Below are 57,671 nucleotides of genomic sequence, written 5' to 3'. Positions count from 1 at the left end.
ATAGCCCAAGGGTTTATCGGGGATGACGCGCCTTGCGCCATGGCTAGCGAGCTGGGCATTATCCATTGCAAAAAACGGCTGAAATAGCGCTCTTGCCAGTGCTTGAACTTGGAAATTCATCATTTCTGCTCCTCATGAAATCAAGCTCAAGCATACAAAGCCCAAATAGAGCGAGCGACCCGATTCTTGCTCTTCTCCTTAAATAAGCAGCGGCTGGCAGTCAGCCGGCTTCGCACAGTCTTACGTCTATTTTTCCAGCCTTCTAAAAACTGTAATACCCCGCTGGTATTCTGGCTGCTATATGACATTGGGGAGTGATCCATGAGTATTTCAAGTGAGCTGCTTGATCGCATTTATGTCAAAACGCCCCAGGGTCAAAAAGAGATAGCCGAGCGCAGCTCAGGCCTTCCGGCCAGACAACGCCGCTTGCTGATCTTAATTGACGGCACAAAATCCAGCAGCGAGCTGGCCGTGCTATTGGCTGAATTTGAGCTTTCAGCTAGGCTGGAGGAATTAGTTGGCCTTGGTTTTATTCAATTAAAAGACACAGCCCGGCAGGAAGAAATCAATGCCAAGGCAGCAGTAGCGCCTGTTGCTGCACATGCCGCCCCACCTGTTCCGCCATCAATCACCCCCCTCAGCATCGACCCTCTATTGCTTGAGCAGGCCAAAAAGCTGATGGTAGAAAGCGCCCAGCATTGCCTCGGCATTATGGCCAGATCATTAATTGAAGAAATACAGCAATCCAATGAAAGTAACTGCAAAGTAGTCATTGCCCGCTGGAATATGGCCCTTCGCCAATCCAGCAAAGCACGCACCCATGCTGATCAGTATGTGGATGCGGTAAAGACTTTAATTGGGATTGATTGAGCCAAACTCGAAGCGTGAAACCAGAGTATTGAGGAGAAATATTGGGCGGGTAAAACTTTAGCCCAAGCTATCTTGCGGGTCTTGCTTTAACCAATACGCCCGCATAAGTTCGTGCGACCAAGCTGGCTGAAGCACTGCTTTGCGAGGTAAAAACTCAATCATGACAGGCTTGATATCAAGCACCGGCGTGCCATTAATTGCGTCAAGCTCAGCAACAATCAGCCTTGTGTCTTACACACGCACAAGAGGACAGATCGTGCTGCCAATGCGATTGGGGCGATTTTTACCTCGCTGGGCAAAGATGCCCACGGCAGACCATTCCTTATTATTTCTTGGGTGACGAGCACCAAAAACGATTTTAGAGGGTTCCACTTCGTGAAAGAGAAATAACACCTCGAGCCTAGTCCTTGATTTTTGGGATATATTTCCAAGATGCTCGATATTAATTTTTCAGCTCCACCATTGTTATATTGCACAGATCGCATGGGCAGCTTGCAGACAAGAAAGATTCACCTTTTTCCAGAGAGATTTTTCCATGACAGCTTGGGCAATAATTGCTTAATACCGTGCCATTTTCGAATTCAAGCAACGTTTCCAAAGCTAGCTTTTCCGCGATTTTCCTTTGTTGCTTCTCCTCCCTTCGCGCTTTCCAATTGAATAAGTTTCCAAACACGTTTGTTGCCTCCACGGTTGACGTTTGTGCTTCTGGGACCAGTGAGAGCTAGGATTTACCAGTTTGTAGTCTAAGAAAATATAGACACCCTAAAGTGACAGATAAACCACCACCGTTGGGGTATTAAAAACGCTTCGCACTATGAAATACCATGCTGGGCACAGCCTTAATAATTTCATTCGAATATATTACATCAGATTGAGCAGAGATTTACACCAAGCCATTGCGCAGAATGAAGTCTTGCCGCTGCAGGCGCGGCTGATGGAGCTGAATAAATGGCTGGGTGTCGAAGTGATCCGCTTCCATCCCTACAGCCTAGCCAGTACCACGCCAGGGTAGTCAGAAAGACAAGCAAAACCGCCTACTGGGCCATTCTTTTGGCTGCAACTTTGGGTGGCTGTTTGCTTACGATGGTGGCCGGTTTGTAAGGCTGACCGGTGCTTTCTGCCAGCGCGCGCAGTCAAAGCCCCTACTCGCCTGCGCACTTATGAAATTGTTTTTATGCAACTGCAAAAAAGCCCTGCTGCCTTTGACTGCCGGGCTTTGATGGTGGACGAGCATGCCTGAAAAAACTTGCAAATCTATGCCGCTAAGGGCTTGCAGGGAGCGATAGTAATATGAGAGAAGTCCACCAGACCTTGTAAAGCTTCGGCAGTAAAAGGCTCAAACAGCGAGATGCAAGACTCTTCCCCTCCCCAAAAATCGTCTTCAGTATGGGGGCGCACTGCTTCAACGATACCGACTGCTTCTACTTGCTGCTTCATGTCGCTCTGCCTTCTGTGATGTGTAAGCGGCAATCACCAGAGCCAAAAGAACGCGTCGATTTGCAATCTGTGGTTGTTGCTGATGAATGTGTACCCTGCCGCTCATATTTCGCAAAACCATTTCCACTTACGAATTTTCAAGCCTATCCCGCCGCCAGGGCTCAGCCTGATGCAGGTATCGGGTAAAGGTGTCTTTAGGGCGCTCAAGCCCCTGAGCCGCCAAAACCCGGGCAGCCATGCCCCGATGGTTGCTGCCATGGGTTAACAGGTGCAGCAGAATTTCCTCAACAGAAAGCTGCCCCTGATCCCCATCTGTAAATTGAAAGCAAATTTGTCTGCCCAGCTCATTCTGGCTAACCGCTTCTGTAAAACCCACCAGCCAAGCATCATTCTGCTGCATCCGCTCTCTTAGCTCAGAAAGTGAAGGTGTTTCAGGGGTATTGTTATTGGTATACAGCTCTGGACTGCCCGATATGCGGCTAATAAAAAGGCTGTCCACAACGGTGGTGTGGTTCAGGATACGGGCAAAGAAAATGGAATCATCATCCGATAGCAAATGAAGCTGCTGCTCACCGCAGGAAAGAAGCTCCGCATTTGCCCATGCCTTGTACTTGAACGCTTTTAGTAAAGTATTATTTGCTTGCATGCTTACTCTGATGTGATAACAACGATGGCAGCCATCAGCCAGTGCATAACTAATTTATACGCAATGACTTGCTGTGGCCTGAATGATTTCATGCTGTGAAATAGCTGTCAGCATACCAAAAGAATAATGACAAACAAATAGCCGCCAGCCTTTCTGAATGCAATCAAATTACCCTTGGTAAAGCTAAAGAAATCGCAGGACTCTGCGCTTCACTAAGGCATCTGCCGCCGCTTCGCTTTATACTGGCAATCCAAACATAAAAATTGCTGGAGACTTGGATGCTTGCTCGATTTCGCCCTCTGATTATTGCCGTCACCGTCGCCTCAACCCTGCTTGCCCCCCTCTCCCATGCTGCCGTCAGTAAAGCAGTTTCAGCCAGCAATAAAGCAGAAAGCAGCAACAGCCTGCTATGGAAAATCGAGAAAAAAGGAACACCTGCTTCCTGGCTTTACGGCACCGCCCATGTGGGCGATCCGCGCGTGACTCAGCTGAGCCCTAAAACCGAAGCGGCTTTTGAGACTTCCAAAAAAGTGGTGACAGAAATTCGCCTCGATTTTGGCATGATGATGGAAATGGGTAAGCGCATGCTGACGCCAGAGCCATCGCTTGCGCAAATTATCGATAAAGAACATTACCAGAAGCTTTTACCCGCGCTTGAAGCGCGCGGCTATCCGGAAGTCGCTACCGCCAAGCTAAAGCCTTGGGCCGCGGCCATGCTGCTGATGACGCCGGTACGCCAGCCTGGGCAGATGCCGCTTGATCTTTTATTTGCCAAAATGGCGATTGAAGGACAAAAGGATTATTCCGGCCTGGAAACTCTGGATGAGCAGCTGAGCCTTTTTGAAACGATTCCGGAAAACAGACAAATCGAGCTGCTTTACGCCGTGCTGGATCAGCAGGCCGAGCTTGAAAAAAGCTATCAGAAGATTCTGGATTTATACCTGAAACAAGATATCAATGGCCTTGCTGAGTATGCCGCACAAGACGATTTTAAAATGGTGGATCAGGCGTGGCTCAGCCAATGGCGGAATCAATTACTGGAAGCCCGCAACCCGCGCATGGCCGAGCGTCTTGGTGACAAGCTAAAAGAAGGCAATGCCTTTATTGCCGTAGGTGCCCTGCATCTGCCAGGCAAAACTGGCCTGATTCAAAGCCTGCGTGATCAAGGCTACCGGGTAAGCCCGGTGAAGTAAGCTGTACACCAGCCTCCCGCACAATAAGTATCTGCACAAGTCATGGCGCTGAAGGGGTGCCATGAACTTGTGCCAATGCTTACACTCCCGCAGATCAGACACTCAGCACAGTGCACCGCAAACGCCTTACGAGACTAGCCCTATGAAATATCACCTTTTACCCAAAACCGATTTAAATATCTCTGCCCTCTGCCTTGGCACCATGACCTTTGGCGAGCAAAACAGCGAAGCCGATGCGCACGAGCAGCTCGATTACGCAGTGGCTGCTGGGATCAACTTTATTGATACCGCCGAAATGTATCCGGTACCCGGCAAAGCGGAGACTCAGGGCTTAACCGAAAGCTATGTAGGCAGCTGGCTGGCTAAGCAAAACCGCGACAAGATTATTCTGGCCAGCAAGATTTCCGGCCCCAACCGTGGAATGGACTGGATACGCGGCGGGCCGCAGCTTAATCGAGAGCAGATTCATGCGGCCTGCGATGCCAGCTTAAAGCGCCTGCAAACCGACTATATCGACCTGTACCAGTTGCACTGGCCTGCCCGCCATGTGCCCATGTTTGGACAAAGCTATTACGACCCCAAGCAAGAGCCTGCCCATACGCCGGATTTTACCGAGCAGCTTGAAGCGCTCAATGAGCTGGTGCAAGCCGGTAAAGTGCGTCATATCGGGTTATCCAATGAAACACCTTGGGGCGTGATGGAAGCCTGCCATGTAGCACAAACACAGTCTTTGCCACGCATTGCCACCATTCAGAATGTATTTAATTTAATTAACCGTCAGTTTGAAAATGGCTTGGTTGAAACCTGCCATCGTCAGGATGTGGGCCTGCTGGCGTATAGCCCGCTGGCGTTTGGTTTGCTTTCAGGTAAGTACTTTGACAACCCGCAAGCGGCTGGCCGGATGACGCGCTTTAGCAATTTTGGTGCGCGTTACTTAAAGCCCGCCGTACCTGGCGCAATTGAAGCCTATGTAAAACTCGCCCGCGCTCATGGCTTATCGCCAGCACAAATGGCGCTGGCTTGGGTCAGCAGCCGCTGGTATGTAGCCAGCAATATTATTGGTGCCACCACCATGGCCCAGCTTAAAGAAAATATCGGCAGTCTGGATATCGTGATTACACCAGAATTAGATGCAGCGATTGAAGCGATTCATAAACAAAGCCCTAATCCTGCAAATTAAACATATTAATTCTTTAGTTTACTGTCAGCAAAATTGGGCCTATTGCCAGCCATATCCGCAACAGGCCCAATTTACTCAGCAAAGACTTAATCCTTTCTGAATTAAATCTATATCGATTGCAAGCCTTTACTTCTATTTCAGAAACGACTCATCCTTAGATGAAAACGGTTAAAGCATTACGCTGAAAAACAGACCATTCATCCAGATATAACCGCCCCCGCCTTATTTGAATTAACGACAATTGATTTTAATCAAAACCATTCTATAAAGATGACAAGCATCTGCTTTCAATCTGTCTCCCAAGGAGATCATTTTATGTTTGGTTTTACTCAAAAAACAGAAACAAAAAACACAGCAGATGTGCAACTCGATACGATGAAAGCAATTCTTGATCATGTGGATAATATGATCTTGCTCTGCGATACCAGCCATGAAAACAATGTGTTTTATGTTAATCAAACCGCCAAAGTCGTTTTTGAAAAATATCGTCAGGAAATGACGCAAGTTTTACGGGGGGCAGATCCAACCACGGCACATGGCGGCTCTATCCACCGGTTTCACCATAATCCGGAGCGTGTTCGGCGCATTTTGCAAGAATTGGGCAGTGGCGCAAAAAATGCCACTCACGTGGCTGATATTCCCTTGGGCAGCATTACTTTGCGTACCAAAGCTTACCCTATCTGGGATACGGCCGACCCCAGCAAAGTAAAATGCTATCTGGCCTGCTGGGAAGATATCACCAGCAAAGTAAAGCATGAAGAGCTTCAGAAAAACGTAGCCAGTAAGGCCAATGAGCTGCACGAGCAGGTTTCATATATTGCCGCCACCATGGAAGAAGTCAGCACCAGTATTGATGAAGTGGCCCATACTACGGCCGAAGCCAGCAACAGAGGTAATAGCGCTTATGACAGCGCCAATGAAGGGCAAGTTGTAGTGGAGGGCGCGGTGCGCGGTATGCGCGATGTGGCTGAATTAGTCCGCACCACCGCCGGTGTCATTGGCCAGCTCAACACCCAATCCGATAAAATTGGCGTGATTGTAGGCGTGATTAAAGATATCGCCGATCAAACCAATTTACTGGCGCTGAACGCCGCCATTGAGGCAGCACGGGCAGGCGATACCGGTCGGGGCTTTGCAGTGGTGGCCGATGAAGTGCGTAAATTATCCGAGCGCACCGCCAAAGCCACAGCCGAAATTGGCGCTTTGATTCACTCCATCCAAATGGAAATCGAACGTGCAGTCGGCACCATGAATTCAGGCGAAAAAGATGTCACAGCTGGCGAGGAAAAAGCCATAAGTGCAGAAAAAGCTTTAGTACGAATCGTGCAGGATGTAAGCGCGATGCGTAATCTGATCAGCGAAATTTCCGGGGCATCCGAGCAGCAAGCAAGCTCTGTTAGAGATATTGCCCAGCGGCTAGAAATTATTACTTCACAACAATCATAAGCTTCAAAAGACATAAAAAATCCCCCGCAGGCACAAGGCCAGTGGGGGATTTTTTTAGACTAAATAAAAAACTTTTTAGTTATTACAGATCTTTAGCGTTTTTAGCCAGGTAGTCAGCAACGCCAGCAGCATCTGCCTTCATCCCTGCTTTACCTTTGTTCCAGCCAGCCGGGCAAACTTCACCGTGCTCTTCTGTGAATTGCAGTGCGTCTACCACGCGCAGCATTTCGCTGATATCACGGCCCAGTGGCAAGTTGTTTACCACTTGGTGCTGAACCACACCTGATTTATCAATCAGGAAAGAGCCGCGCAATGCAACGCCAGCACCAGCCAGCTCTACATCAAAAGCCTGGCAAATTTCGTGCTTGATATCGGCAACTAGGGTGTAACCCACTTGGCCAATACCCCCTTTTTCTACCGGAGTGTTACGCCATGCAGCGTGAGTAAACTGGCTGTCGATCGACACGCCGATTACTTCTACATTACGTGCTTTGAATTCTTCCAGACGGTGATCAAAAGCGATCAGCTCGGATGGGCAAACGAAAGTGAAATCGAGTGGATAGAAGAACACCACGGCGTATTTACCAGCGGTTGCTGCCTTAAAGTTGTAGCTTTCTGTGATCTCGCCATTACCGAGAACGGCTGCTGCGGTGAAATCTGGTGCGCTTTTACCAACGAGTACGGCCATGCTGATGCTCCTAATGTTTTAAAAAATTAAACCCGCTGTATTCTGGGGCAATTAGTCGGACTCTGTCCAATCAACAAAGTTCATCTTCATCATAGCTTTTCTCAATGAAGCATTTATGAATACGCCAGAACTGGCATGCTTCTTTTTGAGCAAAAAACAAGATGATGAACAGGTATGATCCACTTAAACCTTAAAGCGATCCACTGCTTTTTGTAAATCAGAAGAAAGATCACTTAAGTTTCTGGCTGCATCACGCACCTGCTGCAAAGCTTGGTTATTGTCGTGCACCATGATGTTGATTTTATCCACATTGGATGAGATATCCTCGGTGGCCTTGGATTGCAATGCCGTTGTTTTGGCAATGTGATGAACACTTTCCGACATTTTATTAGTGCCCGCAGTGATTTCAGCAATCTGATCAGCCGCCTCCCTAGATAGCTCAACGCCTTCTTCCACCTGCTGTAAAGCCAGCTCCATGCCTTGCGCCGCCTGCATTGTTTCATCCTGAATCAGCGCAATCATTTTGCCAATATCCAGCGTGGCATTGCTGGTGTTCTCTGCCAGCTTTCTGACTTCATCGGCCACCACGGCAAAGCCCCGCCCCTGCTCACCCGCTCTGGCGGCTTCAATCGCTGCATTTAAAGCCAGTAAATTGGTTTGATCTGCTACGCCACGAATGACACCAACCACGTTTGAAATCTCTGTTGAGCGCCCTCTTAAACCATTCATCAATACAGATTGCGCCTTGACCACCGCCTCAATTTTAGCAATTTCACCGGAAGTGGCCCGCACACCAAATTCGGCCTGACGCGCATTGGTTTCAGCAACATGGCTCATGGTTTCTGTGGCAAGCGCATTTTCGGCAATTAAATTAATCCCCACTGACACTTCTTCAATCGCTCCAGCCGTTTGCTCAGCCGCCTTAGCCTGCATTGTTGAGCCCTGTGCTACCGTATCCGCATGGCCAACCAGCTGAGCAATTTGCACGTTCAGCTCTTGAACTTGCAGCTTAACCATACCAATCATTTCTGCCAAAGACGCTACAAACAGATTAAAAGCCTGCGAAGTACGGCCAATTTCATCACCGCTACTGACTTCTAAGCGATGGCTTAAATCAGCATCTCCGGCAGATAATTGCATCATGGCCTGATTTAATCGCAAAATGGGCTGGGTTAAATAACTCAGCGTGGCAGATAAAATAATGGATAATAAAATCAATCCCAGCCCACCAATTAAAAATGACATCCGTAATAAACGATCAGAGCGCGCATAAAACTCGGATGTAGGCACATTAATAACGAGGCTCCAGACTGTGCCGCTTTTCCCTAATTTAATTGGCATAAAAAAGCGAATAAACCCGCCATTGTCAATATGCAAAGCTTTGCCCGTCTGAACCTCTGCCAATACATTGGCGGGTATTTCACTGCTATTAACAGGCTTGGCTAAAAGCGCGGAATCTGGATGGCTGCCATAGAGCCCCCCCGCACTGATTAAGCTGATAAAACCGCTTTCAAATACTTTGACCTGACTCAGTGTTTTTTGTAAATCACCCATTGCAATATCACTGCCCGCCACTCCTAAAAACTGGCCCTGATATTGCAAAGGCAAAGCAAATGACATCATTAAGACTTTGGTATCACTGTCTACATAGGGCTCAATGACTGTTTGCCTGCCAGAAGCTTTAGGCGCGGTGTAATAGGCTCCGCCGTAATAAGCCTCTTCCCATTTGCGGATAGCCGCCTCATCCATTCCTTCGCTGTAGGCGTACTCCATCAGCTCTATTTTTTCGCCCTTACGCAAAGCCCATGGCGCATAAGCCCCTGAAGGATAAGCCGTTTTGTCTTTGGTAAATTCAGCATCTTTGCCATCAAATTTACCATGCTCATAAATCAGCCACAGATCATACAGATCGGCATTATCTTTTAATGCCTGCAGCAGCAGGCTGTTGGTTTGATTACGCTGCAACAGGCCGTGCTGCTTGCTGCTTTCCAATCCGCTGACCAGTGTCTGCAAGGGGCCCAGTGGTTTTTCCAGCTCGGTTTGCGCAAATAAGGCATAGCGCTTTGCCATATTCTCTGCGCTGCTCAAAGCCTCGGCGCTCATTTCCTGCCGCGTATTCCAGGCCAGCACAGACAGCATCAATCCTAAAATAACAAATAAAGAGCCCAACACTGTCAGCATTATTTTGGCTCGAAAACCAAGCTTTTCCATGGGCGTCACCCTTTTAAAAAGGAGAAGGATTGAGACGTAAGAGTAGCCGTATTTAACCCCGGATGTATGAGTTTTTCCGCATAAAACTTATAAAAACAAAGCGCATAAAATACAGAAAAATAGCATCAGGAATACATACGATTCACAGCAGCTGCTTACTCAGAAAATGAACAAATACAGTGCAATGTAAGCAATATGCAAACAAAGCACCACCCCATAATGTCCCTAATACCTTTATTGCCAGAATGAAGTACTGCATTAGCCAATGAGTGTTAGCATCAGATTCCCCTAACTCATGTACCTGCCCCGCCGAATACTAATCCTTCTTGCAAAACCCTTCTTGTTGAAGTGTTGCGTCGGTTCGAAAAGCATCCTACGCCGCACCTGCAAAAGGCCCCCATGCCCCATCTCGCCCCTCTGGGCTATCAAGTCAAAACCCAAGATATTGCCGTTGCCGGTGGTTTAAATTTAAATATTCGCTCTTTGCTCGATATTCAGCAGTATTTCGATCCCGAAGGTGAAGCCGAAGATGCAGGTATCTCTGCAGCCAGCTGGCCACTCTTTGGTCTGGTTTGGCCTTCAGCACAAAAACTGGCCGATTTAATGCAGGCATATACCCTTGGAGAAAGACGGATTCTGGAAATTGGCTGTGGCCTTGCACTGGCCAGCATGGTGGTGCACCGCAGGCATGGCGATATCACCGCCAGCGATTGCCACCCATTAACCGAAACGTTTCTGAATGCCAATCTGCAGCTCAATACCCTGCCTGCGCTGAAATACAGCACCGGCAACTGGGACAGGGCCAATCCTGAATTAGGGCAGTTTGATCTCATCATTGGCAGCGATATTCTGTACGAGCGCAACCAGCCTGCGGCCCTTGCACTCTTTATAGATTTACATGCTGCGGCTCGTGCCGAAGTGCTGATTATTGATCCCAATCGCGGCAACCGCAGCGCCTTCAACCGCCAGATGGCCGGGCATGGTTTTCAGCTTGATGAAACCCTGATCAATACCCCTTTGCACGATGGCAGTGCCTATAAGGGAAGGCTATTGAGATATAGACGCGGGGATTAAACAGCGGGCTGGCGATGCAATTTTAAAAACACCATCGCCGCCAGCAGCGCATCGTTCAGCGGATCATGGCGGGGCAAATCGGGCAGATTCAGTGTTTGCAGAATATGGCTCAGGCTTAGATCTACATCGGGGCGATGCGCCGTTACCATTTGGTCGTAAAACAAGCCGGACACCTCGATACTGGCATTGGGTAAAGCGACGCCCAGCATGGGTTTAAGCAGGCGGCCCAACACTGTTAGATCGAACTCCAAGTAATAACCCACCAAGGGCCGGGGCCCGACAAAGTGCAGCAAGGCCACCAGAGCCTGCTCTATTGGTAGCCCTTCTTGCACATCCTGATGCCGCAATCCATGCACAGCAATACTCGCCGGATCGATCTGCCCTGCGGGCTTCACCAATAATTTCAGATGCTCTGAAACGATAATCCGCGAGCCTTTTATCCGGATGGCGGCGATGCTTAAAATCTCTGCCTGCCTTGGGTCAAGGCAGCTCATTTCGCAATCAAGGCTCACGTACTCATCAGCCGGGGCCTCATCCCACAAAAAGGCAAACGCCGGATTGGCCAGCGCTAGGCTGCGCGATCTACGCCAGCGCTGCCAATAATCCATCAGGCCACTCATCACATCCCCTGCTTGAAATAATGGCTGAACCACTGAGCATATTTATTCACCACCGACAGCGTGCCTTTTAATCGCTCAGGCCCTGAGGTGACGCCACTCATAACATGCCCAGCTTGAAATGATGGCTGATCAGCTGGCGAAATTGCTTCACCACTGAGAGTGTATCTTTTAATAACTCGCGCTCCAGCGTGGTTAAAGCCGCAGGATCGATCAGATGATCAACCGGTTTATCCATGGCCTGATTCATCAACCCTGCTTTGAGTTGCAAGCCCTGCAAAAACGCCAGAGATTCGGCTAAATCATGGCCAAAGCGCTCGTTTAAATGACCTATATCGCTTAAACGCTGAATGCGCTGGTAGCTATTACTCTCTTCCACCCCATATTGCAGCGCAAGGCTACGTAAACCATGCACCACAGGGAAAATGCCGCCTTTTTTAATATCCAGCGCATCCTTATCCGGCCCAGCCGTGGCAATCAACCTAGAAAACAGATTAATCGGCGGGGAGAATTGTTCCACCGGAAAAGCAAAACGCGATAAAAACGCTGCGTTATCGCCTAAATCCTGTTGCAAATACTGACGCAAGCCCTCAAACAAAGCCACCTGCCCGCAAACAGGCCGTGCATCCAGCCAGATCGCCATATGCATCACATTTTCACTGCTGGCGCTGCTGGTCCATGCATTAATCTGCCGCTTATAGCCCGACACACTTTGCCGCCATAAAGGATTAGAAACCATCACCCTGCCGGGACAAGGCGGATAACCAAAGGCAATCAGCTGCTGATTAAATTCACTGCAAACACGCTCCAGATCTGGATGCTGATAATCGTCTTCAATAATCAGCGCATTATCCTGATCGGTATTTAAAATCTGCTCTCCCCGCCCTTCCGAGCCTAAAACCAGCAGGCACACATGCGGCAGCATCTCTGGCGGGGCCAGCAGGGTAAACAAGCGGCTGAATAAACGCTGGCGAATTTCCCCAACCAGCTCGGCCAGCAGGGTGATTTTCATGCCATTGCCGTGCAGTGTGCGTATTAATTGCTGCGTACTTTTCACCGCCGCTAAAAGCGCATCAGGATGATGAGCACGGCCAATCTGCGCGGTAATGCCGCGTGGGTTATGCGAGTTATTAAAGAAAGCCGACATCAGCTCGATCTGCTCCAGAACGCCGCAAACCTCGTCGCCCTCCAGCACCACCAGCCTCTGCACCGAATGGCGCATCATCAAGAGCATGGCGTGATGCAGATCGTCCTCTGCTTTTACACAAATCAGCGGGCGCTTAAGGTGACGGTAAATGGCTTCATGATTGGCATCCAGCCCATCCACCACCACATTACGTAAATCGCTTTGGGTAAAGATTCCTACCCCTGAGCCCTCTTTCACCAACACCGCCCGGCTGTGCGCGCGTTTCATCAGCCGCGCCGCATCCATCACCGTGGCAGTTTCTGCCAGCCAGCAAGGCGTGTGCAAGACCGCATCACCCACCCTAGGCTGCAGCTCTTGCACGGGCTGGCTGAGCGCGGCCAGTTTACGCGCCACATCGGCATAAAAAAACGCTGCAAACTGGCTGTTGGCATCGCTGATTTTCATCGCCACATCGCGCCGGATATGCCAAAGCAACGTGTCTTCTTGCGCATGCAAAGTGCAGCAGGCCTTGCCACTAAGCAGCGACTTGCTATCGAGCACATCAAAGCAGCCATAAAAGCTAGCCTCGCCCGCCTCCCTGACCAGCCCTTTCATCACCACCAGCAAGGCATCCACCACATCACCCTGCTGCTGAATCACCGATCCGGCCGCGTAATAAGCCACATCCAGCGCTGCAGCAACACGATCCCGCTCTGCAGTATTCAGGCTGTTAAACGGTGCACGATTGAAATCAAAAGATGTCGTCATAAATCCCCCAATATCTAATTTTAGATTTAAGGAAGAGGGAAAAGCAGACAGATCTGCTTGCTTATTGATATGGATCTGATGTTACCCGGTAAAACCCAAATTTTAATGCACTGAGGACTCAGCGTTACGGGGAGAAAAATACTGAAGGATAAAGCGGACAACGACGGCCAATGCCATCCTTAAGACGAAAAAAAACCCTTGATCAACAAGGGCTGTTTTTCTTGGGGCATTTGAAGCGTATTTAAATACACTCCATTCCCATTGTTACTACTCGACTCTGCCAAGTATGAAACACTTGGCGGAGAGCAAGGGATTCGAACCCTCGATACAGGTTTTGCCCGTATGCTCCCTTAGCAGGGGAGTGCCTTCGACCACTCGGCCAACTCTCCATCAAGACTGCGGATCATACTCATTTACTTACAATCTAGTCAACAAAAACTTTCTATTCAGCACTAAAAATATATTTTTCTACTTCACTACCAACATTTTTCCCTTACAAATCAGCAGGTATCTGCGGCGCACCACTTCCAATCACCATGCCATAAGCCATCCACAGCATCAGCAGGCCATACATAATTCTTGGGAACCACTCGGCGACTTTGCTTTGAAAATCGGCAATCGTTGCACTTTCCATGTTTACGTGCCGCAGCAACATTTCAGGCAAAGTGCCGCTGGCCTCCCCCGTTTGCACAAAACCGATCACCCGGGTATCCCCTAAAAAAAGCTGGTGATCTAGTGCTTTAGCTAGGCTATCCCCACGTTGCATTTTGGGCAGAATACGGCTGTATTCACTGCGGATCAGCCGATTATGAATCGCCCGGTTCGCCTTAGGCAGGGCATCAAACATAGGCAGGCCTGCTTCCAGCATCAGCGCCAAGCTTTCAAAAAAATCCCGCGCATTGCGCCGCACATGCATGGCACCAAACAGCGGCATCTTGATCAACAGCGTTTCAATTTGCAGCCTTAAGCGCGATGGCCCCGATACTTCCAACCAATCCGAAACCCCTCTGAACAAACCATAGAGGCTGATAAAAAACAGCAAGGGCCGCAGGCAGCGCCACAAATAAGCAGCAGGGCTCAGCGCGCCCAAAACCAAATCGGGCAAAGGTTGTACTGATAAAGCCAGCACAAACACCACGATGGGCAACATCATTTTGGAGCGCATCTGGCGGCTTAATCTGGCCTTCAGCGTATAGCGCTCAGCCAAGCGAAAGTAAGTATGTGCTGGGCTGCCCGCGCTAATCGCCGCATGCAGCAAATCTGCTTCCAGATCGCTAAACAAAGCAGCCATCCTGCCTGCCGCCGCCACATCCTTGCCCCGCCCCAGCCATTTGCGCGCCTCTTCCACCCTGGGCTGGGCTGCTTTCGCCAGCCGCAAGGACAAAAAAGCCTGCGCCACCGGCAGGCCTGCTTTCTCCATCGTTGCCAGATGGGTAAACAGATCTGCACGGATGGCGTCAGTGAGTGGGGGGAGTTTGGGTTTAGGCATGGGGTTTAGTTTAGAAGGAAAAACCTTATAAAGATGCGACACGCTATCAATTTAAACGCGTTTAAATAAAACTATCATCAAAATATATTTTGACCTGCGCTAGTTTGTGATCGGCATCAAAATAAAACTCAATATTAGTTGTGCCAACATCATCCCCGCACTGGTTTAATGACCAATTCTTTTTACTTGCTGCGGATAGCTTTATCTTTTTGCCCCTGAGTGATATGTCTCTTTCAGCCAGACTCATCACTTCTTTCTCTGATTTTATGCCCAGCAAAGCCATTATTTCTGACTTTTTCTGCCCGATATAAAACTGAGTTCCCAGCTTATATTTTGAATTTGATAAGCTAATCCGCTCTATTTGCTTTTCTCTTTTTTGTTCATCTGCAATCGTAATGATTAAGCCCGGATAGATTAAATCTTTAAGAAAATAAGAACCAGAATTACCATATGAGTGATATTTATAACGTTTGGTTTGCTCAGGTTGCCCTATTTTTTTAAAAACAACATCACTTTTATCCAGTAAATTCACGCTATTAACACTTATCTGGCTGGGCTTTAAACAAACCATTTCAGCCTGATCGGCACTACTTGCACACAAGCTGGCTGAAATTAAAAATAATGAAATGAACAAATAATGTTTATTTATATGGGTAAGAGAATACATTCAACATTCCTTGAGGCTTTTTTAGTCGAAAAACATAGTTAACATGTGACTCAATCATATGAGGTTTTCAAAGAAATTGCCCTAGTCACAAACCAGCACCTGCTGCATTCCCCCCCACTTTCCGCTACCCTCTGCCCTAAGCCCATTGAATAAGACTTTCCCGTGCTGCATCTATTCCAATCCAACCGTATCGATGTTCTGCTGGCGGCGCTGGCGCATCAGTTAGAGACCTCGCCCTTAGCTTCCCCCTTTGAGCAGGAAAAGATTGTGGTGCAGTCTAAGGGGATGGGGCGGTGGTTGAATTTTCGTTTGGCAGAAAAGCAAGGGATGACGGCGCAGATGGGCTATCCGCTGCTGGCGTCTTTTTTCTGGGATTTAATGCAGCGCACGTTGGGCGGCAATCTGCCGAAAAAATCGCCGTTTTCGCGGGAGATTATGGGTTGGCGGGTGCTGGCCTGGCTGGATTCCCAGCCCAATGCGCCGGTATTACTCAATTATCTGCGTGAAGGCGGGGATTTTCGGCGTTTTGAATTAGCCACACGCATTGCCGATGTGTTCGATCAGTATCTGGTTTACCGCGCCGATTGGCTGCTGGCTTGGGAAAAAAACCAGAGCCTAGGGCTGGGGGATGATGAAGCTTGGCAGGCGGCGCTGTGGCGCTATTTATCTAAAGATGAGCTGGATATCCGCATTGATGGCGGGCATCGTGGCGCTTTGCTGGCGGCCACTCACCAGCGGCTGCTCGACCCGCGACCGCTGGATTTGCCCAGCCGTGTTTCGCTATTTGGCATCTCCAGCCTGCCACCGGTGTATATGGAGATTTTGCGCGCGCTATCGAAACGCTGCGAGGTGTTTATCCATGCGCTCAATCCTTGTGGCGAGCCTTGGGGCGAGATTCGGGATGCGGCGGAAATCGCGCGGCTCTCTGATGGTTTTGATCCTGAAGACCTGTATCTAGAAGTGGGCAACCCGCTCTTGGCCGTGTGGGGCAAGCAGGGGCGGGAGTTTTTTAATCAGCTGATTGCCGAACCGGAAATCGTTGAATACTTCACACCTTTCCCTGGCAATCACGACACGATGTTGCAAACGCTGAAAAGCGATGTACTGGAGCTGGTGGCCCGCAGCCCGGAAACCGCGCTGCGCGTATCCGCAGAGGATAAATCCCTGCAAGTGCATATCTGCCATTCGGCCATGCGCGAAATTGAAGTGCTGCACGATCAGCTCTTGGCGCTATTCGAGGCCGATGCCACACTTACCCCGGCCGATATTGTGGTGCTGATGCCCGATATCGAACATTACATTCCCTATATTGAGGCCGTATTCGGTCGCAATTTAGAAAAGGGCAGTGCATTGAGCGCGCCGCATGTGCCCTTTGCCATTGCCGACCGCAGCCTGAAAGACGCAGCGCCCTTGGCGCAAGCCCTGCTGGAGCTGCTCACCCTACCGCAATGCCGCTTTGCCAGCGATTGGATGATGGCGCTGCTGGATATCCCCGCCATAGCCCGCCGCTTTGAAATCCCTGCTGCCGAGCTACCCACCATCCACCGCTGGATCAGCGAATTGGGCATTCATTGGGGAAGAGACGGCGAGCATAAGGCCGAGCTAGGTTTACCCAATACCTTTGAGCACACCTGGCGCTTTGGGCTGGATAGATTGCTGCTCAGCATTGCCCTGCCCGCTGGGGTGGCGGGCGCTGCCGCACCGCTGTTTGCCGGCACATTGCCCAGCTCTGGTGTGGCAGGCAATCAGGCGCAGCTGGCTGCTGGGCTGGCGGCTTTTGCCGAAACGCTGTTTGAGCAAGCCGCAGCCTTATCCGGAGAGCACACCCCCGAAGTCTGGCATAACAAATTGATCGCCATGATAGAGGCGCTGTTTGCGCCAGATGATGATGAAGCGCTCATTTTGGCCGATTTACGCGAGCAGATTATTGAATTTTCCGAGCAAAGCCGTGCCGCCAACTACGATGCACCGGTGGATTTATCCGTGCCGCGCAGCTGGCTCAATGGTGCACTGTCCGGCAAGATTCCAAGTGGTGGATTTTTAACCGGCGCGGTGACGTTTTGCGCCATGGTGCCGATGCGCTGCCTGCCCTTCAGAGTGATTGCCCTGCTGGGCTTTAATGACGGCGCTTTCCCGCGCGAATCGCGCCCACCGGGCTTTGATTTGATGGCGCACAATCCGCAATATGGCGACCGATCCCGCCGTGCCGATGATCGCTATTTATTCCTTGAAACGCTGCTTTCGGCCAGCGATGTGCTGTATCTGAGCTATGTAGGCCGTGGCATTCAAGATAATGGCGTGATTCCGCCATCGGTGGTGGTATCTGATTTACTCGACGCCGTGGGCCGTAGCTTTGTGCTGGAAGACGCCCCGCCACAACCGGCGCTAGGCAACGAGGCACTAAAATGGCGACGTATCGAGCGCGAGCGCCTGCTTAAGCATCTGATTACCGAACACCCGCTGCAGCCTTTTAGCCCGCGCTATTTTCAAAACAAAACCCCGCGCTATTTTAAAGACGCGGCCATTAACCTTCCCGCCTATTCCCCGCTCTGGTTTGCCGCCGCCACCGCCATTGGTCAGCCACAAGGCCAGCCACTCTCAGTATTGGCAGAAAGCTTGCCGCTACCCGATGCAGAATTTAAAAACGTCGCATTTAACGATTTGCTGGCCTTTTGGCGCAACCCTACCCGCTATTTACTCAGAAACCGCATCGGCATCCGCCTTGCCGACGAGGCAGTGGAGTTTGAAAGCAATGAGCCATTCAGCCTGTCTTTTTCCGCCAAAAGCGAACTAAACCAAGTGATCTGGCAATCCCTAGAGCAAGGCTGGAGCAGTGATTCCATCGCCACCGGCCGCGCCGCTGGCCTGCTGCCGCACGGTGGTTTTGGTGATATGAGCGCAGCCAAGCAATCGGCCACGTTGCGCAAGCTCTATAACGCCGCCGAGCCACTGCTCAGCGATGCAACGCTGGCACCACATACTTTTCTGTTTAAATTTGCAGATGATTTGCAGCTCAGCGGTGCGCTGCACCAGCTGCGCCCCAACGGGCAGGTGGCGGTCTGGACAGACCACAGCTCGCCCATCGAGCTGATTGCCTGCTGGCTGAAACACCTCGCCCTCTGCCATGGCGCGCCTGAAGGCGTGCAACAAGAAACCCGTATCGTCAGCCAGAAAGGCCACTGGCGCTTTGGCACGGTAGAAAACGCAGGGGCAGAGCTGGAAAAATGGCTGAAATATTACTGGCAAGGCCTATCTGAACGCCTGCCCTTTGCCACCCGCAGCAGCGCCAAATACGCCGAAGCATTGAGCAGCGAAGAGGGCTCGGAAGACGCCGCCGAAAAAGCTGCAAGGGAAAGCTGGCACGGCAACAGCCTGCGCGGCTTTGCAGGCGAAGAATCAGAAAGCTGGTACGAAATGGCTTGGCGCGGGCAAAGCCTGCTGGCCGATGAGGGATTTGCGGAAATGGCCGAAACACTGCTGCTGACAATGTATCAGCACAGAAAAGAAGCTTAAATCTGCCGCTGATTTACCGATGTGACCGAGTCTCAAAGAAATACAGCATTAAAATAAAAAAACCTCCTTTTAAACTAGCAGCCTGTCGGGCTTGAGCGTCCGTAGCGAGAAAACGTCCGGTTTGAGACAGATTTTGAGGTTTTTTGAGGCGAATAGCGGGCTATTTAACGAAAAAAAGCTCGAAATATGGCCAAATCCGGCGTTTTTGCAGTAGGACAGTATTAAGTCCGACAGGCTGCTAGGGAGGCTTTTTCAATTCAGCGGGATAAAGCTCCGCTTATTCGATTACTTATGGTGTTGCGGAGCAACCGAATGCAAGAGCTTATCGGTGTACGCCAAAGCAGCTGCAGAAACAAGGAAAGACAAATGAATAATCACCTGCCATTGCATGGTGACTGGGTTCATTTTGTCGGCATTGATAAAGGTCTGTAGCAGGTGAATCGACGAAATACTGATAATCGCCATCGATAATTTAACTTTCAGCACCGTGGCGTTTACATGGTCCAGCCATTCCGGCTGATCAGGGTGAGTGCTGATGCGCAAGCGGGATACAAATGTTTCATAGCCGCCCACGGTCACCATCAAGAGTAAATTGGCAATCATCACCACATCAATCAGGCCCAGTACCGAGAGCATAATTTGGGTTTCTGTCAGCGTGGTCAGATTCATCATCATCGTATAGAGCGCGGCCAGAAATTTATACGCGTAAACCCCCTGTACGATGATCAAACCAAGGTAGATAGGCAGCTGCAACCAGCGGCTGCCAAAAATGATTTTGCCTAAAAGATTAGAGTGAGCGCTGTTATGGTTGGAGGCTTGCATACACTTCTTAAATGAGATTGAAATTGAATTGTCTATGCTGTTGTGTCTGCCTGAAAAGTATCTTGCTCAAACACCCAGCCCGTCTTCTGATTGCCTGCATCAAAAAAAGTTCTTCGCCAGCAAAAAAAGCCTTTTAAGATTTTCGTGCACGAGTATTACAAAAAGATAATCAAAAATACTGCACTGAAAAAAACAAACCCTTGCTCAACAGAGAGACAAGGGTTTGTTTTTTAAATCACGTGCGGCAATCGCTCAGGTACAGCGCCTGTTAAAAGCGCTCTTCCATACGCAAATAGCGCCACTGGCCAACCGGCAGATCAGACAGCGATACGCGGCCAATACGCAGGCGGCGGATATTGATTACTTTTAAGCCAACCAACTCGCACATGCGGCGAATCTGACGCGGGCGGTTTTCACGTAAAACAAAGCGCAGTGCATCTTCACTTTGCCAGCTGACTTTCGTTGGCTTTAAACGCTCATCATCTAGGCTTAAGCCGTTGTTTAATTGCTTCATCCCTTCATCAGACAAAAAGCCTTCAACCTGCACCACGTATTCGCGCTCAACATCTGCATCCGACATCAGCTTTTTAGCGATACGGCCATCTTGCGTTAGCACCAATAAGCCTGAGGAATCTACATCCAGACGCCCTGCGGGGGCTAGGTTGTGCATATGTTTTTTCAGAAAAACAATGCCGGATTTATCGCCAATAAAACGAGTTTCAGCTTTGATTAAGGTCCATGCCGGGCGCTCGCCTGGCTCGGCAGGGCCGGATACATAGCCCACAGGCTTATGCATCAGAATGGTGGCTCGCTCAGCCTGAAATACCGTAGCCTGGCGCTCTAAAGTGATTTTTTGCTCAGGCAAAACACGGCTGCCAAGGGTATTAACGACTACACCATCGACTTTTACCCAGCCTTGTTCAATAAATTCGTCGGCCTCGCGGCGTGAGCACATGCCCAGCTCGGTCATGCGTTTGGATAAGCGGATGGATTCAGTCATGGTCGTAATACTTTTCATAAGAGCAATCTGCCATTGTACCCGCTACAGACAAAAAAAAACGCCACCGTGTCGGTGGCGTAAATACATACAGAGGAGAGAGATGAAACAACATCGAATTTGATTCAATGTACACAATACGTTTCAGCAGCCATCATTCTAATTTCAGAGAATAATTGCGTCGTTGCATAAATTACATTATATGCAGCGAATATTACCCAACGAAGACAAGCTATAACTGCCACTCCGCACATTTAATCTGAAAATTGAATATCTTCTGCAGCCAGTGCGACTTATGCTTAAGCTAAATCCACCTGAAGGTGCTTCCATGAACTACGACAGCTTACTGACTCCGAAAATTCACGATATCAATACTTTCCAGGATTTTCGGGAAAGCCTTGCAGATCATGCACCAAGGATCGAGCAAATTATTGCCGAGCTGAAACGTGATCCTGGCAAGATGATTTTAATTTCTGATCTGTTTCGTGCATTTCATAATATTAAAGGCGATGCTGGGCTATGCCGTGTAGAGTTTGTCGTCCCTTTGGTGCACGGTATAGAAACACTGCTTTCCAGAATGCGTGCGGGCGAGCTGCAGCTCACCGAAGTTTTATCTGAGGTTTTGCTGCTGACTTTAGACAGGCTTGAGCAAGCGGTTGAATCGCTCAGCAATAATTCATCGGCCAGCAGCCTGCATCTGCCCACTTTAGCCCGTGGCCTTGACGGGCTTTCCACCTTGCAGGCCGAAGAGCTGGATCCTGCTTGTTCTAGGCTGATTGAAGCCGTTACTGGTTTTAAACATGCCGCAGTGACATTACCAGACCGTACCCGTGCCGAAGTAGAACGCTCAAATGAAGAGCGTAGCCAAGATTTGCGTTTTTTTCGCAATATGGCGCTGCAATTGGAAATGCGCTCGCCGCTGTTTCGTGGGCGTACCGCACGCAATCTGCAATTGGCCTTGGCCACAAATAAAGCCGCAGGCGGCGTGGTCTCCAGCGTCCAACTTGAAGCGGCCGTTTATATGCACGACATTGGCATGATGTTTTTGCCCGAATCGCTGTGGCTAAAAGTAGAAAGAATGTCCGACATCGAGCGGGCACAATTAGTCGATCACCCCGCTTGGGCTGCAGGCCTCTTAGCCAGAATGGATGGCTGGCAAGATGCTTCCAATATGTGTTTACAGCACCACGAGAGCATTGAAGGCAACGGTTACCCTAATAAGCTCAGCGGCAATGATATTGTTCCGGGCGCAAAAATACTGGCGCTGGTTGATGCTTTTGAGGCCGTCATGCTCAAACACAGCCATCGCGGCCAGAATAAATCTGTGCTGCGGGCCATTGCCGAGGTCAACGCCTCTGATCAGCAATTTGATCCGGATTGGATCGAGCCATTTAACCGGGTGATTCGCACCATGATGGAAAACGGCGGTTTATAAGATGCGCCTTGGGGCGCATGCTGCTGCAAAGCGCCCCTTCTCAAAAAAAACCTCAAACCTGCAGGCACTGAGAAAACCCAAAAGTAGTCAGGGCATATCTGTGTGCTCTGTGTCTGCAGAACTTTTTAGGCTGTTACTTATTTAATTTTCATTCTCGGGGCGCTGCCAGTCTGGGGGCGAATTCCTGAAGAATAAACTCAACAAAGGCGGCGGCTTTAGCCGGCAGCCACTCGCGGGCCGGATAAACCGCATAGACTGGTAAGCCAGCTGCCAGCTGGTATTCGGGCAGCAGCGGCAGCAATTGGCCGCTGGCAAGTGCTAAAGAGAGTAAAGCGCGGTCAATCAATAATATACCCAAGCCATTGATGGCCGCATCTACTAGGGCACAGGCATCATTCATCGCCAAAGCCCCTTTCACCCGCACTTGCTCCTCTCCTTTAGGCCCGGTAAACGTCCATAGATTCATCGCACGCAGACCATTCTGGTAAAAAAGACAAGCGTGCCCAGCAAGATCTGCGGGTGTTTGTGGTGCGCCGTGCTCTGCTAGGTAGCCAGGGCTGGCTACCAGCTGCCACTGCAATTCACCCAGCTTACGCGCCACCAGGGATGAATCTGGCAAATGCCCCACCCGTATGGCGATATCGACTTGCTCGGTGGTTAAATCCACAAAGCGGTCTTCTAACTGCAAGAGTAAATCTACTTCCGGATAGCGCTGGTTAAATGCTGGCAGTAAAGGGACTAAGTGCACCCTGGCTAAAGACGAAGAACAGCTTACTTTCAGCCGCCCGCGCACATTCTGCCGGTAATCCTCGGTAATAGCGTCCACATTTTCCAGGGCCGTAGCAATGGTTTGCGCCTCCTGCCATACCCGCTCGCCCAATTCGGTGAGCGCCAGCTTGCGGGTTGTTCTTTGCAGCAGCTTTGCACCAAGCTGAGTTTCAAACCGTGCCAGCTGCTTACTCACCGACGAACGATTCAGCCCCAGCTCCTGTGCCGCCCCCGTCAGACTGCCATGGCGTACCACGCAGGAAAACAAAACGAGGCCTGGCAAGGTATCCAGAGAAAGTGGCATGAGTGATTCCTTTGAACTATTGTTGCTATTTTGACAACAATGTAATGCTTTTGTCCGTACTAATCAATTCAGCACTTCATCGCTAAACTGACCTTATTCACTTACCCACTGGAAGAATAATAATGAAAGCAAGCATGCAAGCCATTCGTCAGCACCGTTACGGTCAACGCGATGTATTACAGCTGGAAAACGTGCCCACACCTCAGATCGCTGCTGACGATGTACTGATTAAAGTATATGCAGCGGGAGTTAATCCGGTGGATTGGAAAATCCGTGAAGGCTATTTGCAATCCATGCTGGCTTATGAAATGCCGCTCACTTTAGGCTGGGATGTGGCAGGTGAAATTGTTGCCCTGGGCGAGCAAGTTACAGGCTGGCAGATCGGTGATGCCGTTTATTCACGGCCTGATATTGCCCGTAATGGCGCCTATGCCGAGTTTGTTGCCGTCAGGGCCAGTGAAATTGCAAAAAAACCAAAAAGCCTAGACTGGCAACAAGCCGCAGCCGTGCCTTTAGCGGCACTCACTGCATGGCAAGCACTCTTTGCAATGGGCCAATTGCAAGCAGGTGAGAAAGTACTCATCCATGCGGGCGCCGGGGGAGTGGGACTGTTCGCCATTCAATTGGCCAAGTGGCGCGGTGCCGAGGTGTATACCACCACCTCAGGCAAAAACACTGAATTAGTCACCGCACACGGTGCCGACCATGTCATCGATTACACACAAACCAATTTCGCAGATTTACGCGATCTGGATCTGGTGTTTGATACTATGGGTGGCGACATTCTGGCCCAAAGCTGGCAAACACTGAAAGCAGGCGGCCGCCTTGTTTCAATTTGCGATCAGCCCGATGAAGCTACCGCGCACAAACACCATGTGAACGCGCATTTTTGCTTTGTACAGCCCAATGCAGCTCAATTAAGTGAAATTGCCACATTACTGGATGCCGGACACATCAAAGTAGTAATAGACAGCGTGTTCCCATTTGCCCAAGCCGCCCTTGCCCATGAGCGCAGCGAAAGCGGCCGCGCCCGTGGCAAAATTGTGCTGCAAGTTATCTAAAGCCATAATGGCTGCATATCCAGCGTGATATGCAGCTTTTTTTCTGCCTAGTCCCCTTACCCCCCTCCACGGGCTAAAACTGCCAGCGCCCGCTGGTATAGATGCATGAACGAGCAGCAGCTCAAGCGTTGCTGCACCATCCTCCTCAATATTTAACTTACATTCTCCCGTTCAGAGCTGAAGATTGTTTAATTAGCCCGGCATGCCGGGTCTATTCTGCTATTAATGTTATTTAAATGACACGCTGACTCGCTGAAATTTAAACGCAAATATGAAAACCTTGTCCATACTGACTTTATTATTGACCAGCTATTCTGCACTTTGCCCCGCAGAGCGGATTAATGCAGTCACAGAAACAACCGCTTATTCTTATATCAAAGATGGCAAAGTATCCGGTCCGGCCACAGAAATTATTGAATTAACACTTAAAAATGCGGGGCTGACAGATTACAGCATCAATATTTATCCATGGGCAAGGTCATATGATATCGCCTTAAAAAAAACCAATGTGCTGATTTACTTAATTGCCCGCACGCCAAACAGAGAAACAGAGTTTAAATGGGTAGGCGAGTTATTTAAATCCCGGTGTTTTTTAATCGGGCTAAAAGATAAAACAAAGATCAGCATTAACAAACTAGAAGACGCAAAACGCTATTCGATTGGCGTAGTCAGAGATGACGTCCGCCAACAGTATTTACAAGAAAAAGGATTTACCCGCCTGAGCATATCTGCTCAGCAATCAGACGCATTCAGACAATTATTAAACAATCAGGTTGATCTGATCGCATTATTTGAAGGCGATATCACATCGTTATGCAAACAGCACCATTTTGATTGTGATCAATTAGACATACTGTTCACACTCAATGAGCTTAGCAGTGGGATATACATGGCTTATAGTAAAAAAACACCCGATAAGTTGTTCAGACAGACACAAACTGCTTTTGACAAAATTAAAGCAGAGGGCCAGTTAAAAAAAATAATGGAAAAAAATAATTTCAGCGGAATTAAATAATAAAAGGGAGACAATTTTGCCAAGGATGCATCATCTTTTTATCTTGCTACTGATGATAGCGCACGGGGCCAAAGCGGGTGCCGAAACAATCCGGGTTGTAACAGAGGAGCTCGCCCCTTATAACTACACAGAGAAAGGCGTTTTAACCGGGTTCAGCACTGAAATAGTTCAGGCCATTCTTAAAGACATAAAAATTGAGGGTAAATTTCAATCCATGCCTTGGGCCAGAGCTTACGAAAGCGCAATCAATAATGAAAACGTGCTGATCTATTCAATAGGCCGGACACCGCAAAGAGAAAAATCATTTAAATGGGTTGGATCAATAGCACCAGCAAGCAATTACCTTTTTGCATATGCTGGCCATGATATTAAAATCAAGCAACTGGCAGATGCAAAAAAATATCAGATAGGCAGCGTAAACACCGATATTGGTGAACAATTTTTAGAATCCCAGGGGTTTGTTAAAGGGAAAAACCTGCAATCCAGTGTGAAATATCAGCTTAATTATGAAAAACTAAAACTTGGGCGTATCGATCTATGGGTCATGAATGAAATGGCAGCCTATCATTTGGTTCGCCAGTCAGGCGATGACCCGGCAAAAACACTGGTAAAAGTCTATAAACTGGAGCTGAGCGAAAATGGCTACTTTATGGCCTTTGGCCAGAAGACATCAGATAAATTAGTGAATCGGTTCAGGCAGGGAATAGAAAACATTAAAAAAAATGGCACGTTTGATGCGATTAAAAAAAAATGGACGTCAGCCGAGATAAATTAAATTTGTGCAACGCATCTTTATCAACTTTAATAAGCACTTAAACATGATAAAAAGGAAAGGCTCTTTATTTATTAGCATTTTATGATCAATAAACCTGTACCAGTTTAATCAGCTCAGCTGAATCATTGACTAAACATAAAAAGCCTTTCACGCAAACTTATAAAACCATGCCACCTAAAACGCAATCTGGTCTGTCTCTTGGAAGCCGAATGGTGCTGGCCACGCTGGTGTTTTGTTTTGTATTTACGCTTGCGGCAGTGGCGGTCAAAACATGGTCGGCATGGCAAATTAATCTGGCTGCGATGCACTCAGAGCTCAATCTGATTGCTCAGGTTTATCAGCACACATTAAGTAAAGCCATTTGGGAAATGGACCGGGATGCCCTGCATACGCATTTAACCAGCGCCTCAAAAGTTGCATCCGTTGGCCAAATTGAAATCACCATCATGCCGGAGCAACTGGCGGCAGAAACCTTCTCTTTTAACCAGCCCGGCTGGAGAAAATCGAGCATCGCGCCTTCTCAGGAAATTACTTTAAGTTACCAGTCCTTTTTTAATTCACCCAGCCAAAAGGTTGGCAAATTAGTTCTTTTAGGGGATGAGCGCGTTCTCTGGTCACGGCTGCGCAGTGAAGTGGTGGCCATCGTCATCACGCAGATTATCCAGTCCCTGCTGCTTGCCGGCTTTATTATGCTGATTTTTAACCGCTCCGTTACTGTGCATGTGCAGCGGATTGCCCGCCACCTTGCTCAATTAAGCCCCGCCAATTTAGACCAGCCCCTTGTGATGCCTCGCTCCCCGGCCCGCCAGGATGAGCTGTCCATGCTGGTATCAGGTATTAATCATTTGCAAAACAGTTTGTCTGATTACTTACAGCAAAAGCAGCTTTACGAGCGCGAGCTGGCTGAACACCGCGATCATCTGGCCGACCGAGTCTCAGAACGCACAGCGGAGTTATCCGAGGCGAATAAAGCGCTGGCAAGTTCTGCAGAAACACTGCGTCAATTGGGCGATATTGGCAGGGAACTCACCACCAGCCTGAATCCCAATGCCATTTGCCAAGCTCTCTATCAGCACTTGCAGGCGCTGCTCCCGCTTAATGCCTTTAGCGTTGCCCTGCTCGCCCCAGAAGGGGATCGTTTAAACCTGATTTACTATATCGAAGACGGCCAGCTTGCCCCACCTTATTTTGTGATGTTGGATCATCCTGATTCACTTTCAGTGAAGGCATTTAAAAGCGAGCATGAGCTGATTATTGCGGATGAATCGCTGATAGAAAAAGCACCTGTTCCAAAAGGCATTTGCCCAATATCCCCCATGCGCTCTGTTGTACTACGCCCCCTCATTGTAAACAGACAGCGCATTGGCATTGTTTCTATCCGAAGCCATCAAGCCAATGCTTTTCAACAAAGAGAGCTGGAGCTACTGCGCTCTATCGCCATCTATGCCGCCATTGCTCTGGCCAATGCAACGGCTTATGCGGCCACAGAAGCATCCAGAGCTCAAACGGCTGACGCCCTAGAAAACCTGCGTCAGGCACAGGGCCAGCTGATTCAATCCGAAAAAATGGCGGCGCTGGGGCAGCTGATTGCGGGCGTGGCCCATGAGATCAATACACCTATCGGCGCAGTAAAATCCAGCGGCAAAAACATCGCCGATTCGCTCAACCATGCACTGGAAAACCTACCTAAACTTTTTCAGCTTTTAGATCAGGATAATCAGCAGCGCTTCATGCAACTGATCAGCTATAAGCCCCAGCGCATACTCAGCCCCAGAGAGGAGAGAAACAAAGTGCGCCAGCTGCATCCCCTGCTGGAAACCGCTGGTGTTGCTGATGCCAAGTATATGGCGGGCATTTTGGTGCAATTACATGCCGAAGACACGTTTGCAGACTATTTGCCTTTACTGCATCACCCGGACAGCCCGCTTATCTTTGACACCGCCTACAGTATCGCCAGCATTATCAGCAATACCGACAATATCAATACTGCCGTGGAGCGGGTCAGTAAAATTATTTTTGCCCTTAAATCTTTTTCCCGCTTTGATCATGAGGGTGTGAGCGTTGAATCTGATTTAAAAGAAGGCTTAGAAACCGTCCTCACCATTTATCAGAATCAAATCAAACAAAATATTGAGCTCATCCGTCACTATCAGGATATCGAACCCATTATTTGCTTTCCTGACGAGCTGAATCAGGTGTGGACAAATCTTATCCACAATGCACTGCAAGCCATGCAGTTTTCAGGCGTCCTGACCATAGCAATCGGCCGAAAAGGAAATGAAGCCGTCGTCGCCATTTCGGATAACGGCTGCGGCATTGCTGAAAATATCCGCTCCAGAATATTTGATGTTTTTTTCACCACCAAACCGGCAGGTGAAGGCAGCGGACTTGGCCTTGATATTGTGAAAAAAATCGTCGCAAAACATCAGGGGCGTATTGAAGTAGAAAGCCAGGAAGGGCAAGGCAGCACCTTTTCGGTGTTTCTGCCCTATCAACATCATTAACCAAGCATCTGCTCAGCAGCCGCAAACATCATGCAAACAGCATTTTTTAAACTACAAAGCAAAAAACACGTAAGTTATTTACATATAAAAAGTCAGCAATAACAAGCAAAGACAGGGCTTAAACAAGCCACAAAGCAGCAACACTTGTCATTTGAGACTCCCCCCATGACCACCATATTGTGTGTAGACGACGACAGCAATGTTTTAAGCGCCCTGCGATCTTTGCTTGGCCAGCGTTTACCACATCATCAGTCTGTTGAAATTGCGGAAAACGGTAAAGAGGCGCTCGAAATCATTGCAGATCTGGCCGAAGATGGTGAGGCCCTGAGTGTCATCATCGCTGATTACATTATGCCCGGCATGAAGGGGGATGAGCTTCTGGTAAAAGTGCACGAGCAACACCCCAAGGCCATCAAAATCATGCTGACCGGCCAAAGCGATTTAAACGGGGTTAAGCGCACAATCAACGAGGCCAATTTATTCCGCTTTTTGGAAAAACCGTGGCAAAACGAAGATATTGTTCTTACGGTGCAAGCCGCCATCCGGGCTTACGAGCTGGACGATCAGTTACAACAACGTAATCTGGAATTACAGCGCATCAATGAAGAGCTTGAACATATTGTGTGTGAGCGCACCCGCCAGCTGGTTGAAAAAAATCAGGAGCTGGCACAACTGGCCATCACAGACCGCTTAACTCATCTCTACAACCGCTTGTTTCTGGATCAGATGCTGGAACGCGAGTTTGCTGCGGTGACACGCCAAAGAAGTACTTTTTCTCTTATCTTGATCGACATCGATCACTTTAAGCAGGTTAATGATACTTACGGCCATCATGCAGGTGACGAAGTACTCAAAACCATCAGCAAAATACTGAAAGACACGATGCGGGAAAGCGATATCGTCGGCCGTTGGGGCGGAGAAGAATTTCTGGTGCTTTGCCCCGGCACCTCCTTAGCCGACACGCTGACCGTGGCAGAAAAACTCAGATCCGGCATAGAAGCATATGACTTTGCCACCATCGGAACACGCACTGCCAGCTTTGGCGTAGCCTGTTACAAGCCGGGCGACACGATTGCAATGGTTGAATCACGCGCGGATAAGGCACTTTATCTTGCAAAAAATGGCGGAAGAAACAAAGTGATTTCATGTGAGTCACTTTAGCTCCTAGCTCTGCCCTGCCTGACTAGACCTTGAATTGCGTTGAGTACTTGGACATAAAAACACCCCAAAAATGGACGGGTGTCCAACTTTTGGGGTGCAGCTCATCTTGTATAAAAGCCAGGGCTTTTTATTACGGCATGCTCACTTTACAGCATAGTAAATGCAGCCATCCCAACTAGGGCACCCGTTGTACCCAAGATGGTTTCCATCACTGTCCATGTTTTCAAGGTTTGCAATTCATTGGCCCCTGTAAACTTACCAAATAGCCAAAAGCCCGAGTCATTCACATGGCTCAGCACAATCGAACCACCGGCAATACAAATGGATAATGCCGCCAATTGCGCGCCTGAATAACCCGCCAGCTCAACCACCGGCAGCACCAAACCTACCGTTGTTAAACATGCCACAGTAGCCGAGCCCTGAATCACACGCACCATTGCAGCCAATACAAAGCACGCGACAGCAATCGGCAGGCCTGCACCGATCAAGGCATTACCCAGCGCAGGGCCAACACCCGAATCCACCAACACCTGTTTAAATACACCACCAGCACCGGTTACCAAGAGGATAATCCCGGCAGGTTGCAAGGCGGCGCTACAGACTTCCATCACCTTGTCTTTGCTCATGCCACGGCGCAGTGCCAGACCGTAAATGGCCAGCAAACATGCCGCTAAAATAGCAATAAAAGGATGACCAATCAGTTGCAACCATTGATACGCTGAGCCTGTTGGATCAACAAAACGTGCCACGATGGTTTTTAAACCAACCAAGATCAGCGGGAACAGTACCAGTGCCAAGCTAAAACCAAACGAAGGCATTTGCCCCTTACCCAAACTTGGCTCGCTCACATCAGCAGGCAACGGCAAGTGCACATGTTTGCTGATGAAATTACCGTAAACAGGGCCAGCCAACAGCATACCCGGGATGGCGGCAGCCAAGCCAAGTACAATCATCCAGCCAAAATCGGCCTTCATTTGTGAGGCCAACAACATGGCGGTTGGGCCAGGCAAAAGGAAAGCAGCAGCAGCGGCAACCCCCGCAAACAGCGGAATCGCCAGCTTCACCACATTGCCACCTGTACGACGCGCCACGGCAAAGACCACGCCAATCAACAACACCACCGCCACATCAAAGAATAAAGGCAGGGTACAAATCAGCCCGGCAATCCCCAGCGCGAAGTTGGCACGGCTCTGGCCAAACAGATCCAGCAGCTTCACCGCAATCTGATCGAGCGCACCTGTTTCATGCAGGATTTTGCCAAACATCGCACCCAGCGCCACCACCACGGCTAAAAAGCCCAGCGTGCCGCCCATGCCTTTTTGCATGGTGTCGGCAATTTTATCCAGCGGCATACCCGAGCCGATACCGGCCGCAATCGACACCAGCATCAGTGCAACAAAGGCATGCAAACGCGCCTTCATCACCAAAAACAACAACATCAGCACCGAGCCAATCGCGGTGACCAGTAAGGTTAATGTATCCATTGCGGCTTACTCCTGAGCGGTTTTTGCGCGGATGTGTTGCACGGCAGCGGCAACCACGTTTTCTAGGCTTTGATCAATATCGATGTGCACTACATCGGGCTCATCACTGCCCGGCACTTCGAGTGTGGCAAATTGCGAAACCAGCATTTTTGGCTTTTGAAAATGGCCTTGCCGCGCTTTTAAGCGGGATTCGATCAACTCAAACGTGCCACCCAGATAGATAAAAGAGAGATTAGGGTTCCCTTCACGCAAAATATCCCGGTAAGCTTTTTTCAGTGAAGAACACACAATCACCGAAATAGTCTGAGTGCGTTGCATAGCGTAAGCGGCGGTGCTTAAAGCGCCTAACCATGGCGCTCTGTCGTCGTCATTTAAAGGCTGGCCGGAAGCCATTTTGTCGATATTGGCGCGGGGATGCAGAAAATCGCCATCCAGAAATCCACAGTCCAGCGCGCGGGAGACCGCACTGCCCACGGCAGACTTACCACTTCCTGAAACACCCATTACAACAAACACTTGGTGTGGTATTACTTGATCGATCTGACTCATTGAATCGACTCCTGTTACATCATCTGGTTTTTAATGTTACTGGTAACATTTTGTAGCGACAGTATCTCTCGCAATAAAAAAACTGCCAAGCAATAAATTTGTTGCAGATCAAATGAGCGGTAAAAGGGGAAGTCGAAGAAGGCTAAGACCATAGCGATCTACACAAGTCAGCACACTTATTCCCCCCTTTGTGAAGGGGGGTTAGGGGGATTTGCAGTTGATATTGGGCTTAAAAATGCAAAAAAGCCAAAGACAAATCCCCCTCAATCCCCCTTTTTCTAAGGGGGAAGCAAAACCAACACATGAAGTGAACGGCATTACCCCTCAAGCCCTGTTTTACAAAGGGGGAGGCTGCAGCACTAAAGTGCTGCCAAGATCTTTATTTATTTTGCTTAGCGCATATCCCGCAAACCATCACACACTCTGCCCCAAGAAAATCTCGTAAGACATATCCAATACCTTATCCGGATAAACCTTTCCTTCCATTCTGCCGATTAAACGCTCGGCAGCCACACGGCCAATGGCTTCGCGCGGGGTAATCACGCTGGCGAGTTGCGGCGCTAGTGCATGGCCGATATCTAGCGCATTAAAGCCTGCCACACTGATTTGCTCTGGCACGCTCAGCCCCATGGCTTGGCAAGCAAGCATCGCTCCGGCAGCAATATCATCATTGGTGCAAAACACACCGTCCAGATCCGGCGCGGCTTGCAAGGCATTACGTAATAGCTGGCCTCCCAGAGTAAAACTGGAAGGCTGATCGGTGTGAATCAATATTGGTGTCAGCCCTGCCTCAGTCAGCGCAGCTAAATAACCTGCTTCCCGCTGACGGGTACGATGATCCAAACGTGCGGCTAAATAGGCAATTCGCTTTCTTCCTTTGGCAATCATCAGGCCCACGATTTCTTGGGCGGCCGCTGTGTGGTTCAGCCCGACAGCCAGATCAATCGGATGCTCTGGTAACTCCATCACTTCCATAACGGGGATGGCAGCGGTTTCTAGCATTCGCAAGGTGCGATCGGTATGCTGGGTTTCAGACAAAATCAGCCCGTCTACATTAAATGACAGCAATTGTGCAATCTGCTGCTCTTCCCGCTCCATGCTATAGCCATAGTGCCCATAGAGGGCATGCAAGCCCGCAGGGCCGCTGACCGATTCAATACCGCGCACTACGCTGGAGAAAACCTGATTCGACATCGAAGGCAGCAAGACGCCAATCGCCCGGCTTTTGGCATTGGCCAGCATATCGGGCACGCGGTTATGGATGTAGCCCAGCTCCTCCATCGCAATGGCAATTTTTTTAGCCGTTGCCTCAGCCACTTGCTGCGGCTCCCGCAAATAGCGGCTAACCGTCATTTTAGACGCACCCACTTTATCCGCCACATCCTGCAAAGTGGGGCGGCGTGCTTTGTGATTCATTAGATTCCTTGTGTCTGCAAAATGCGGGGATCGCCCACAGCGGCTATGTTACTAGCTGATGTTACACAACGGAAACCTAAATCTTGAGCCACGGTGGCCGCAGAGAACACGGCGTTTCACAGAGAAACAATGCCTACATAAACTGCATCCCCTGTCATCAGCCTGAAAGATTTCCCCCGTAGTTTTCGTTAAATAAAACCATCTGTAGTGATGGCTGGCTCTGAAGCGCTTCCCCTGTTAGACTACTGCCCCTTTCGGCCAGCGAGTTAAGTCATTGTGAACACTGCATCTTTTTCCAATCTACCCCTCTCGCCGGCCATGCTGCAAAACTTGGATAGCTTGGGTTACGTCGAAATGACGGAAATTCAGGCGCAAAGCCTGCCGCTGATTCTGGCGCGGCGCGATCTCATTGCCCAGGCAAAAACCGGCAGCGGCAAGACCGCAGCCTTCGGGATTGGCATGCTGCATAAGCTCAACCCCAGCTATTTTGCGATTCAGGGCTTGGTGATTTGCCCAACGCGCGAGCTGGCCGATCAGGTGGCTAAAGAGCTGCGCCGTCTGGCCCGCTTTACTGAAAATATCAAAATTTTAACGCTGTGCGGCGGCACGCCAATGGGGCCGCAAATCGCATCTTTAGTACATGGCGCACATATTATTGTGGGCACGCCTGGCCGCCTGCGCGATCACCTTGGCCGCGCTTCAATTGATTTATCGACGGTACAAACGCTGGTGCTGGATGAAGCTGACCGCATGGTCGATATGGGCTTTTACGACGAGATCGCAGGGATTGTGAGCGCCTGCCCGACCCGTCGCCAAACCCTGCTGTTTTCGGCCACCTATCCCGACAATATTCGTAAAGACAGCGCAAAGTTTCTGAAGCTGCCTGCCGAAGTGAAAGTAGAGGCGCAACATGCTGACAGCCAAATCGAACAACGATTCTATTCCGTTGCCCACGAAGAACGTAATGCCGCCGTGGCGCAGCTACTCAATCACTACAAACCGGTTCAGACACTGGCCTTCTGCAATACCAAGATCCACTGCAGAGAGCTTGCAGCAGAGCTGCGGGATCAAGGTTTTAGTGCCCTGGCGCTCTATGGTGAATTAGAGCAACGAGAACGCGACGAGATTCTGGTGCAGTTTGCTAACCAAAGTTGCTCGATTCTGGTCGCCACCGATGTAGCCGCCCGTGGTCTGGATATCCAAAGCCTAGGCGCGGTGATTAACGTCGATGTATCCAAAGACACCGAAGTGCATATCCACCGTGTTGGACGCACCGGCCGCGGCCACGACAAAGGCCTGGCGCTAAGTCTTGCCGCGCCCAATGAAAAAAAATGGGTTACGCTGATCGAAGAATACCAAGGCGGGCCGGTACGCTGGTTTGATCTGGAAAAACTGGAGCCTGCAGAGGGCGGCCCTTTGCGCCCACCAATGGTGACGCTGTGCATTATGGGCGGCAAGAAAGACAAGCTGCGTCCGGGCGATTTACTTGGCGCACTCACCGGCGACGCGGGCCTGACTAAAGAGCAGGTCGGTAAAATCAATGTGTTTGAGTTTTTAACCTATGTGGCCATCGACAGACGCGTCGCCAGCAAGGCCTTTAACAGCCTGAGCCAGGGCAATATCAAAGGCCGCAGCTTTAAGATGCGTTTTCTGGGCGAGTAAAACCAGGAGCACAGCGCTTTAAGCATTTCTGTCGTTTAAAGCAGCTTCAGCTTTATAAGACCGCTCAAAACTTGAGCCACAGCGTTCACAGCAAAAACACTGTGCGTCCTGTGGCTCAAGTTTTTTAATGCTCTGCTAAGCGGGCTAAAAAATCTTTCAGATTAAGCTGCATCCTTTCAACGCATCATCAGCCGCTCACCATGCCTGCTTTTTTTCTTGCCTGCTGATCCATCATCCGCTGAGCCTCGCGTCTTACCTCTTCACGGTTTGCAGCTGTGCCATTTTCCCTAGAAATATTACGCACCAGCTCATCCAGCTCGCTCTCGCTCAGTATCCTGCGGTTCGGAATAACACCCGCGGTGTCTTCGGGCGGCGTGCGCGCTTCTTTCATCGCTTGCTCATCTAGGCTTTGCTGCACCCTTCTTCTGACTTCTTCACGGTTAACTGCCGCACCATTGTTTTCCATGGATTCATTTTTAATAATCAGGTCAAGATCATGCTCAGACAAGATTTTGCGCTGCTGTTGATAACGAGCTTGGATATCCGCCTCGCTGAGCGCCTGGCCCTGATATACAGGCAATGATTTTCCACGCACAAACAGGCTTGGCAGGCTAAATAATGAAATCAGCAAAACCACCAGCGCTAAAGCTGAATGCCATAAAGCGGGCGGCTCTGCGGGAAACCCATAATCATTTTCATCATGATCACCCGGTGTAAAACTGAGCACACAAGAAACAACAACCATACATAAAGAGCCCAAAACATTGGCGCCATTGAAACCCGAAGCCTTCGGCATTGTCCCAACAAGCGCGGCGCCCAGCATAAACCACCCAATCCAGCTGGCAGGTTTATTTAAATCATGTAAACGCAAAATCATCAGCCTAAAAGTCTGCCATAACGTCCAAGCCATCAGACCCAAAAGCGGCACGAGCAGACCGTTGCTTATGGGGTCCCCACTCATTGATGGCGTAAAGATGGCAAAAATAAACATCGGGCAAAGCACTAATAAACTGGAGGTCAGATACCGCACCCGGCCCAGCCGCCCGGCGGTGCTCACGCCCCAAAAAGAAGGGGTATCAAACTCTGGCTCTTTAATCACAATGGGCAAAGGGCGAGCACGCGGAATAAGCGGCTCTGCCTGCATGGCCAGCGCCCGCGGCATATCTGTGCCGCATTCAATACATAAATTACGCCGAATCTGCTCTCTGTGGCATTTAGGGCAAGTCATGGTACTGGCAGGCTCAATTAGCTCAAGAATAGCGGCAGATGTATCCGCAGCAGGCTGCAAGGTTGCTGTAGGCACAGAAGCATTGCTGGCTTCGGCCAAAACCTCTGCGCCCGTTTTTTGCAGTATTTTCAGATAGGTTTCCAGCTCGCTGTGCGGCAGCGTTTTTTTAATCACCGTAGGTGCGCTGGCCAAAAGCGATTCAGCTCTTGCATGATCCAGCCTCAGTAACTGGGCAAGAGCGGCTGCTGCACTATCAAAAGTGGCGCCGGGCAATAATTTGCCAGTTAAAACTAAGCGAAAAGTAATACCCATTGCCAGCCCGGGCCAGATAAAAGAGCTCATATACTACACAACGATTTTATTTCTTCATAATTTCTTTAGCTGAAAGAAATGGAATATTATGAAAATAGCATTTACATCACCAATCAAGCCAAAAAAGAGCACAGAATGCTTTTATTCTCTTTTTTATCCCGACTGAATACGCCATTAAATCCATCAAACACGCCATAAATACAAGCATCCGCAGTGAATAATCGCCGCTGAGCCATGCCGGTCAGCAGCGGTATTTCGAACTAATTGAAGATTGCTTTACACGGCACGGCACGTACACAGGTATAATGCCCATAGTGAGCGCGTTACCCAGTCAGCGCGCTGCACAATCCAAGTACGCCATCAAGCATATTCATCCTCAGCTGTTACAAAATCATTCACGGTCAACCCTGCAAACTACTGGGCTTAGCGGGCTGAAGTGAAAGACGACTCAGCGCCCTGTTTGGCTAGATTTACACAACCAGTCTGTTCACGATGGTTTTAAAATCAGGTGAAACAAGTGCAGCCTGAGTCGCTTAAAGCTGGCTGATATTCAGCTAAGCAGAATGCGGTTGAGTGATCTATCTTGATATCCTACTTGGCTAAGGTTTCTAAACACCTACCCCATCTGCCTTTGACTGGCGCTATCCTTAGCGACAGGCCGATATCTCCTCTGGAGTTTGAATGAGTTTTTCCGCCCTAGGGCTTGCGGACGATATCGTCCGCGCCGTTACTGAACTTGGCTACACCACGCCAACCCCTATTCAGCAGCAGGCTATTCCTGCTGTGTTATCCGGTGGTGATTTACTTGCTGGCGCACAAACCGGCACCGGCAAGACCGCCGGCTTTACCCTGCCACTGCTGCATATTCTGAGCAGCAAACCTTCCGCCAGCAAAAAAATCCGTGCGCTGATCCTAACCCCGACGCGTGAATTAGCCGCGCAGGTTGAAGAAAGCGTGCGCGATTATGGTAAATATCTGCCACTGAAATCCATGATGATGTTTGGTGGCGTGAGTATTAATCCGCAAATTAAACAGCTGCGTGGCCATGTGGATATTCTGGTGGCCACACCGGGGCGTTTACTCGACCATATCTCACAGAAAACCGTTGATTTAAGCGGTGTTGAAGTGCTGATTCTGGACGAAGCCGATCGTATGCTGGATATGGGCTTTATTCGTGATATCAAAAAAGTGCTGGCTTTATTGCCAGCCAAGCGTCAGAACTTACTGTTCTCCGCTACTTTTTCTGACGAAATCAAAACACTGGCCGATGGTCTCTTAGATAACCCTGCGCTGATCGAAGTGGCCCGCCGTAATGCCACCGCCGAAATGATTACGCAAAAGGTTTACTTTGTTGATCGTGAGCGTAAACGCGAACTGCTAACCAAGCTGATCAAAGATAAAAACTGGTTTCAGGTGCTGGTGTTTACCCGCACCAAGCACGGCGCAAACCGCTTGGCTGAGCAGCTGACTAAAGAAGGCATTAACTCGCTGGCCATTCACGGCAATAAAAGCCAGGCCGCCCGTACCCGTGCGCTGGCCGAGTTTAAATCCGGCACGCTGCAAGTGCTGTGCGCCACCGATATTGCGGCCCGTGGGATTGATATCGAAGAATTGCCACACGTGGTGAACTTTGAGCTGCCGAATGTCGCCGAAGATTATGTACACCGTATTGGCCGTACTGGCCGAGCTGGCTCCGAAGGCGAAGCCATTTCACTGGTTTGTGTGGATGAGCACAAGCTACTGAATGATATTGAACGCCTGATCAAACGCGATATCACCCGTGAAAGCGTAGAAGGTTTTGCGGTTGATCCAAGCATCAAAGCAGAGCCTATCTTAAATGGCCGCAATGGTGCACAGCGCAAGCACGATCCGCGCAATCCAAACAGCGGCCGTCCACCACGCGGGCATAATCGCAGCGATCGTGCCCCGGCAGCTGCTGCGGCTGGCGATGCGCCACGCCCTGCCCGTCCGCCGTTTAACCCGGATGCTCGCCCACGTTTCAATAATGAATCACGCGGAGAGGCCCGTTCACCCGCCACGCCACGCCCGGCCGGTGAAGGCCGTTTCAACACCAATCCACGCGGTGAAGCACGCACATCAGCCAGCCCGCGTCCGGCTGGCGAAGGCCGCTTTAACACCAATCCACGCGGTGAAGCACGCACATCAGCCAGCCCACGCCCGGCTGGCGACGGCCGCAGTAATCCGCGTACTGGCCGCAGTGATTCGCGTGCACCGCAAGATCGTGGCTATCCTGATCGTGCCCCTCGCAGCGATGCCCGCAGCAGCGCACCACGCCCGGCGGCCAAGCCACGTGGGGATCAACAACCACTGAGCAATGAAAACACCCCAGTTGCAGCACTATTTGCACCGATCAAACGCTCTGGCGGCCGTCATCATTAAGCTTTAATACCTCCCAAAACGGCGCGTTCAGCGCCGTTTTTTTTTGCCCGCAATAAACGGCCTGCGGTGTGAATATGTCAGGCGCAAATCTTGGTCCAGCTCAAAACAACGTGGGCAAAACCAATCTAAGCTAAGGACATTATTCAGGAAGCGCTGCCATGACAAAAAATCATCCCAAACTGCCTGAGAACCCTTATTACGAAGGCGTTCCTGATTACATGACCGAGGTGTACGACTGGGCTTATGTCAACCCACGCCGTGTGAATCAGCTGGACCATAATCTGGTGGTCAAAGTGCTGCTGTTTGGCAATGATCAGCGCCTGATGCGTGCTTATCTGAATGAGATTCAACCGGGCATGAAAGTCTGGCAAGTCGCCCATGTTTATGGTGATTTAGTGCGTAAAGTGGCGCAAAAAACAGGGCCGGATGGCTGCTTTCACCTCACCGACATCACTCCGGCACAAATCGAGCATGGCCAGCGTAAACTCGCCATCTACCCATGGGCCAAAGTCATCCGCTCAGATGCAGCGACTTATCAGTGCGATAAAACATTTGATCTGATTTGCAGCTTCTTTTTATTGCATGAAGTCCCCGACGATAAAAAGCGTGTCATCGTTGACCATATGCTGAACAAAATGCCCGCTGGCGGCAAAGTCTTGTTTGTGGATTACCATAAGCCATCCGTCTGGCAACCCATACGCTGGATCTTAAAATGGGTGAACGCTAAGTTAGAGCCTTTTGCAGAAGCACTCTGGCATCATGAAATCAGCCATTTCGCCAGCCATGCAGATCAATACATCTGGCAAAAACGCACGATATTTGGCGGGGTTTATCAAATTGTGACGGTTAAGCGTAAAGACCAAGCAGACAACTAAACCGATCCGGCTTGCCACTGCGAGTGCCGCCGCAAGGCAAGCTTTCAACACGCTCATTCGATACACGGGGCTAATCACAACAAAAACAAACACCAAACTTACAACAAATTAAATTATTGTTTTGACATGCGCAAGTCCCGGGACAGAAAATACTCGAATATCGTTATTTTCTAATCTAAGGACACGCTATGCTGCGAACCAAGCTGTTTCTTGCCAGCTCAATTTTTGCTTTAAGCACTTTTGCAAATGCTACCGTAATTGATTTCAATGATTTAAGCCATGATGAGTATTATCATGCTTTCAATTCGATTAATTCCAATGGCTATATTATTAATAACGACAGCCTAGGGGATGAGCGCTTAGGCGTTTGGGGAGCCAATTCTGATTTTCAGGCAGATACTGGCCATGCCGCGGTTTTTGTAAATTACAGCGGCAGCAAAACCAGTATTGAGCTGGCCAATAAATCTTTATTTAATTTTAATTCTATTGACCTAGCGGATGTTTTTAACCAGGGTGAAACAGGCTCAATTACATTCAGCTTTTTCAGCAAACTGGGCACAAGCTATGAAACAGTCGTTTTTGATTCTGCCAAAGGTTTGCAAACTGCCATTTTTAATAAAACAGATCTGACAAAAGTATCTTGGGCAGGTGCAAACAGCCAGTTTGATAATATTGTTACTACCCCAGTGCCAGAGCCAGAAACGTATGCGCTGCTTGGTCTTGGCCTCGTCAGCGTATGGGTTTCACGCCGCCGCAAGCAAATCAGATAAAGAAACAAATTTTTGATTTGCCTTTTTAAAACCACAGCAACTTGCTGTGGTTTTTTATTCTTAAAGCTAATCATAAGCAGCCTGATTAGCTTGTTCAAAAAAATATCTGTTTACTATGAACTTTTTATAGCCTTGCCGCTCCAACCAGCGCATAGTCTTTCGCGTTGCCCCGTCATTCATACGACACTTAGCCTGCAATACCCTCCTCAATATGTGCAATAGCGTCTGATTTGCACAAATCTGCAGATCAGCTCTGTGCCCGATATGCATATCTGTGCACAATAGATTGTCCCCCACAGCCTGACCTCACACTGGAGCATCTTATGTTGAATCCCCTCTCTCTGGCGTCACGATGAAAGTAACACTGCCTATCTGGACCATCGCCGCCCCCATCATTGCTTGGGTGCTATATCTGATCCCAGTGCAGGGCATGGGTGCTGTTTATCTTAGTTTATTAACTATTGGCTTATTTGGCGGTGTTTTAGCAGCGGTTCACCACGCTGAAGTTGTTGCCCACCGTGTTGGCGAGCCATATGGAACGCTGGTGCTGGCTGTAGCCGTCACCATTATTGAAGTTGCATTGATTGTTTCTCTGATGATGGCAGGCGGGCCAGAAACCACGGCACTGGCCAGAGATACCGTTTTCGCAGCGGTCATGATTATTCTGAACGGCATTATTGGTATCTGCCTGCTGGTTGGCGGTGCGCGCTTTAAAGAGCAAACCTTTAGCTTGGATGGTGTCAGCGCGGCACTCACTACGCTGGCCGCCATTGCAGTGCTTACGTTGATATTACCCAATTACACGACCAGCGCCCCAGGCCCTGTTTATACCTCCAGCCAGCTGATCTTTATTGCCGTGGTCACACTCACGCTCTATGGCACTTTTGTGCTGGTTCAAACCATCAGACACCGCGATTATTTTCTGCCCAGCCATGGCGAAGCAGGCGATGAAGAAGCGCATGCGGCCCCTCCATCGCTCAGCACCACCGCTATCAGCAGCCTGTTGCTGCTGGTATGCCTTGCCGCAGTCGTACTGCTTGCCAAGGCTCTGGCACCCAGTATCGAGCAGGGCGTAGCCAGCATGGGTGCGCCCAAAGCCGTGGTTGGCGTCATTATTGCGGCCGTTGTCCTGCTGCCTGAAGGCATTGCGGCCGTGCATGCCGCACGAGCAAATCGCCTGCAAACCAGCCTGAATCTGGCACTGGGCTCGGCGCTTGCCAGTATCGGCCTGACGATTCCAACGGTAGCCGTACTCTCGCTGATCAGCGGCTTAACGCTGACCTTGGGGCTGGATATCAAATCCACCGTATTACTGGTGCTGTCGCTCTTTACCACCATGCTGTCTTTAGGCACAGGTAAAACAACGGTCTTGCCGGGCGTGGTTCTGCTGGTGATTTTTGCCGTTTATTTATTTACCACCGTCATTCCATAAACAACAAAGCCTGCAGGTGAATCAGCCCCCTGCAGGCAGTCTTAGCGAAGGAAGAATCATGCAAGGACTACGCCATTTTTCAATCTGCAGCGCATTATTTGCGCTGTTTTTTATTCCTTTAAACGCAGAAGCTCAAAAGATCAGTAGCAAAGAAGCGCTCACCTGCACAGACAGCAGCAAGTGTGCCTACTTCTTTGATGTTTATGCTGCAGATAAACCACTGCGCCAGCAGCTGGATAAAATATTTAAAACAGCAGGCATAAAAACGCCACGCTGGGTGGGCAAAGGGGTATCAAGCCCGGTTACCCCGCTGCTGATCGCAAAGCAGCCCTATTTGCTTAGCTCCGTATGCGAACCACACAACTGCGGCCACTCGGTCAGCATGCTTTATTCACCCGCTCAAAAACGAATAGTGGCCCGCTACAAAACGGATGACACCAGTGCACGCTGGCTGGGAGCCCCCAATAGCACAGAGCAGCAGCTGATCAGCGAATATGAAACCGCCGACAGCCCCTTACAAAAAATGCTGGACAGCCAAGCAAAGCGGCCGATTGTGATTGATTAATACCGCAATAAACAACACAAAAATATTCATATATAAATACATATTTGCAATAAATATGCTCAAAGCCGTAATATACAAATGCTTCAAGCTAAGGCTTGAAGCATTTTTTTATCCAGATAATTTAAAATAAGTATTAGTGCTGATTTAAAAAGGACATCCTCCCATGCTGCGGTTAATTACACTTTTAATTATTGCCGGTGTGCTGCAATTTACCTGGAAACATTATTCAAATAATAAAAGTAATACCGAATACAGCACAAACCAGATGAGCCAATTAGCATCCGCCGTAAAACCCGGCGAAGTCACCATGTATTCCACCACAGAATGTGCTTATTGCAGCGAGGCTAAATCATGGTTAAATCAGAATGGTTTTGCCTTCACCGAATGTAATATGACAATTGATCAGCGCTGCCAGCAGGAATTTAACGCCTATGGCGCAGTGGGTACCCCTTTTCTGATTGTACGCGGCCATCAGATGAAGGATGGCTTTGACAGCGATGAATTCTTACAAGCCTTAAGCAGTTAAGCCCGCCTTTTCAGCCTGCCAGTCCTTTCTGGAGTTTCTATGTTGAGCAAATGGACACCACTTGCCCTTGGCCTACTTTTACTGGCCGCCAACAGCTTTGCCGCCGGTAAACAGCAGGGTATCACCAGTGCTCAGGTTTTAGAAAAATCCCCCGCAAGCGACTGGCGGCCACTGGATCCGGACAACACTCTGATCATGGATTTAGCTGCAGGCCAAGTCATCATCGAGCTGGCCCCCCGCTTTGCCCCGCGCCACGTTGCCAATATCCGCAAAATGGCCCATGAAGGATATTTTGACCAGCTGGCGATTATTCGTGTGCAAGATAATTATGTCAGCCAATGGGGCGATCCAAACAGCGAAAGCAGCCCCAAATCTTTAGGCAGTGCAGAAAAAAAACTCCCGGCCGAATTTGATATTCCCCTCAAAAATCTACCTCTGACCCGCCTTAAAGAAACCGATCCCTTTGCCCCGGTAACAGGCTGGGTAAACGGCATGCCTGCAGCGGCTAATCCCAAAACAGGCCGCGCTTGGCTCACACATTGCTATGGAATGGTGGGTGCGGGGCGCGATATGGCCGCCGACAGCAGCAACGGCAGCGAGCTGTACACCGTTATTGGCCAGGCACCACGTGGCCTGGATTTAAACATCACCCTTGTTGGCCGGGTACTGCAAGGTATGCAATGGCTGAGCGGCCTGCCGCGTGGCACTGGGGCGATGGGCTTTTATGAAAAACCAGAACAAAGAACCACGATCAACCGAGTGCGGCTGCTAAGCGATCTGCCTGACAGCGAGCGCCCCAAGCTGGAAATACTACGTACCGACAGCAAAAGCTGGCAAAACCTGCTGCAAGCCCGCCGTATCAGGGCTGAGCAATGGTTTATCAACAGCCCCGGCCATGTCGATTTATGCAGTGCCAGCGTCCCCATCCGAGCAATCCAATAAACCGATTCAGAGCATAAGCATGAACCCAATCCTTCTAGATTTTCCTGATGAAATCACCACTAAACGGCTGATTATCCGCTGCCCACGCTCTGGCGATGGCCTAGCCATGCACGAAGCCAAAACAGAATCGATCCAGCAACTACGCCAGTTCCCCGCCTCGCTGCCATGGGCCATGCACGAGCCAACAGCAGACGATGCAGAAATTTTTTGCCGCCAGAGCCATGCCGATTTTATGAGCCGCAGCAATTTAAATATGCTGGTGTTTTTAAAAGAAACCGGGCAATTTGTGGGCGCTTCAGGATTGCACCGAATAGATTGGGAGATTCCCAAATTTGAAATAGGCTATTGGTGCCGCACTTCATTACACGGACACGGCCTGATCACCGAAGCCGTCAGCGCTCTTAGCCAGTTTGCTTTTGAACACTTAAAAGCCAAACGTTTAGAGATTATTGCAGATGATTTAAATACCGCCAGCTGGCGGGTTGCTGAAAAAGCTGGGTTTGAGCTTGAAGGCATCCTGAAAAATGAAAGATCAGATCCCGATGGCACGCTGCGTAATACGCGGATTTATGCCAGAACGGCATAAATCCATGCTTAAAGAAATAACAAAACCCACACCTTAAGCCACAGAAGCCTCAGAGAATACGTGGTCTCACAGAGAACAAAATAAATACAACACTGCTCTTTGGCTTCTGAGTATTTTTATAATAAACAGCACGTAATTGCTCAGCCTGTTTCTCATATCAATGAGTCATTCTTTAAAATCATAATCCTGCCTGTTCACCTGTAATTTTGGCCAGATCTCCAGCCATTTTTTCTCTGCCACCCTCGCCTCAAAATCGCTTATTTTGGGGCGTTTTGGGTTCAGTGTAATTTGTAGATCACGGAGGTTTTCTAAGGGGAATGGAGAAATAAACACTGGATCAGATGCCAGGCTAACGCCAATTGCCGTTTCTAACTCTGGCCAATAGGACATTGCATCCAGCGTATTTAAATAGGGTGCATCGCCATTACGGCTATGCATTCTGGCCTGATTTTTAACCGACCAGAGCAGATCCGAATTTTGCATTAAACACCGCTCCAGCGCCCTGTCTACCTCTTCCGAAATATCCTCCGCATTAAAATAAATCAGATCGATATCCGCCAAAGGCGTTGGCTCAGCGTAATCATGCAAGCGATCCCAAACCAGATTGCGCACAAAACCCGCCGCAATACACCAATCTGGCAGCTCCAAGTCTGCGGCCTGGCGCAGCGCTTGGCAGCGCACAGGATCGGCCTTTAGCCAAAGCGTTAATTGCTGATAAAAATCCATCTATGCGCCAGGCACCATCAGCAGCGGCTCTCCAAAAGCAAAGGAAACCTTCTGAATGAGTCCATCGGCCACCTCGTAAACGCAAAGCATTTCTACCGTGCCTTTCCCCTCGGGGAAATTACGCGTAATCCGCTCATAATCCACCACAATGGGCCCCATTACCGTGCGCTGCAAAAGCTTGGCGTATAAATCCGGCTCAGCAAATCGGCTAAGAACCCGCGAGCGGATCGCCGCATGCCCCGCAGCCAGCAGCTCGCCATGCAGGGTAAACTGCTGCGCATCTGCGGCATAAGTTGCAAGCCAAGCATCGACATTTTTGGCGTTATAAGCATCAAGCTGGCGTTGAATAACATCGGCAGGACTAAGTGATTGCATTGTGATTGATCCAGTTATTGAATAAAAAATAAAAGTTTAGACCAAACTGCCCTGCTGATAATAAGCCAGATATTTAGCCCGCTCTTCCTTGCCCAACAAACCCAAAGCTTCACCAATTAAGGCCGCAAACTCAAACACCGCCCAAGGCTGAGCCGTTATTAAGCGCCCATCTCTCACCGCATTTGCCCGCTCGTAAATAACCCCCTGCCATAGGGGGGCCACAAAATTCACGAGCTGTGACAGCGCAAACTCGGCGGTGTATGTATGCGTAGCGCGCCGCCCTGCTAATAAGCCGCTTGCAGCAATCACTAAAGCCCCTGCGCAAATCCCTGCCAGCACAGCCCCTTTGGCATAAGCCGCTTGCAGGCATTCATTCGCCAGCCTTAATTCCATAATCGAATCTGGGTTTCCCCCTGGCAGCAACACCGCATCCATTGTCAGCACAGCCAAATCGGCATAAGAGCCCACCGCCATCATGCACGCACCATTGGACGACACATGAGGCCCGCCATCGGGCGTAAAATATTGCACCCTAGCATGCTTAGCAAGCAGCTCCACGGCAGCGGCAATCTCCAAGAAAATACAGCCAGGATAAAGTAACACTGCAACAAGCTTCATCACGTAAGTCCCTGCACTAAGCGCAATTCTTGCAGCTCTACCCCTGCCAGCTCAAACGTCTTGGATAGATCCGGCGCAAAGCCCGCCTTGGCATAAAACTGCAGCGCCCGCTGATTACCCGCAAGCACCCAAAGGCTCAGCGCTTTAAAGCCCTGATCCTGAATCCGCTCCTTAGCCGCGGTATACAAGGCTAGCCCCACACCTGCTGCCCAGTAAGCGGGGCTAACATACAAACTCCAGATTTCTGCCTGATCGCTTGCAGCATCTTCGTCCCGGCAGGGGGCAAAGGAGATAAAACCCAACAGCCCATCACCAGACTGAGCTACTAAAACTTGGCTGCTGCTAGTCTTCAACGCATTGCGCCACGTTTCTGCGCGTTTTTCGACTGATAATTGCGCCAGATAATCACTAGGCAATAAATCGCAATAGGCATGCTGCCAAGACAACACATGGATTTGAGCGATGCTCAGGCAATGGTCCTGTGTGGCTTTTTTAATTTCAAAATCCATTTATCTCCCTGCACATATCCACAGTAATACCATCACATCGGACCAAGTAGCATTGCAAACTACAGCCAAGGTTCAGCCATTAATTTTGGCCAGCGCTGGGTATAACTCTCCACCATTTTTAAATAGACGGCCTCCCCCATCTGTAATGAATTAGGCCGAAGCTGCATCGAAAATAAATCTGTTAAACCATAGGGCGCATAGATTTGATAATCACGGCCCCTTATTCCAACCGCAAAAGCAGACAGCCACGTATCGATGCCCTGCTCGGCGCTCGTCAATGGTTTAACTTGCCCACCTGATTGATTGCTACACCATTTATGCACAAAGGCTTGATTTGTCATATCCAGCAAGAATTGATTTTTGGATAAAGCCATAAACGATGCTTCTCTTTCTGCACGCAGCGCCTTAGATTCGCTGGCATCAAAATAAATCACATCTACATCTTTAATATGCGAATGAATTTCCTGCCCGGTCAGCTGATTCCAAATCACCTGAGCCACAACACCGCCTGCAATATAGTAATTGGGTAAGGCAAGCGTCCCTGCAATATCAATAGCCAGATTAATCCAGCCTGAATTTGAAATTAATTCTTTAAATTGCGCTTCGTGCTGAATCAAAATATTTACTCTGTGATTTTCATACCATTACGCTGGCCATTTTCATTAGAAATCTCTGCCTCTAAGCCCTTTAAATATGCAGCCGCCTCGTCCAGCTCCAGCTCGCTGAATACCCGAATCCCAGCATCTTGCAGCAGAGTAGCAGTCACGCCCGCTTGTGGGTGCTTAGTGCCGGTGAAGCTGCCATCGTAAATAAAAGACGAGCCACAGGATGGGCTGCCTTCTTTTAAAATGGCGATTTGAATATTTTTTCCTTTTGCGACAGCCAAGGCCTGCTTAGCGCCACTCACAAAAGCTCGGCTCACATCCCTGCCACTTGATTCCAGCACCTGCGCCTTGCCCTGCAATACATCCCAGCCACTTTGCATGGCCATGATTTCAGCCGGAGGGCGGGGAACAGGCAGGCCTGCAGCCACTTCGGGGCATACCACAATGAGCCTGCCCTCCTTATTCCAAACCGCCAACAGAGGGTGATCGCTCGCTGCTGCAACGCCGTTATACCGAACTGGCCGCCCCAATAAACAGGCGCTGACTAATACATATTGCATTCTTATCCCGTGTTAAAGCGATGTGGAAGCCTAACTAGGCGGCCCGCAAAAAGTGATTCAAACAATCGCTATCGGGTCGCAGACCCACGCCGTAAAAAAACCAACTCTAAGGCTCCCGTGCCTTTAAAGCAGCGTTGGTACTCCGTAAAACCATATGCGGCATATAAAGCTAAAGCGGGTGTATTTTTAACTGAAGTCATGACCGTCAACTCATGCCCTTGCTCAATTGCAAACTTTAATAAACAAGTTGCCAGGCCTTTACGCTGATGATTTGGGGCCACGACTAAAGAGCAGATATTCATTTCATACAGGCTGATTACAGCCCGCAACTCGCCTTCATCAGTAATGCCAAAGAAATGCTCATTGCTTCGTAAAATATCATCAAGCGTGGTGTTTAAAGGCGGAAAGTGTTTTGCACCAATCAGCTCAGACTCCTGAGCATAAGCCGCCATTTGTACCGCATGGATTTCTTTGGCCGCGCTCAGGTCCTGCTGCTGCAATCGCTCTACAACAAACATCACGTTCTCCACACCGGCTGGCAGCGCACTTCTGATTTAACCGAGTTGGCGATAAAGCACTCTTCATGTGCTTGGTTGTGCATTTGGACTAGCTCTGTCTGGGTAGGCTGGCGCGCCCCTGAGAAGCTCACTTCCGGCCTAAGTGTGACCACCGCCAGCCATTTTTTTCCTGCTGCATTTTTAGCCATTTCACCTGTAGCGGCATCAAAGTAGCGATCTACACAAAATTTTCTTTGTGCCGCAATCGATAAAAACCACAGCATATGGCAGCTGGAAAGCGAAGCAATAAAAGCTTCTTCCGGATCCAGTGCCGCAGCATCAGACATCGGCAAGGGCACCACATGCGGCGATGATGAGCCGGGGACTTCTAAGCCGCCATCAAAGCGCAGCAGATGTTTTCTGCTGTAGCGATTGCTGAGGAAATCCTCCTCCCCCCGAAGCCAAAGAATTTCTGCGGTGTGCTGTGACATAAGATCGCTCTGCTGTTTATCAATTGAAAATCAATCAGCTGACAAGGTATGTTGCCCATCCATCGTATTTACCCCCCAATTCGGCAGCAAGATGAAATAAAGGCAAGGTAATCTGATCAATATGATCATGGCTTGGTATGTCACTGCGCTTTAATTTAACGCCATATTCTGGGTATTCATCATCAGGCTCAATCAGTTTTTCAATCAAAAAACCTGATGCAGATACTTTTTCAATAAATACCGCTCTTGACTTTACATCGGGAAAATACGCCCAATGATCAAGGTCTCTGGCCTGATCCAAAGCATCCCCGTGTTTTTTTAAAGTGCTGCATATACGGCGGTTATTAATAATTTGCCTGTCTTTTTGAGACGGGGAAAGATAATTCAGATAAACCGACCAATCCCTGTCATCCTGAATCCCGGTCTCGTATTCATACTCCGGGAAGGTCTCCATTACTTTCCCGGCCTTTTCCGCCCATAAATCTGCCTCTTTTAAATATAAAATAAAATCACGACTGCCATCCTTAGTGCAGCGGCCCACATATAGCACATTGTCATTAACAAGCTGTGCAATATGATCTTCTATTTGATTTAAAGTGGCAGATTCTTCCTGGCTGGACAAGCCATCTTCGCGGGGTGAATTCATAAATATCCGGATATAGCCCATCACGGCAAAGCCATCAACAGGCGCTGCAATATCCAGATCAACAAACATTGAAGCAGGCTTATTTTCTACCTGGCACAGATAAAAGTCCCAATTACCCGACACGCAGCTCTCCTGAATTTTTTAAATAACTGAATCATCATCCAAACATTAAAATAAATATTATCATGAAACTATTTTAATAGTATCAATATTACCAATTTAAAAATGATATGGAAAATATAATAAATAATCCTGGGGAACCTCTGCACAAATACTTTTTTCGCAAATTAGATACTTGTAAGTGATTGATTGAATGGTGTGTCGATCAATGGTTTTTGATTCGTGCAGAGGTTTCCTAGGCTAAGGGTTTTTAATCCTTATACCAATTTAGTATTCAGCCTTGTTTTTTAAGGCGGGGTTAACTCAATAAAGGCGGTACATACACACTCACCCCATCCCCACCCAAAGCTTTAGCCTGATACATGGCTGCATCTGCATTTTTAGCCAGTTCAGCCACATTTGTGCCGTGATCGGGGAATAGGGCGATGCCGATGCAGGATGAGATGGCGAGGGATTTTTCTGCAAGAATAAAGGTTTGCTTCAGTGCTTCGCGTATTTTTTCTGCCACAGCCCGGGCGTCGTTTTCACTATTGATTTCAGGCAGAAGCACCATAAATTCATCGCCGCCTATTCGCCCTACGGTATCCGAATCCCGCAGGCAGCCCAGCATTCTTTGTGCTGATTCTTCCAGCAGCAAATCTCCGGTGGCATGGCCGTGAAGATCATTAACCGGTTTGAATTTATCTAGGTCAATAAATAAGATAGCCAGCTTGCTTTGGTTACGTTTTGCCCTGCTGAGGGCTTGGCTGATTCTTTCGAATAAAAGAATACGGTTAGGTAATTGCGTCAGCATATCGTAATGCGCGGAGTGTGCAAGCTGCTGGTGTATCTGTTTACGCTCATGAATATCCAGCAACATGGCCACAAAATGCGTAATCACTCCACTGCCATCCTTTACCGGCCCCACATGAGCTTCTTCCCAGCACTGCTCACCCGATTTACGCTTGGTCAGCAGCTCCCCCGCCCAGCGATGCCCTCTTACCAGATGGCTCCACATTTCTACGTAGGCTGATTCATCCACATCGTCCGCGCGCAAAAAACCAGGCGTTCTGCCAAGTACTTCATCGGGTGCATAGCCTGTTTCTTCAGAAAATTTAGGGTTTACATACTCAATCACCCGATCGGGGCTAGTAATTAAAACGGGGGTCGGGCTTTGTTCAATCACAGTAGAAAAAACTTTTAAACGCTGCTCTGTAAGACGGACTTCTGCCAGCGCTTTAGCCAGCCTGCCATTCAGGTAATGAATATAAAGCGCAATAGATCCCACCAGCACCAACAGGCTTAATGAAATGCCAAGCAGCCTGTAAATCCAAGAAACATCGACTTTAGGGTGTTCATCGTACAAAAAACCTTTCAGAGAAAAACCATTGGGCAACATCCCAATCTCGGCGTAGGTATCGGCAATATGCCGCCATCGGCCAGGGTTCATATAGCCCACAGCAATCAGATCCGCCCGCATTAGCTCAGCCATTTGTGTGGCTTCAAATTCAAGCTGGGCCTGATTCCTAGAATTAGCATATTTTCTTAAAATCATTTGAATGATTTCATCGGAATGCGCCATGGCGTATTCCCAGCCCCGTAGGCTGGCCGCCCTGAAAGCCTTTACCCGCTCGGGATGCTGCTCAATTTCTTGCTCGCTGGTAAACAGATTATCGCCATAAAAATCAATACCGGCAGAGCGCGGTGTGTAAATCTGGTATTTAATACCCGCCTTATCCAGAATATAGGGCTCATTAGTCAGATAGGCAGAAATGGCATCTACACTGCCCCCCATCAGTGAATCCGTCTTAAAATTATGGGCAACTAACTTCAGGCTATCCAGCGCAATACCTTCCCGCTTTAAATAGGCGAGCAGTTCTTCTGCAAGCGGCTCAATCATCAGCCGTTTATCGTTTAAAAAGTGAACACTTTGTGAAGATGATTTTTCAATGGCAATCAGCACAAAGGGGGAGTGCTGCAAAATGACGGCCAAAACAACAAGGGGCTTGCCCATTTTGCGGGCCAGCAAAAGGCTGCTGGTGCCGGTGGCATATTCAGCGCGCCCGGATACAACCTCAACCATGGGATCTGTGCCTGGCAAGGCAGGCTTAATGTCTACATTCAGACCAGCCTGCTCATAAAAACCCAGCTCTTTTGCTGCGTAATACCCCGCAAACTGAAAGGCATGCTCCCACTTTAATTGCAGCGTCACCTTATCATTCGCCAACACAGGCGAGAATAGGCTCAAAATACTCAGCAAAGCGGTTAAAAAAAGTTTCATTCGTCGTTTCGCAGTGATCACCACAATAAAAAACACAAAATTTTTTTCAACTATCGATCAGCCATACCGGCCATTATAATTTAAAAAAACAATTTAGAATAAAATACGAAACAATATCCACAGAAAAGATAAATCAACCCTATTTTAAAAAATAATTTCAATACAAAAATGGGATCATTTTTTTTAAAACGCATTTTATAAGCCTGATACTGAGGGTATCGCTGCACCAGCCAGCGCTCTTCATGGTGCGCTTTTTAATCAAAGAATATAAATAAAATGATCATCATTAAAATATGTAAATAACTTTGGCGGATGAATGAAATTCCAAGCGCCACAGACAAAAAAACCATATTCAAACAAACAAGCCCCTTACTGCGGTCAATTGTCTTGTCATATCAAGCCCCGGCGCAGCTTGGGTGGGCCGCTGTATAGAAGGACGCAAGGCCGGTTAGCCGTTAAGCACAGGACGATGCTTGCAAAACAAGGGATAATGCAGCCGAAAATACGCATTATTTAAGGAATTCCTCATGGAAATTAAGGTCAACTTTCTCGACAAGCTTCGCCTTGAAGCCAAGTTCGATGATTTCACGGTGATCGCCGATCAGCCAATCCGCTATAAGGGCGATGGCTCGGCACCGGGCCCATTCGATTACTTTTTAGCTTCATCGGCTTTGTGCGCGGCCTACTTTGTGAAGTTGTACTGCGAGACCCGCAATATTCCAACCGAGAATATCCGCCTATCGCAGAATAATATTGTTGACCCAGAAAACCGCTATCAGCAGATTTTTAAGATTCAGGTGGAGCTGCCTGCAGATATTTCCGCCAAAGACCGGCAAGGTATTTTGCGCTCTATTGAGCGCTGTACAGTTAAAAAAGTCGTGCAAACCGGCCCCGAGTTTGTGATTGAAGAGGTAGAGAGCCTAGAAGCCGACGCTCAGGCTTTACTGACCTTAAACACCGCCAGCGATGCCGCCACCTATATCGTAGGTAAAGATCTGCCGCTTGAGCAGACCATCGCCAATATGTCGGGCCTTTTGGCCGAGCTGGGCATCAAAATTGAAATCGCCTCATGGCGCAATATTGTGCCCAATGTGTGGTCGCTGCATATTCGCGATGCGCATTCGGCCATGTGTTTTACTAATGGCAAGGGCGCTAGCAAAGAGTCGGCCCTCGCCTCAGCGCTGGGCGAATATATCGAGCGGCTCAGCTGCAATCATTTCTATGCGGGTCAGTATTGGGGCGAAGAGCTCGCCAATGCGGATTTTGTGCATTACCCGCAAGAACGCTGGTTTCAGCCTGGCCCTAAAAATGCCCTGCCAATTGAAATTCTGGATGACTACTGCCGTGAAATTTACAACCCAGATGGCGAATTACTGGGCACGCATCTGTATGACACCAACTCCGGCAATGTAAAGCGCGGCATCTGCTCCCTGCCCTTTGTGCGCCAATCGGACGGCGAAACGGTGTATTTCCCTTCCAATCTGATTGAAAACCTTTATGTGAGCAATGGCATGAGCGCGGGCAACACGCTGGCCGAAGCGCAGGTGCAATGCCTTTCAGAGATTTTTGAGCGCGCAGTCAAACGCGAGATACTGGAGGGCGAAATCACCCTGCCCGATGTACCGCAGGATGTGCTAGCAAAATACCCCGGCATTCTGGCGGGGATTGCTGGCCTCGAAGAGCAAGGCTTTCCGGTGCTAGTGAAAGATGCGTCGCTCGGCGGCGTTTACCCGGTGATGTGCGTTACCCTGATGAACCCGCGTACCGGCGGTGTATTTGCCTCATTTGGCGCGCACCCCAGCTTAGAAGTCGCCTTAGAGCGCAGCCTGACCGAACTACTGCAAGGGCGCAGTTTTGAAGGCCTGAACGATCTGCCCCGCCCCACCTTTGAAAGCCATGCCTTAACCGAGCCAAACAACTTTGTTGAGCACTTTATTGATTCGAGCGGCATTGTGTCATGGCGCTTTTTCAGTGCGAAATCGAATTACAACTTTGTGGAGTGGGATTTCTCCAGCCAAGGGCCAAACGCCAATACCGAAGAAGCCGCCGCCCTGTTCGGCATTCTGAAAGACCTAGGCAAAGAATCCTATATGGCGGTCTACGATCAGTTAGGCGCCACCGCCTGCCGCATTCTGGTACCCGCCTATTCAGAAATTTATCTGATAGAAGATTTAATCTGGGATAACACCAACAAAGCACTGCTATTCCGCGAAGATATTCTGAATTTGCACCGGCTGGATAAGGCAGCCCTCTCTGCACTGCTCTATCGCCTAGAAGACAACGAGCTGGGCGATTACTCCAAGGTATCGGACTTAATTGGCATCAAGTTTGATGAAAACACAGTATGGGGCCAGCTAACGGTGCTGGAATTAAAACTGCTGATTAATCTGGCCCTGCAGCACTTTGCAGACGCGCACGATCTGGTCGGTGCCTTCTTGCAATACAACGACAATACCTTAGATCGCGTGCTGTTTTACCAGGCCCTCAATGCCGTGCTGGACGTATTACTGGATGATGAGCTGGAGTTGGCCGACTACGAAGTCAACTTCCGCCGCATGTTTGGCAATCCACGTATGGACGCAGCACTAGGCTCCGCCAACGGCAGCGTACGCTTCTTCGGCCTGACAGAAACTAGCATGAAACTGGAAGGCTTAGATAAACACCACCGCCTGATCGATAGCTACAAAAAGCTGCATGCGGCGCGGGGCCGTTTTGTGGCAAAGACTGCTTAGGAAAAACTGTTTTTCCCGTAAGCGAAAATCTGCAGCATGAAAAGAAAAACGACCTTCAAAGCTAAAAGCTTGAAGGTCGTTTTTTTGCAAAAAATTACAGTTGGAAACTGTATCAGATAAAAACGCCAGCCCATTTCAGCTATTTCTCAATACTATTGTCGCAAACAACCGTCTCATACCCACTCAGCGCCCAATGCTTCTGCCTGCTGTAGTACCGTCTGAATCGCCTCGTCCTGAAAATCAGGCGGATAGCCGTATTTACGCAAAATGCGTTTCACCATAATCCGTAATTTGGCGCGAACGCTTTCCCGTTGCGACCAATCAACGCTGATATTTTTGCGCAGATTTTCGGTGAGTTCATGCGCGATGCGTTTTAGTGTTTCGTCAGGGAGTTCTCGCACCGCCGATTCATTATTGGCCAGCGCGTCGTAAAACTTCACTTCGTCCTCAGATAATCCCAAGGACTCACCGCGCCCAGCCGCTTCCCGGAATTTCTTGGCCATGGCGACCAATTCTTCCATCACTTGTGCGGTTTCGATGCTGCGATTCTGATAGCGTTTGACTACATCAGTCAGTAGTTCAGAAAACTTCTTCTGCTGCACCACATTACTGGCAAACTTGGATTTGATCTCCCCTTCCAGCAGGCGCTCCAGCAATTCCACGGCCAAATTTTTCTCGGGCAGGTTGCGCACTTCGGCCAGAAACTCGTCGTCCAGCAGGCCAATATTGGGCTTTTCTAAGCCGACGGCATCAAAGATATCCACCACTTCATCAGAGGCCACCGCCTGCCCGATAATCTGGCGAATAGCCAGTTCCCTATCATCATTGCTGAGTTTTTTTGCGCTCAGGTCCCGCTTAATCAGCAGCACTTTCACCGCTTGCAAAAAGGCGACCTCTTCGCGTACCGCTTTGGCTTCATCCATGGTGCCGCACAGGCTGAATGCTTTACTCATCGCTAGGGCGTTATCCGCAAAGCGCTTTTTACCGTCTTCTAACCCCAGTACATGATTAGCTGCGCCAGCCAACAGGCGATGACCGCCAGTGATAAATTCGCTGTAATCAAAGCCATGCAACATGCCTTGCAAAATATTGATTTTCTCTTCGAGTACCGCCCACGCTTCCACCGTATCTACCGTCGGTTTACCGCGCCCATTGCTGGCGGTGTATTCCTTGAGTGCGGCTTTTAGCTCGTTAGCGATGCCGATGTAATCAACAACCAAGCCGCCTTGCTTATCGTGAAATACCCGATTCACCCGGGCAATGGCTTGCATCAGATTGTGCCCTTTCATTGGCTTGTCGATATACAGCGTATGCACGCAAGGCGCATCAAAACCGGTGAGCCACATATCGCGCACGATCACCAATTGCAATGGATCTGCTGGGTCTTTAAAGCGTTTCTCCAGCCGTTTTTTAACTTGCTTGGGGTAGATATGAGGTCGTAGCAAAGCTTTGTCACTCGCAGAGCCCGTCATCACAATTTTAATCGTACCCAGCTCCGGGTCATCGTTATGCCAATCCGGGCGCAGTTTGATTAACTCATTATATAAATGCACGCAAATCTCGCGGCTCATCGCCACAACCATGGCTTTGCCCGACTGGCTTTGTTGGCGTGTCTCAAAGTGATTCACTAAATCAGCCGCCACACTGGCAATACGCGGCTCCGCGCCGACAATCCGCTCCAGTGCTGCCCATTTAGATTTGAGCTTGCCTTGCTCGCTTTCTTCTTCATCCTCAGCCAGCTCATCGACGTCATCGTCAATCTGGGCCATTTCATCGACTTTCAGGCTTAATTTTGCCAGCCGCGATTCATAATAAATCGCTACCGTAGCGCCATCTTCTTTGGCCTGTTGCATATCGTAAATATGGATATATTCACCAAATACCGAGCGTGTATCTCTATCTTCGCTAGATACCGGCGTGCCGGTGAACGCCACAAAAGTGGCATTGGGCAGCGCATCGCGCAGATGCTGGGCGTAGCCAACCTGATAAGTACTTGTTAAATATGGAGGGCTTGCTTCTTGAGTGACGCCAGCCGTAGCAACTTCAGGCGCAATATGCTTTGGCAGACGTTGCTTGAGTTTGGCTTCAAAACCATATTGCGTGCGGTGTGCCTCATCGGCAATCACCACAATATTGTGTCGATCCGATAGCAAGGGAAACACATCTTCGTCCTCGCCCGGTGCAAACTTCTGGATGGTGGCAAACACAATCCCGCCAGAAGGACGATTACTCAGCTTGGCGCGCAAATCTTGCCGCGTACTCACTTGCACCGGCTGCTCGCGAAGCAAATCCTGAGCCAAGGAAAACACACCAAACAATTGGCCATCCAGATCATTACGATCGGTGATCACCACAATGGTCGGGTTTTCCATCGCCGCTTCCCGCATCACCCGCGCGGCAAAGCAAGTCATCGTAATGCTCTTGCCCGATCCCTGCGTATGCCAAACCACGCCGCCTTTGCCTTTTTGCCCGCCGACTACATCGGGGCGAGAAGCCGTCACTACGCGTTCAATCGCAGTACGCACCGCGTGAAACTGGTGATAACCGGCGATTTTTTTCACCAAGGTGCCATCGTCTTCAAACAGCACAAAAAAGCGCAAATAATCCAGCAGATATTTTGGCGCAAGAATGCCGCGAATCAGCGTTTCTAATTCATTGAATTGCCCTAATGGATCAAGACTAATGCCATCAATCGTGCGCCATTGCATATAACGCTCGGCATTAGCTGATAAGGATCCCATCCGCGCTTCTGTACCATCCGAAATCACTAAAATTTCGTTGTACTGAAATACGTCGGGAATTTGCTCTTTGTAGGTTTGAATCTGATCAAACGCTTTGTAAATGTCGGCGTTTTCATCGGCAGGGTTTTTAAGCTCTAAGAGCACCAAAGGCAAGCCATTCACAAACAAAATAATATCTGGCCGACGTGTGTGTTTTGCGCCTTTTAGCGTGTACTGATTCACCGCCAAGAATTCGTTCAACCCCGCCCGCGCCACAGGCGCTGCTTGTCCCCCTCTC

Annotated in this window: 51 protein-coding genes and 1 tRNA gene (2 of these 52 running past the window's edge); 23 read left to right on the top strand and 29 right to left on the bottom strand. The window is 49.3% G+C overall.

Translation table 11 applies throughout. From position 1 onward, the window contains the following. Positions 1 to 123, bottom strand: partial view of a DUF1203 domain-containing protein gene (locus tag DYD62_RS00990; RefSeq protein WP_115225665.1) — the start only. Its footprint begins 357 nt before the window's first position; only the first 123 of its 480 coding nucleotides appear in the window; it begins with the start codon at positions 121 to 123; its stop codon lies beyond the left edge, outside the window. A gap of 198 nt (positions 124 to 321) precedes the next feature. On the opposite strand from DYD62_RS00990, the gene DYD62_RS00985 reads away from it, so the two are divergent. Continuing rightward, complete coding sequence (locus DYD62_RS00985; RefSeq protein WP_115225664.1) at positions 322 to 870, top strand: hypothetical protein; 549 nt, start codon at positions 322 to 324, stop codon at positions 868 to 870. A 231-nt stretch (positions 871 to 1,101) separates the two neighbouring features. On the opposite strand, the gene DYD62_RS24340 is transcribed toward DYD62_RS00985, so the two are convergent. Further along, positions 1,102 to 1,263 (bottom strand): SAM-dependent methyltransferase, encoded by a 162-nt coding sequence (locus tag DYD62_RS24340; RefSeq protein ID WP_207916257.1) that lies wholly within the window; start codon positions 1,261 to 1,263, stop codon positions 1,102 to 1,104. A 478-nt stretch (positions 1,264 to 1,741) separates the two neighbouring features. Here DYD62_RS24340 and DYD62_RS23530 point away from each other — a divergent pair, with 478 nt between their 5' ends. After that, positions 1,742 to 1,882, top strand: a complete 141-nt coding sequence (locus tag DYD62_RS23530) for a hypothetical protein (protein WP_165928565.1) — start codon at positions 1,742 to 1,744, stop codon at positions 1,880 to 1,882. 242 nt (positions 1,883 to 2,124) lie between these two features. On the opposite strand, the gene DYD62_RS00970 is transcribed toward DYD62_RS23530, so the two are convergent. Both DYD62_RS00970 and DYD62_RS00965 read right to left on the bottom strand, forming a co-directional pair. Beyond that, positions 2,125 to 2,307: a hypothetical protein gene (locus tag DYD62_RS00970; RefSeq protein ID WP_115225662.1), complete on the bottom strand. Its 183-nt coding sequence runs from the start codon at positions 2,305 to 2,307 to the stop codon at positions 2,125 to 2,127. Between the two features lie 127 nt (positions 2,308 to 2,434). After that, entirely contained in the window at positions 2,435 to 2,953 is a 519-nt protein-coding gene (locus tag DYD62_RS00965; RefSeq protein ID WP_115225661.1) for a DinB family protein, read from the bottom strand. A gap of 278 nt (positions 2,954 to 3,231) precedes the next feature. Between DYD62_RS00965 and DYD62_RS00960 the strand changes: the two genes are divergently transcribed. From DYD62_RS00960 to DYD62_RS00950, 3 genes are all read left to right on the top strand, one after another. Then, the gene (locus tag DYD62_RS00960; RefSeq protein WP_115225660.1) at positions 3,232 to 4,146 is read left to right on the top strand and encodes a TraB/GumN family protein; all 915 of its coding nucleotides are present in this window, start codon (positions 3,232 to 3,234) and stop codon (positions 4,144 to 4,146) included. Positions 4,147 to 4,288: 142 nt separating this feature from the next. Beyond that, positions 4,289 to 5,326: an NADP(H)-dependent aldo-keto reductase gene (locus DYD62_RS00955; RefSeq protein WP_115225659.1), complete on the top strand. Its 1,038-nt coding sequence runs from the start codon at positions 4,289 to 4,291 to the stop codon at positions 5,324 to 5,326. A 315-nt stretch (positions 5,327 to 5,641) separates the two neighbouring features. Then, positions 5,642 to 6,772 (top strand): methyl-accepting chemotaxis protein, encoded by a 1,131-nt coding sequence (locus DYD62_RS00950; protein ID WP_233702852.1) that lies wholly within the window; start codon positions 5,642 to 5,644, stop codon positions 6,770 to 6,772. An 82-nt stretch (positions 6,773 to 6,854) separates the two neighbouring features. On the opposite strand, the gene DYD62_RS00945 is transcribed toward DYD62_RS00950, so the two are convergent. Together DYD62_RS00945 and DYD62_RS00940 are read right to left on the bottom strand one after the other, a co-directional pair. Further along, on the bottom strand, positions 6,855 to 7,460 hold the full coding sequence (locus DYD62_RS00945; RefSeq protein ID WP_115225657.1) for a peroxiredoxin: 606 nt from the start codon (positions 7,458 to 7,460) through the stop codon (positions 6,855 to 6,857). A gap of 183 nt (positions 7,461 to 7,643) precedes the next feature. Continuing rightward, positions 7,644 to 9,671: a methyl-accepting chemotaxis protein gene (locus DYD62_RS00940; RefSeq protein ID WP_115225656.1), complete on the bottom strand. Its 2,028-nt coding sequence runs from the start codon at positions 9,669 to 9,671 to the stop codon at positions 7,644 to 7,646. Between the two features lie 399 nt (positions 9,672 to 10,070). Between DYD62_RS00940 and DYD62_RS00935 the strand changes: the two genes are divergently transcribed. After that, on the top strand, positions 10,071 to 10,745 hold the full coding sequence (locus DYD62_RS00935; RefSeq protein WP_115225655.1) for a class I SAM-dependent methyltransferase: 675 nt from the start codon (positions 10,071 to 10,073) through the stop codon (positions 10,743 to 10,745). Here DYD62_RS00935 and DYD62_RS00930 read toward each other — a convergent pair. The 5 genes from DYD62_RS00930 to DYD62_RS00910 form a co-directional block, all read right to left on the bottom strand. Continuing rightward, a complete protein-coding gene (locus DYD62_RS00930; protein ID WP_115225654.1) occupies positions 10,742 to 11,365 on the bottom strand; it encodes a 3'-5' exonuclease in 624 nt (207 codons plus the stop codon). The genes DYD62_RS00935 and DYD62_RS00930 overlap by 4 nt on opposite strands. 97 nt (positions 11,366 to 11,462) lie before the next feature. Next, entirely contained in the window at positions 11,463 to 13,256 is a 1,794-nt protein-coding gene (locus DYD62_RS00925; protein WP_115225653.1) for a DUF294 nucleotidyltransferase-like domain-containing protein, read from the bottom strand. A 296-nt stretch (positions 13,257 to 13,552) separates the two neighbouring features. After that, positions 13,553 to 13,645, bottom strand: a tRNA-Ser gene (locus tag DYD62_RS00920). Between the two features lie 104 nt (positions 13,646 to 13,749). Beyond that, on the bottom strand, positions 13,750 to 14,745 hold the full coding sequence (locus DYD62_RS00915) for a type II secretion system F family protein (RefSeq protein ID WP_115225652.1): 996 nt from the start codon (positions 14,743 to 14,745) through the stop codon (positions 13,750 to 13,752). Positions 14,746 to 14,806: 61 nt separating this feature from the next. Then, the gene (locus tag DYD62_RS00910; protein ID WP_115225651.1) at positions 14,807 to 15,412 is read right to left on the bottom strand and encodes a hypothetical protein; all 606 of its coding nucleotides are present in this window, start codon (positions 15,410 to 15,412) and stop codon (positions 14,807 to 14,809) included. A gap of 162 nt (positions 15,413 to 15,574) precedes the next feature. Here DYD62_RS00910 and recC point away from each other — a divergent pair, with 162 nt between their 5' ends. Further along, positions 15,575 to 18,925 carry an exodeoxyribonuclease V subunit gamma gene (recC, locus tag DYD62_RS00905; RefSeq protein WP_115225650.1) on the top strand — a complete coding sequence of 1,117 codons (3,351 nt, stop codon included), beginning with the start codon at positions 15,575 to 15,577 and terminating at the stop codon, positions 18,923 to 18,925. 285 nt (positions 18,926 to 19,210) lie between these two features. Here recC and DYD62_RS00900 read toward each other — a convergent pair whose 3' ends face one another. After that, entirely contained in the window at positions 19,211 to 19,747 is a 537-nt protein-coding gene (locus tag DYD62_RS00900; protein ID WP_115225649.1) for a TIGR00645 family protein, read from the bottom strand. Positions 19,748 to 20,015: 268 nt separating this feature from the next. After that, positions 20,016 to 20,765: a pseudouridine synthase gene (locus tag DYD62_RS00895; protein WP_233702851.1), complete on the bottom strand. Its 750-nt coding sequence runs from the start codon at positions 20,763 to 20,765 to the stop codon at positions 20,016 to 20,018. A 307-nt stretch (positions 20,766 to 21,072) separates the two neighbouring features. Between DYD62_RS00895 and DYD62_RS00890 the strand changes: the two genes are divergently transcribed. Then, a complete protein-coding gene (locus DYD62_RS00890; RefSeq protein WP_115228165.1) occupies positions 21,073 to 22,179 on the top strand; it encodes an HD-GYP domain-containing protein in 1,107 nt (368 codons plus the stop codon). 148 nt (positions 22,180 to 22,327) lie between these two features. Here DYD62_RS00890 and DYD62_RS00885 read toward each other — a convergent pair whose 3' ends face one another. Further along, the gene (locus tag DYD62_RS00885; protein ID WP_115225648.1) at positions 22,328 to 23,251 is read right to left on the bottom strand and encodes a LysR family transcriptional regulator; all 924 of its coding nucleotides are present in this window, start codon (positions 23,249 to 23,251) and stop codon (positions 22,328 to 22,330) included. Between the two features lie 122 nt (positions 23,252 to 23,373). Between DYD62_RS00885 and DYD62_RS00880 the strand changes: the two genes are divergently transcribed. The 5 genes from DYD62_RS00880 to DYD62_RS00860 all read left to right on the top strand — a co-directional run bounded on the left by DYD62_RS00880 (position 23,374) and on the right by DYD62_RS00860 (position 29,767). Beyond that, positions 23,374 to 24,312 carry an NADP-dependent oxidoreductase gene (locus DYD62_RS00880; RefSeq protein WP_115225647.1) on the top strand — a complete coding sequence of 313 codons (939 nt, stop codon included), beginning with the start codon at positions 23,374 to 23,376 and terminating at the stop codon, positions 24,310 to 24,312. Between the two features lie 271 nt (positions 24,313 to 24,583). Beyond that, on the top strand, positions 24,584 to 25,327 hold the full coding sequence (locus DYD62_RS00875) for a substrate-binding periplasmic protein (RefSeq protein WP_115225646.1): 744 nt from the start codon (positions 24,584 to 24,586) through the stop codon (positions 25,325 to 25,327). Between the two features lie 25 nt (positions 25,328 to 25,352). After that, on the top strand, positions 25,353 to 26,102 hold the full coding sequence (locus DYD62_RS00870) for a substrate-binding periplasmic protein (protein WP_115225645.1): 750 nt from the start codon (positions 25,353 to 25,355) through the stop codon (positions 26,100 to 26,102). Between the two features lie 125 nt (positions 26,103 to 26,227). Then, positions 26,228 to 28,606 (top strand): ATP-binding protein, encoded by a 2,379-nt coding sequence (locus DYD62_RS00865; protein ID WP_115225644.1) that lies wholly within the window; start codon positions 26,228 to 26,230, stop codon positions 28,604 to 28,606. Between the two features lie 165 nt (positions 28,607 to 28,771). Continuing rightward, entirely contained in the window at positions 28,772 to 29,767 is a 996-nt protein-coding gene (locus tag DYD62_RS00860) for a GGDEF domain-containing response regulator (RefSeq protein WP_115225643.1), read from the top strand. 146 nt (positions 29,768 to 29,913) lie between these two features. Here DYD62_RS00860 and gntU read toward each other — a convergent pair whose 3' ends face one another. The 3 genes from gntU to DYD62_RS00845 form a co-directional block, all read right to left on the bottom strand. Continuing rightward, a complete protein-coding gene (gene gntU, locus DYD62_RS00855; RefSeq protein ID WP_115225642.1) occupies positions 29,914 to 31,251 on the bottom strand; it encodes a gluconate transporter in 1,338 nt (445 codons plus the stop codon). Between the two features lie 6 nt (positions 31,252 to 31,257). After that, entirely contained in the window at positions 31,258 to 31,800 is a 543-nt protein-coding gene (gene gntK, locus DYD62_RS00850; RefSeq protein ID WP_115225641.1) for a gluconokinase, read from the bottom strand. Positions 31,801 to 32,214: 414 nt separating this feature from the next. Further along, on the bottom strand, positions 32,215 to 33,216 hold the full coding sequence (locus DYD62_RS00845) for a substrate-binding domain-containing protein (RefSeq protein WP_115225640.1): 1,002 nt from the start codon (positions 33,214 to 33,216) through the stop codon (positions 32,215 to 32,217). A gap of 276 nt (positions 33,217 to 33,492) precedes the next feature. Between DYD62_RS00845 and dbpA the strand changes: the two genes are divergently transcribed. Continuing rightward, the gene (dbpA, locus tag DYD62_RS00840) at positions 33,493 to 34,878 is read left to right on the top strand and encodes an ATP-dependent RNA helicase DbpA (RefSeq protein ID WP_115225639.1); all 1,386 of its coding nucleotides are present in this window, start codon (positions 33,493 to 33,495) and stop codon (positions 34,876 to 34,878) included. A 187-nt stretch (positions 34,879 to 35,065) separates the two neighbouring features. Here the strand turns inward: dbpA and DYD62_RS00835 are convergent, their stop codons facing one another. After that, positions 35,066 to 36,448 carry a DUF805 domain-containing protein gene (locus DYD62_RS00835; protein WP_115225638.1) on the bottom strand — a complete coding sequence of 461 codons (1,383 nt, stop codon included), beginning with the start codon at positions 36,446 to 36,448 and terminating at the stop codon, positions 35,066 to 35,068. A gap of 651 nt (positions 36,449 to 37,099) precedes the next feature. Here DYD62_RS00835 and DYD62_RS00830 point away from each other — a divergent pair. From DYD62_RS00830 to DYD62_RS00790, 8 genes are all read left to right on the top strand, one after another. Further along, a complete protein-coding gene (locus DYD62_RS00830) occupies positions 37,100 to 38,818 on the top strand; it encodes a DEAD/DEAH box helicase (protein ID WP_115225637.1) in 1,719 nt (572 codons plus the stop codon). Between the two features lie 158 nt (positions 38,819 to 38,976). Next, positions 38,977 to 39,693: a rhodoquinone biosynthesis methyltransferase RquA gene (rquA, locus tag DYD62_RS00825; protein WP_115225636.1), complete on the top strand. Its 717-nt coding sequence runs from the start codon at positions 38,977 to 38,979 to the stop codon at positions 39,691 to 39,693. 188 nt (positions 39,694 to 39,881) lie between these two features. Further along, entirely contained in the window at positions 39,882 to 40,463 is a 582-nt protein-coding gene (locus tag DYD62_RS00820; protein WP_115225635.1) for a PEP-CTERM sorting domain-containing protein, read from the top strand. A gap of 352 nt (positions 40,464 to 40,815) precedes the next feature. Then, positions 40,816 to 41,895 (top strand): calcium:cation antiporter, encoded by a 1,080-nt coding sequence (locus tag DYD62_RS00810; protein ID WP_115225633.1) that lies wholly within the window; start codon positions 40,816 to 40,818, stop codon positions 41,893 to 41,895. Positions 41,896 to 41,953: 58 nt separating this feature from the next. After that, positions 41,954 to 42,460 carry an Ivy family c-type lysozyme inhibitor gene (locus DYD62_RS00805; protein WP_115225632.1) on the top strand — a complete coding sequence of 169 codons (507 nt, stop codon included), beginning with the start codon at positions 41,954 to 41,956 and terminating at the stop codon, positions 42,458 to 42,460. A gap of 163 nt (positions 42,461 to 42,623) precedes the next feature. Continuing rightward, entirely contained in the window at positions 42,624 to 42,986 is a 363-nt protein-coding gene (locus DYD62_RS00800) for a glutaredoxin family protein (RefSeq protein WP_115225631.1), read from the top strand. 39 nt (positions 42,987 to 43,025) lie between these two features. Next, positions 43,026 to 43,928, top strand: coding sequence for a peptidylprolyl isomerase (locus DYD62_RS00795; RefSeq protein WP_115225630.1), 903 nt, complete (start codon positions 43,026 to 43,028; stop codon positions 43,926 to 43,928). Between the two features lie 19 nt (positions 43,929 to 43,947). Continuing rightward, positions 43,948 to 44,514: a GNAT family N-acetyltransferase gene (locus DYD62_RS00790; protein WP_115225629.1), complete on the top strand. Its 567-nt coding sequence runs from the start codon at positions 43,948 to 43,950 to the stop codon at positions 44,512 to 44,514. Positions 44,515 to 44,679: 165 nt separating this feature from the next. On the opposite strand, the gene DYD62_RS00785 is transcribed toward DYD62_RS00790, so the two are convergent. The 10 genes from DYD62_RS00785 to DYD62_RS00740 all read right to left on the bottom strand — a co-directional run bounded on the left by DYD62_RS00785 (position 44,680) and on the right by DYD62_RS00740 (position 51,921). After that, on the bottom strand, positions 44,680 to 45,240 hold the full coding sequence (locus DYD62_RS00785) for a nucleotidyltransferase family protein (RefSeq protein WP_115225628.1): 561 nt from the start codon (positions 45,238 to 45,240) through the stop codon (positions 44,680 to 44,682). Next, complete coding sequence (locus DYD62_RS00780; RefSeq protein WP_115225627.1) at positions 45,241 to 45,615, bottom strand: nuclear transport factor 2 family protein; 375 nt, start codon at positions 45,613 to 45,615, stop codon at positions 45,241 to 45,243. A 36-nt stretch (positions 45,616 to 45,651) separates the two neighbouring features. Continuing rightward, positions 45,652 to 46,233: a DJ-1/PfpI family protein gene (locus DYD62_RS00775; RefSeq protein ID WP_115225626.1), complete on the bottom strand. Its 582-nt coding sequence runs from the start codon at positions 46,231 to 46,233 to the stop codon at positions 45,652 to 45,654. After that, positions 46,233 to 46,742, bottom strand: a complete 510-nt coding sequence (locus DYD62_RS00770; protein ID WP_115225625.1) for a GNAT family N-acetyltransferase — start codon at positions 46,740 to 46,742, stop codon at positions 46,233 to 46,235. Before DYD62_RS00770 ends, DYD62_RS00775 begins: the two co-directional genes overlap by 1 nt. 59 nt (positions 46,743 to 46,801) lie before the next feature. Beyond that, a complete protein-coding gene (locus DYD62_RS00765; RefSeq protein WP_165928571.1) occupies positions 46,802 to 47,359 on the bottom strand; it encodes a nucleotidyltransferase family protein in 558 nt (185 codons plus the stop codon). 5 nt (positions 47,360 to 47,364) lie between these two features. After that, on the bottom strand, positions 47,365 to 47,907 hold the full coding sequence (locus DYD62_RS00760) for a 2-thiouracil desulfurase family protein (protein ID WP_115225623.1): 543 nt from the start codon (positions 47,905 to 47,907) through the stop codon (positions 47,365 to 47,367). 68 nt (positions 47,908 to 47,975) lie between these two features. Further along, a complete protein-coding gene (locus DYD62_RS00755) occupies positions 47,976 to 48,425 on the bottom strand; it encodes a GNAT family N-acetyltransferase (RefSeq protein ID WP_115225622.1) in 450 nt (149 codons plus the stop codon). Further along, positions 48,425 to 48,895: an OsmC family protein gene (locus DYD62_RS00750; protein WP_115225621.1), complete on the bottom strand. Its 471-nt coding sequence runs from the start codon at positions 48,893 to 48,895 to the stop codon at positions 48,425 to 48,427. Before DYD62_RS00750 ends, DYD62_RS00755 begins: the two co-directional genes overlap by 1 nt. Positions 48,896 to 48,929: 34 nt before the next feature. Next, complete coding sequence (locus tag DYD62_RS00745; RefSeq protein WP_115225620.1) at positions 48,930 to 49,664, bottom strand: DUF695 domain-containing protein; 735 nt, start codon at positions 49,662 to 49,664, stop codon at positions 48,930 to 48,932. Between the two features lie 295 nt (positions 49,665 to 49,959). Continuing rightward, a complete protein-coding gene (locus tag DYD62_RS00740) occupies positions 49,960 to 51,921 on the bottom strand; it encodes a GGDEF domain-containing protein (RefSeq protein WP_115225619.1) in 1,962 nt (653 codons plus the stop codon). Between the two features lie 527 nt (positions 51,922 to 52,448). On the opposite strand from DYD62_RS00740, the gene DYD62_RS00735 reads away from it, so the two are divergent. Then, positions 52,449 to 54,653: an OsmC domain/YcaO domain-containing protein gene (locus DYD62_RS00735; RefSeq protein ID WP_115225618.1), complete on the top strand. Its 2,205-nt coding sequence runs from the start codon at positions 52,449 to 52,451 to the stop codon at positions 54,651 to 54,653. A 173-nt stretch (positions 54,654 to 54,826) separates the two neighbouring features. Here the strand turns inward: DYD62_RS00735 and DYD62_RS00730 are convergent, their stop codons facing one another. Continuing rightward, positions 54,827 to 57,671 carry the 3' portion of a type I restriction endonuclease subunit R gene (locus DYD62_RS00730; protein WP_115225617.1) on the bottom strand. It continues 392 nt past the right edge of the window, so only the last 2,845 of its 3,237 coding nucleotides appear in the window; the start codon falls outside the window, past its right edge — the gene reads right to left on this strand; the stop codon is at positions 54,827 to 54,829.

The organism is Iodobacter fluviatilis (assembly GCF_900451195.1).
Classification (GTDB): Bacteria; Pseudomonadota; Gammaproteobacteria; order Burkholderiales; family Chitinibacteraceae; genus Iodobacter; species Iodobacter fluviatilis.
Note: the sequence above shows the minus strand (reverse complement) of the source record. Positions and strands in the feature narration are given on the sequence as shown.

What these genes read in the sequence shown, in the direction of transcription:
- DYD62_RS00755 (WP_115225622.1), bottom strand. Translation starts at nt 48,425, where the DNA reads ATGTTTGTTGTAGAGCGATTGCAGCAGCAGGACCTGAGCGCGGCCAAA.
- rquA (WP_115225636.1), top strand. Translation starts at nt 38,977, where the DNA reads ATGACAAAAAATCATCCCAAACTGCCTGAGAACCCTTATTACGAAGGC.
- DYD62_RS00805 (WP_115225632.1), top strand. Translation starts at nt 41,954, where the DNA reads ATGCAAGGACTACGCCATTTTTCAATCTGCAGCGCATTATTTGCGCTG.
- DYD62_RS00910 (WP_115225651.1), bottom strand. Translation starts at nt 15,412, where the DNA reads ATGTATTCTCTTACCCATATAAATAAACATTATTTGTTCATTTCATTA.
- gntK (WP_115225641.1), bottom strand. Translation starts at nt 31,800, where the DNA reads ATGAGTCAGATCGATCAAGTAATACCACACCAAGTGTTTGTTGTAATG.
- DYD62_RS00800 (WP_115225631.1), top strand. Translation starts at nt 42,624, where the DNA reads ATGCTGCGGTTAATTACACTTTTAATTATTGCCGGTGTGCTGCAATTT.
- DYD62_RS00875 (WP_115225646.1), top strand. Translation starts at nt 24,584, where the DNA reads ATGAAAACCTTGTCCATACTGACTTTATTATTGACCAGCTATTCTGCA.
- DYD62_RS00935 (WP_115225655.1), top strand. Translation starts at nt 10,071, where the DNA reads ATGCCCCATCTCGCCCCTCTGGGCTATCAAGTCAAAACCCAAGATATT.
- DYD62_RS00750 (WP_115225621.1), bottom strand. Translation starts at nt 48,895, where the DNA reads ATGTCACAGCACACCGCAGAAATTCTTTGGCTTCGGGGGGAGGAGGAT.
- DYD62_RS00760 (WP_115225623.1), bottom strand. Translation starts at nt 47,907, where the DNA reads ATGCAATATGTATTAGTCAGCGCCTGTTTATTGGGGCGGCCAGTTCGG.
- DYD62_RS00930 (WP_115225654.1), bottom strand. Translation starts at nt 11,365, where the DNA reads ATGAGTGGCCTGATGGATTATTGGCAGCGCTGGCGTAGATCGCGCAGC.
- DYD62_RS00870 (WP_115225645.1), top strand. Translation starts at nt 25,353, where the DNA reads ATGCATCATCTTTTTATCTTGCTACTGATGATAGCGCACGGGGCCAAA.
- DYD62_RS00735 (WP_115225618.1), top strand. Translation starts at nt 52,449, where the DNA reads ATGGAAATTAAGGTCAACTTTCTCGACAAGCTTCGCCTTGAAGCCAAG.
- DYD62_RS00885 (WP_115225648.1), bottom strand. Translation starts at nt 23,251, where the DNA reads ATGCCACTTTCTCTGGATACCTTGCCAGGCCTCGTTTTGTTTTCCTGC.
- DYD62_RS00740 (WP_115225619.1), bottom strand. Translation starts at nt 51,921, where the DNA reads ATGAAACTTTTTTTAACCGCTTTGCTGAGTATTTTGAGCCTATTCTCG.
- DYD62_RS00925 (WP_115225653.1), bottom strand. Translation starts at nt 13,256, where the DNA reads ATGACGACATCTTTTGATTTCAATCGTGCACCGTTTAACAGCCTGAAT.
- DYD62_RS00845 (WP_115225640.1), bottom strand. Translation starts at nt 33,216, where the DNA reads ATGAATCACAAAGCACGCCGCCCCACTTTGCAGGATGTGGCGGATAAA.
- gntU (WP_115225642.1), bottom strand. Translation starts at nt 31,251, where the DNA reads ATGGATACATTAACCTTACTGGTCACCGCGATTGGCTCGGTGCTGATG.
- DYD62_RS00970 (WP_115225662.1), bottom strand. Translation starts at nt 2,307, where the DNA reads ATGAAGCAGCAAGTAGAAGCAGTCGGTATCGTTGAAGCAGTGCGCCCC.
- DYD62_RS00945 (WP_115225657.1), bottom strand. Translation starts at nt 7,460, where the DNA reads ATGGCCGTACTCGTTGGTAAAAGCGCACCAGATTTCACCGCAGCAGCC.
- DYD62_RS00915 (WP_115225652.1), bottom strand. Translation starts at nt 14,745, where the DNA reads ATGCCTAAACCCAAACTCCCCCCACTCACTGACGCCATCCGTGCAGAT.
- DYD62_RS00810 (WP_115225633.1), top strand. Translation starts at nt 40,816, where the DNA reads ATGAAAGTAACACTGCCTATCTGGACCATCGCCGCCCCCATCATTGCT.
- DYD62_RS00900 (WP_115225649.1), bottom strand. Translation starts at nt 19,747, where the DNA reads ATGCAAGCCTCCAACCATAACAGCGCTCACTCTAATCTTTTAGGCAAA.
- DYD62_RS00820 (WP_115225635.1), top strand. Translation starts at nt 39,882, where the DNA reads ATGCTGCGAACCAAGCTGTTTCTTGCCAGCTCAATTTTTGCTTTAAGC.
- DYD62_RS00780 (WP_115225627.1), bottom strand. Translation starts at nt 45,615, where the DNA reads ATGCAATCACTTAGTCCTGCCGATGTTATTCAACGCCAGCTTGATGCT.
- DYD62_RS00895 (WP_233702851.1), bottom strand. Translation starts at nt 20,765, where the DNA reads ATGAAAAGTATTACGACCATGACTGAATCCATCCGCTTATCCAAACGC.
- DYD62_RS00880 (WP_115225647.1), top strand. Translation starts at nt 23,374, where the DNA reads ATGAAAGCAAGCATGCAAGCCATTCGTCAGCACCGTTACGGTCAACGC.
- DYD62_RS00890 (WP_115228165.1), top strand. Translation starts at nt 21,073, where the DNA reads ATGAACTACGACAGCTTACTGACTCCGAAAATTCACGATATCAATACT.
- DYD62_RS00940 (WP_115225656.1), bottom strand. Translation starts at nt 9,671, where the DNA reads ATGGAAAAGCTTGGTTTTCGAGCCAAAATAATGCTGACAGTGTTGGGC.
- DYD62_RS00785 (WP_115225628.1), bottom strand. Translation starts at nt 45,240, where the DNA reads ATGGATTTTTATCAGCAATTAACGCTTTGGCTAAAGGCCGATCCTGTG.
- DYD62_RS00835 (WP_115225638.1), bottom strand. Translation starts at nt 36,448, where the DNA reads ATGAGCTCTTTTATCTGGCCCGGGCTGGCAATGGGTATTACTTTTCGC.
- DYD62_RS00795 (WP_115225630.1), top strand. Translation starts at nt 43,026, where the DNA reads ATGTTGAGCAAATGGACACCACTTGCCCTTGGCCTACTTTTACTGGCC.
- DYD62_RS00950 (WP_233702852.1), top strand. Translation starts at nt 5,642, where the DNA reads ATGTTTGGTTTTACTCAAAAAACAGAAACAAAAAACACAGCAGATGTG.
- DYD62_RS00790 (WP_115225629.1), top strand. Translation starts at nt 43,948, where the DNA reads ATGAACCCAATCCTTCTAGATTTTCCTGATGAAATCACCACTAAACGG.
- DYD62_RS00960 (WP_115225660.1), top strand. Translation starts at nt 3,232, where the DNA reads ATGCTTGCTCGATTTCGCCCTCTGATTATTGCCGTCACCGTCGCCTCA.
- DYD62_RS00775 (WP_115225626.1), bottom strand. Translation starts at nt 46,233, where the DNA reads ATGAAGCTTGTTGCAGTGTTACTTTATCCTGGCTGTATTTTCTTGGAG.
- DYD62_RS00985 (WP_115225664.1), top strand. Translation starts at nt 322, where the DNA reads ATGAGTATTTCAAGTGAGCTGCTTGATCGCATTTATGTCAAAACGCCC.
- DYD62_RS00955 (WP_115225659.1), top strand. Translation starts at nt 4,289, where the DNA reads ATGAAATATCACCTTTTACCCAAAACCGATTTAAATATCTCTGCCCTC.
- DYD62_RS00860 (WP_115225643.1), top strand. Translation starts at nt 28,772, where the DNA reads ATGACCACCATATTGTGTGTAGACGACGACAGCAATGTTTTAAGCGCC.
- DYD62_RS00965 (WP_115225661.1), bottom strand. Translation starts at nt 2,953, where the DNA reads ATGCAAGCAAATAATACTTTACTAAAAGCGTTCAAGTACAAGGCATGG.
- DYD62_RS00830 (WP_115225637.1), top strand. Translation starts at nt 37,100, where the DNA reads ATGAGTTTTTCCGCCCTAGGGCTTGCGGACGATATCGTCCGCGCCGTT.
- DYD62_RS00770 (WP_115225625.1), bottom strand. Translation starts at nt 46,742, where the DNA reads ATGGATTTTGAAATTAAAAAAGCCACACAGGACCATTGCCTGAGCATC.